General features: G+C 65.7%; 57 protein-coding genes and 2 tRNA genes (2 of these 59 cut by a window edge). 23 read left to right on the top strand and 36 right to left on the bottom strand.

The window, feature by feature from the left end; genetic code table 11:
- Together G7044_RS11450 and G7044_RS11445 are read right to left on the bottom strand one after the other, a co-directional pair.
- On the bottom strand, positions 1 to 1,474 hold the 5' portion of the coding sequence (locus G7044_RS11450; RefSeq protein ID WP_166329017.1) for an ABC transporter ATP-binding protein. 203 nt of this gene lie to the left of the window's left edge; 1,474 of the gene's 1,677 nt are visible here — the first part of the coding sequence; the start codon lies at positions 1,472 to 1,474; its stop codon lies off the left edge, out of view.
- Positions 1,474 to 2,463: a BMP family lipoprotein gene (locus tag G7044_RS11445; RefSeq protein WP_166329016.1), complete on the bottom strand. Its 990-nt coding sequence runs from the start codon at positions 2,461 to 2,463 to the stop codon at positions 1,474 to 1,476. Before G7044_RS11445 ends, G7044_RS11450 begins: the two co-directional genes overlap by 1 nt.
- Before the next feature lie 188 nt (positions 2,464 to 2,651).
- Between G7044_RS11445 and radC the strand changes: the two genes are divergently transcribed.
- Complete coding sequence (gene radC, locus G7044_RS11440; protein ID WP_166329015.1) at positions 2,652 to 3,419, top strand: RadC family protein; 768 nt, start codon at positions 2,652 to 2,654, stop codon at positions 3,417 to 3,419.
- Between the two features lie 120 nt (positions 3,420 to 3,539).
- Positions 3,540 to 3,800, top strand: a complete 261-nt coding sequence (locus G7044_RS11435) for a DUF333 domain-containing protein (RefSeq protein ID WP_166329014.1) — start codon at positions 3,540 to 3,542, stop codon at positions 3,798 to 3,800.
- 63 nt (positions 3,801 to 3,863) lie between these two features.
- On the opposite strand, the gene hflX is transcribed toward G7044_RS11435, so the two are convergent.
- From hflX to G7044_RS11365, 14 genes are all read right to left on the bottom strand, one after another.
- Complete coding sequence (gene hflX, locus G7044_RS11430; RefSeq protein ID WP_166329013.1) at positions 3,864 to 5,162, bottom strand: GTPase HflX; 1,299 nt, start codon at positions 5,160 to 5,162, stop codon at positions 3,864 to 3,866.
- A complete protein-coding gene (gene hfq, locus G7044_RS11425; RefSeq protein WP_147097144.1) occupies positions 5,163 to 5,396 on the bottom strand; it encodes an RNA chaperone Hfq in 234 nt (77 codons plus the stop codon).
- 94 nt (positions 5,397 to 5,490) lie between these two features.
- Entirely contained in the window at positions 5,491 to 7,125 is a 1,635-nt protein-coding gene (locus G7044_RS11420; RefSeq protein WP_166329011.1) for a TrkH family potassium uptake protein, read from the bottom strand.
- Positions 7,125 to 8,501: a Trk system potassium transporter TrkA gene (gene trkA, locus G7044_RS11415; protein WP_166329009.1), complete on the bottom strand. Its 1,377-nt coding sequence runs from the start codon at positions 8,499 to 8,501 to the stop codon at positions 7,125 to 7,127. Before trkA ends, G7044_RS11420 begins: the two co-directional genes overlap by 1 nt.
- A 60-nt stretch (positions 8,502 to 8,561) precedes the next feature.
- Positions 8,562 to 9,737, bottom strand: a complete 1,176-nt coding sequence (locus G7044_RS11410) for an ABC transporter ATP-binding protein (RefSeq protein ID WP_166329007.1) — start codon at positions 9,735 to 9,737, stop codon at positions 8,562 to 8,564.
- Between the two features lie 27 nt (positions 9,738 to 9,764).
- Complete coding sequence (locus G7044_RS11405; protein WP_166329005.1) at positions 9,765 to 11,309, bottom strand: alpha-amylase family glycosyl hydrolase; 1,545 nt, start codon at positions 11,307 to 11,309, stop codon at positions 9,765 to 9,767.
- Positions 11,309 to 12,439 carry a carbohydrate ABC transporter permease gene (locus G7044_RS11400; RefSeq protein ID WP_166329003.1) on the bottom strand — a complete coding sequence of 377 codons (1,131 nt, stop codon included), beginning with the start codon at positions 12,437 to 12,439 and terminating at the stop codon, positions 11,309 to 11,311. Before G7044_RS11400 ends, G7044_RS11405 begins: the two co-directional genes overlap by 1 nt.
- Positions 12,439 to 13,434 (bottom strand): carbohydrate ABC transporter permease, encoded by a 996-nt coding sequence (locus G7044_RS11395; RefSeq protein ID WP_166329001.1) that lies wholly within the window; start codon positions 13,432 to 13,434, stop codon positions 12,439 to 12,441. The genes G7044_RS11400 and G7044_RS11395 overlap by 1 nt, the downstream gene beginning before the upstream one ends.
- A gap of 55 nt (positions 13,435 to 13,489) precedes the next feature.
- Positions 13,490 to 14,845 (bottom strand): ABC transporter substrate-binding protein, encoded by a 1,356-nt coding sequence (locus tag G7044_RS11390; protein ID WP_328803848.1) that lies wholly within the window; start codon positions 14,843 to 14,845, stop codon positions 13,490 to 13,492.
- Between the two features lie 404 nt (positions 14,846 to 15,249).
- The gene (locus G7044_RS11385; protein ID WP_166328997.1) at positions 15,250 to 15,732 is read right to left on the bottom strand and encodes an RrF2 family transcriptional regulator; all 483 of its coding nucleotides are present in this window, start codon (positions 15,730 to 15,732) and stop codon (positions 15,250 to 15,252) included.
- Between the two features lie 134 nt (positions 15,733 to 15,866).
- Positions 15,867 to 15,942: transfer RNA gene (locus G7044_RS11380), tRNA-Thr, on the bottom strand.
- Between the two features lie 99 nt (positions 15,943 to 16,041).
- Positions 16,042 to 17,997: a heme biosynthesis protein HemY gene (locus tag G7044_RS11375; protein WP_166328995.1), complete on the bottom strand. Its 1,956-nt coding sequence runs from the start codon at positions 17,995 to 17,997 to the stop codon at positions 16,042 to 16,044.
- Between the two features lie 10 nt (positions 17,998 to 18,007).
- Entirely contained in the window at positions 18,008 to 19,450 is a 1,443-nt protein-coding gene (locus G7044_RS11370) for a COG4223 family protein (RefSeq protein WP_166328993.1), read from the bottom strand.
- 82 nt (positions 19,451 to 19,532) lie between these two features.
- Entirely contained in the window at positions 19,533 to 20,213 is a 681-nt protein-coding gene (locus G7044_RS11365; protein WP_166328991.1) for a uroporphyrinogen-III synthase, read from the bottom strand.
- An 87-nt stretch (positions 20,214 to 20,300) separates the two neighbouring features.
- Here G7044_RS11365 and tsaD point away from each other — a divergent pair, with 87 nt between their 5' ends.
- The 5 genes from tsaD to G7044_RS11340 are packed head-to-tail and all read left to right on the top strand — an operon-like array spanning position 20,301 to position 23,284.
- Positions 20,301 to 21,365, top strand: coding sequence for a tRNA (adenosine(37)-N6)-threonylcarbamoyltransferase complex transferase subunit TsaD (gene tsaD / locus G7044_RS11360; protein WP_166328989.1), 1,065 nt, complete (start codon positions 20,301 to 20,303; stop codon positions 21,363 to 21,365).
- Positions 21,362 to 21,667: a hypothetical protein gene (locus G7044_RS11355; RefSeq protein ID WP_166328987.1), complete on the top strand. Its 306-nt coding sequence runs from the start codon at positions 21,362 to 21,364 to the stop codon at positions 21,665 to 21,667. The genes tsaD and G7044_RS11355 overlap by 4 nt, the downstream gene beginning before the upstream one ends.
- Positions 21,664 to 22,596 (top strand): NAD(P)H-dependent glycerol-3-phosphate dehydrogenase, encoded by a 933-nt coding sequence (locus G7044_RS11350; RefSeq protein ID WP_166328985.1) that lies wholly within the window; start codon positions 21,664 to 21,666, stop codon positions 22,594 to 22,596. The genes G7044_RS11355 and G7044_RS11350 overlap by 4 nt, the downstream gene beginning before the upstream one ends.
- Complete coding sequence (locus G7044_RS11345) at positions 22,596 to 22,868, top strand: YciI family protein (RefSeq protein WP_166328983.1); 273 nt, start codon at positions 22,596 to 22,598, stop codon at positions 22,866 to 22,868. Before G7044_RS11350 ends, G7044_RS11345 begins: the two co-directional genes overlap by 1 nt.
- Complete coding sequence (locus G7044_RS11340; RefSeq protein ID WP_166328981.1) at positions 22,868 to 23,284, top strand: EVE domain-containing protein; 417 nt, start codon at positions 22,868 to 22,870, stop codon at positions 23,282 to 23,284. The genes G7044_RS11345 and G7044_RS11340 overlap by 1 nt, the downstream gene beginning before the upstream one ends.
- Here the strand turns inward: G7044_RS11340 and G7044_RS11335 are convergent.
- Positions 23,281 to 23,952: an HAD-IA family hydrolase gene (locus G7044_RS11335; protein WP_166328979.1), complete on the bottom strand. Its 672-nt coding sequence runs from the start codon at positions 23,950 to 23,952 to the stop codon at positions 23,281 to 23,283. The two genes, G7044_RS11340 and G7044_RS11335, sit on opposite strands and share 4 nt — an antisense overlap.
- A 108-nt stretch (positions 23,953 to 24,060) precedes the next feature.
- On the opposite strand from G7044_RS11335, the gene glmU reads away from it, so the two are divergent.
- The 3 genes from glmU to G7044_RS11320 all read left to right on the top strand — a co-directional run bounded on the left by glmU (position 24,061) and on the right by G7044_RS11320 (position 28,546).
- A complete protein-coding gene (gene glmU, locus G7044_RS11330) occupies positions 24,061 to 25,419 on the top strand; it encodes a bifunctional UDP-N-acetylglucosamine diphosphorylase/glucosamine-1-phosphate N-acetyltransferase GlmU (RefSeq protein WP_166328976.1) in 1,359 nt (452 codons plus the stop codon).
- 5 nt (positions 25,420 to 25,424) lie between these two features.
- Positions 25,425 to 27,242: a glutamine--fructose-6-phosphate transaminase (isomerizing) gene (gene glmS, locus G7044_RS11325; protein ID WP_166328948.1), complete on the top strand. Its 1,818-nt coding sequence runs from the start codon at positions 25,425 to 25,427 to the stop codon at positions 27,240 to 27,242.
- A gap of 137 nt (positions 27,243 to 27,379) precedes the next feature.
- Positions 27,380 to 28,546 carry a M20 aminoacylase family protein gene (locus tag G7044_RS11320; protein WP_166328946.1) on the top strand — a complete coding sequence of 389 codons (1,167 nt, stop codon included), beginning with the start codon at positions 27,380 to 27,382 and terminating at the stop codon, positions 28,544 to 28,546.
- A gap of 28 nt (positions 28,547 to 28,574) precedes the next feature.
- On the opposite strand, the gene moaA is transcribed toward G7044_RS11320, so the two are convergent.
- Positions 28,575 to 29,624 carry a GTP 3',8-cyclase MoaA gene (moaA, locus tag G7044_RS11315; RefSeq protein WP_235931262.1) on the bottom strand — a complete coding sequence of 350 codons (1,050 nt, stop codon included), beginning with the start codon at positions 29,622 to 29,624 and terminating at the stop codon, positions 28,575 to 28,577.
- Positions 29,625 to 29,677: 53 nt separating this feature from the next.
- Between moaA and G7044_RS11310 the strand changes: the two genes are divergently transcribed.
- Positions 29,678 to 30,154 (top strand): hypothetical protein, encoded by a 477-nt coding sequence (locus G7044_RS11310; RefSeq protein ID WP_235931261.1) that lies wholly within the window; start codon positions 29,678 to 29,680, stop codon positions 30,152 to 30,154.
- An 8-nt stretch (positions 30,155 to 30,162) separates the two neighbouring features.
- Here G7044_RS11310 and G7044_RS11305 read toward each other — a convergent pair.
- A tRNA-Thr gene (locus tag G7044_RS11305) sits at positions 30,163 to 30,237 on the bottom strand.
- A 133-nt stretch (positions 30,238 to 30,370) separates the two neighbouring features.
- On the opposite strand from G7044_RS11305, the gene G7044_RS11300 reads away from it, so the two are divergent.
- A complete protein-coding gene (locus G7044_RS11300) occupies positions 30,371 to 31,243 on the top strand; it encodes a hypothetical protein (protein ID WP_166328944.1) in 873 nt (290 codons plus the stop codon).
- On the top strand, positions 31,185 to 31,424 hold the full coding sequence (locus tag G7044_RS17995; protein ID WP_235931260.1) for a hypothetical protein: 240 nt from the start codon (positions 31,185 to 31,187) through the stop codon (positions 31,422 to 31,424). The genes G7044_RS11300 and G7044_RS17995 overlap by 59 nt, the downstream gene beginning before the upstream one ends.
- An 18-nt stretch (positions 31,425 to 31,442) precedes the next feature.
- On the opposite strand, the gene G7044_RS11290 is transcribed toward G7044_RS17995, so the two are convergent.
- On the bottom strand, positions 31,443 to 31,694 hold the full coding sequence (locus tag G7044_RS11290; RefSeq protein ID WP_166328942.1) for a DUF2312 domain-containing protein: 252 nt from the start codon (positions 31,692 to 31,694) through the stop codon (positions 31,443 to 31,445).
- Positions 31,695 to 31,782: 88 nt separating this feature from the next.
- Here G7044_RS11290 and G7044_RS11285 point away from each other — a divergent pair, with 88 nt between their 5' ends.
- On the top strand, positions 31,783 to 32,010 hold the full coding sequence (locus tag G7044_RS11285) for a hypothetical protein (protein WP_166328940.1): 228 nt from the start codon (positions 31,783 to 31,785) through the stop codon (positions 32,008 to 32,010).
- Between the two features lie 7 nt (positions 32,011 to 32,017).
- Here G7044_RS11285 and mnmH read toward each other — a convergent pair whose 3' ends face one another.
- Together mnmH and G7044_RS11275 are read right to left on the bottom strand one after the other, a co-directional pair.
- The gene (gene mnmH / locus G7044_RS11280; protein WP_235931276.1) at positions 32,018 to 33,067 is read right to left on the bottom strand and encodes a tRNA 2-selenouridine(34) synthase MnmH; all 1,050 of its coding nucleotides are present in this window, start codon (positions 33,065 to 33,067) and stop codon (positions 32,018 to 32,020) included.
- A 26-nt stretch (positions 33,068 to 33,093) separates the two neighbouring features.
- The gene (locus tag G7044_RS11275; RefSeq protein WP_166328938.1) at positions 33,094 to 33,666 is read right to left on the bottom strand and encodes a L,D-transpeptidase; all 573 of its coding nucleotides are present in this window, start codon (positions 33,664 to 33,666) and stop codon (positions 33,094 to 33,096) included.
- 102 nt (positions 33,667 to 33,768) lie between these two features.
- On the opposite strand from G7044_RS11275, the gene G7044_RS11270 reads away from it, so the two are divergent.
- Positions 33,769 to 36,858: a glycosyltransferase gene (locus tag G7044_RS11270; RefSeq protein ID WP_166328936.1), complete on the top strand. Its 3,090-nt coding sequence runs from the start codon at positions 33,769 to 33,771 to the stop codon at positions 36,856 to 36,858.
- Here G7044_RS11270 and G7044_RS11265 read toward each other — a convergent pair.
- From G7044_RS11265 to G7044_RS11235, 7 genes are all read right to left on the bottom strand, one after another.
- Positions 36,855 to 38,027, bottom strand: coding sequence for a DUF1501 domain-containing protein (locus G7044_RS11265; protein WP_166328934.1), 1,173 nt, complete (start codon positions 38,025 to 38,027; stop codon positions 36,855 to 36,857). The two genes, G7044_RS11270 and G7044_RS11265, sit on opposite strands and share 4 nt — an antisense overlap.
- Positions 38,028 to 38,037: 10 nt before the next feature.
- A complete protein-coding gene (locus tag G7044_RS11260; protein ID WP_166328932.1) occupies positions 38,038 to 39,408 on the bottom strand; it encodes a DUF1800 domain-containing protein in 1,371 nt (456 codons plus the stop codon).
- A 90-nt stretch (positions 39,409 to 39,498) separates the two neighbouring features.
- Positions 39,499 to 39,987 (bottom strand): copper chaperone PCu(A)C, encoded by a 489-nt coding sequence (locus G7044_RS11255; RefSeq protein ID WP_166328930.1) that lies wholly within the window; start codon positions 39,985 to 39,987, stop codon positions 39,499 to 39,501.
- A gap of 33 nt (positions 39,988 to 40,020) precedes the next feature.
- On the bottom strand, positions 40,021 to 40,362 hold the full coding sequence (locus G7044_RS11250) for a hypothetical protein (RefSeq protein ID WP_166328928.1): 342 nt from the start codon (positions 40,360 to 40,362) through the stop codon (positions 40,021 to 40,023).
- A gap of 139 nt (positions 40,363 to 40,501) precedes the next feature.
- Positions 40,502 to 40,801: a 50S ribosomal protein L28 gene (rpmB, locus tag G7044_RS11245; protein ID WP_166328926.1), complete on the bottom strand. Its 300-nt coding sequence runs from the start codon at positions 40,799 to 40,801 to the stop codon at positions 40,502 to 40,504.
- Positions 40,802 to 40,926: 125 nt separating this feature from the next.
- The gene (locus tag G7044_RS11240; RefSeq protein WP_166328924.1) at positions 40,927 to 41,670 is read right to left on the bottom strand and encodes an isocitrate lyase/PEP mutase family protein; all 744 of its coding nucleotides are present in this window, start codon (positions 41,668 to 41,670) and stop codon (positions 40,927 to 40,929) included.
- Complete coding sequence (locus G7044_RS11235) at positions 41,667 to 42,740, bottom strand: bifunctional transcriptional activator/DNA repair enzyme AdaA (RefSeq protein WP_235931259.1); 1,074 nt, start codon at positions 42,738 to 42,740, stop codon at positions 41,667 to 41,669. Before G7044_RS11235 ends, G7044_RS11240 begins: the two co-directional genes overlap by 4 nt.
- Positions 42,741 to 42,890: 150 nt before the next feature.
- Here G7044_RS11235 and G7044_RS11230 point away from each other — a divergent pair, with 150 nt between their 5' ends.
- From G7044_RS11230 to G7044_RS11220, 3 genes are all read left to right on the top strand, one after another.
- Positions 42,891 to 43,259 carry a thioredoxin domain-containing protein gene (locus G7044_RS11230; RefSeq protein WP_166328922.1) on the top strand — a complete coding sequence of 123 codons (369 nt, stop codon included), beginning with the start codon at positions 42,891 to 42,893 and terminating at the stop codon, positions 43,257 to 43,259.
- Between the two features lie 60 nt (positions 43,260 to 43,319).
- Positions 43,320 to 44,612, top strand: coding sequence for a serine--tRNA ligase (gene serS / locus G7044_RS11225; protein WP_166328920.1), 1,293 nt, complete (start codon positions 43,320 to 43,322; stop codon positions 44,610 to 44,612).
- Positions 44,613 to 44,752: 140 nt separating this feature from the next.
- Positions 44,753 to 45,457, top strand: coding sequence for a hypothetical protein (locus G7044_RS11220; RefSeq protein WP_166328918.1), 705 nt, complete (start codon positions 44,753 to 44,755; stop codon positions 45,455 to 45,457).
- Positions 45,458 to 45,509: 52 nt separating this feature from the next.
- Here G7044_RS11220 and der read toward each other — a convergent pair whose 3' ends face one another.
- The 3 genes from der to G7044_RS11205 are packed head-to-tail and all read right to left on the bottom strand — an operon-like array spanning position 45,510 to position 49,043.
- Positions 45,510 to 46,991, bottom strand: a complete 1,482-nt coding sequence (gene der / locus G7044_RS11215) for a ribosome biogenesis GTPase Der (RefSeq protein ID WP_166328916.1) — start codon at positions 46,989 to 46,991, stop codon at positions 45,510 to 45,512.
- Positions 46,988 to 48,319 carry an outer membrane protein assembly factor BamB family protein gene (locus tag G7044_RS11210; protein WP_166328914.1) on the bottom strand — a complete coding sequence of 444 codons (1,332 nt, stop codon included), beginning with the start codon at positions 48,317 to 48,319 and terminating at the stop codon, positions 46,988 to 46,990. Before G7044_RS11210 ends, der begins: the two co-directional genes overlap by 4 nt.
- Positions 48,320 to 48,332: 13 nt before the next feature.
- Positions 48,333 to 49,043, bottom strand: a complete 711-nt coding sequence (locus G7044_RS11205) for a tetratricopeptide repeat protein (RefSeq protein ID WP_166328912.1) — start codon at positions 49,041 to 49,043, stop codon at positions 48,333 to 48,335.
- Positions 49,044 to 49,198: 155 nt separating this feature from the next.
- Here G7044_RS11205 and G7044_RS11200 point away from each other — a divergent pair, with 155 nt between their 5' ends.
- Positions 49,199 to 49,789, top strand: a complete 591-nt coding sequence (locus G7044_RS11200) for a hypothetical protein (RefSeq protein WP_235931258.1) — start codon at positions 49,199 to 49,201, stop codon at positions 49,787 to 49,789.
- Positions 49,790 to 49,837: 48 nt separating this feature from the next.
- On the opposite strand, the gene G7044_RS11195 is transcribed toward G7044_RS11200, so the two are convergent.
- The 4 genes from G7044_RS11195 to G7044_RS11180 all read right to left on the bottom strand — a co-directional run bounded on the left by G7044_RS11195 (position 49,838) and on the right by G7044_RS11180 (position 52,261).
- The gene (locus G7044_RS11195; protein ID WP_328803847.1) at positions 49,838 to 50,302 is read right to left on the bottom strand and encodes a MarR family winged helix-turn-helix transcriptional regulator; all 465 of its coding nucleotides are present in this window, start codon (positions 50,300 to 50,302) and stop codon (positions 49,838 to 49,840) included.
- Positions 50,299 to 51,150, bottom strand: coding sequence for a carbon-nitrogen hydrolase family protein (locus tag G7044_RS11190; RefSeq protein ID WP_235931257.1), 852 nt, complete (start codon positions 51,148 to 51,150; stop codon positions 50,299 to 50,301). Before G7044_RS11190 ends, G7044_RS11195 begins: the two co-directional genes overlap by 4 nt.
- Before the next feature lie 3 nt (positions 51,151 to 51,153).
- The gene (grxC, locus tag G7044_RS11185) at positions 51,154 to 51,411 is read right to left on the bottom strand and encodes a glutaredoxin 3 (RefSeq protein ID WP_166328910.1); all 258 of its coding nucleotides are present in this window, start codon (positions 51,409 to 51,411) and stop codon (positions 51,154 to 51,156) included.
- Between the two features lie 118 nt (positions 51,412 to 51,529).
- Positions 51,530 to 52,261, bottom strand: a complete 732-nt coding sequence (locus G7044_RS11180) for a double zinc ribbon domain-containing protein (protein WP_166328908.1) — start codon at positions 52,259 to 52,261, stop codon at positions 51,530 to 51,532.
- Positions 52,262 to 52,292: 31 nt separating this feature from the next.
- On the opposite strand from G7044_RS11180, the gene G7044_RS11175 reads away from it, so the two are divergent.
- The 4 genes in view from G7044_RS11175 to G7044_RS11160 are tightly spaced (at most 43 nt apart) and all read left to right on the top strand, a layout consistent with a single transcriptional unit that may run on beyond the window.
- Entirely contained in the window at positions 52,293 to 53,138 is an 846-nt protein-coding gene (locus G7044_RS11175; protein WP_166328906.1) for a methyltransferase domain-containing protein, read from the top strand.
- Complete coding sequence (gene hemH / locus G7044_RS11170; protein WP_166328904.1) at positions 53,135 to 54,151, top strand: ferrochelatase; 1,017 nt, start codon at positions 53,135 to 53,137, stop codon at positions 54,149 to 54,151. Before G7044_RS11175 ends, hemH begins: the two co-directional genes overlap by 4 nt.
- Before the next feature lie 43 nt (positions 54,152 to 54,194).
- Complete coding sequence (locus G7044_RS11165; RefSeq protein WP_166328902.1) at positions 54,195 to 54,533, top strand: 4a-hydroxytetrahydrobiopterin dehydratase; 339 nt, start codon at positions 54,195 to 54,197, stop codon at positions 54,531 to 54,533.
- 20 nt (positions 54,534 to 54,553) lie between these two features.
- Positions 54,554 to 54,700, top strand: the start of a protein-coding gene (locus G7044_RS11160) for a DUF488 domain-containing protein (RefSeq protein ID WP_328803845.1). Its footprint extends 231 nt past the window's final position; 147 of the gene's 378 nt are visible here — the first part of the coding sequence; its start codon is at positions 54,554 to 54,556; its stop codon lies off the right edge, out of view.

Raw genomic sequence — 54,700 nt, 5'->3', positions numbered from 1 at the left:
ACAGCGACATGATTTCATCCAGCTCCACGCTGACCAGCAGCACCGCCTTGCCAGCGTCACGCAGCTCGACAATGCGTTTGTGGATGAACTCGATGGCACCGATGTCGACCCCGCGCGTGGGCTGGCCGATCAGCAGCAGGTCGGGGTTGCGTTCGACCTCTCGCGCGACCACGATTTTCTGCTGGTTCCCGCCCGAGAAGTTCCGCGCCGCCAAATCGGGGTTCGGCGGGCGCACGTCGAAACGCTGGATCTTGCCCTCGGCATCGGCGCGGATCGCCGCGCGGTCGATGAAGATCCCTTTCGAATATTCCGGCGCATTGTGATACCCGAAAGAGACGTTTTCCCAGGCCGCGAAGTCCATGATGAGGCCTTCGTCCTGCCGGTCCTCGGGCACATGGCCAATGCCGCGCTGGCGGCGGGTGGCCGCGTCGGATTTGCGCCCCGTCAGGTCCAGCGGCTGCCCGTTCATCAACACCTCGCCGCTGATCTTCGCGCCCTTTTCGGGGAAGCCGCCGAGGATCTCCAACAATTGCGTCTGGCCGTTGCCGGACACGCCGGCGATGCCCACGACCTCGCCCGCGCGAATGTCAAAGGAAACGCTGCGGATCCGTTCCACCTTGTCCGCGTCGATCATGCGCAGCTCGCGCACCTCAAGGATCGGCTTGCCCGGCTGGGCGGGGGTCTTGTCGACCTCCAGCAGGACCTTTCGGCCGACCATCAGCTCGGCCAGTTCCTCGGGCGTGGTCTCGGCTGTTTTTACGGACGCCACCATCTCGCCGCGCCGCATGACGCTGACATTGTCGGTGATCTCCATGATCTCGCGCAGCTTGTGGGTGATCAGGATGATGGTCTTGCCCTCATCCCGCAAGCCGTTGAGAATACGGAACAAGTGATCCGCCTCGGCCGGGGTCAGCACGCCAGTGGGTTCGTCGAGGATCAGGATATCGGCCTGCCGGTACAGCGCCTTCAGGATCTCGACCCGCTGCTGGTGGCCGACAGAGAGTTCGTCGATCGTCTCATCCGGATCGACCTGTAATTCGTATTCCTCGGCCAGTTCGCGCAGGCGGGTTCGCGCGCGCGCCAGCGAGGGGCGCAGCATCGGCCCGTCCTCGGCCCCGAGGATGATGTTTTCCAGCACGGTGAAATTCCGCACCAGCTTGAAATGCTGAAAGACCATGCCGATGCCGGCGCGGATCGCGGCCATGGAATCGGTGATCTGGATCGGGGTGCCGTTGATGCGGATCTCACCCGAATCGGGTTTGTAAAAGCCGTAGAGGATCGACATCAGCGTCGATTTCCCGGCCCCGTTTTCGCCGATGATCCCGTGGATCGTGCCCTTGGGCACCGTCAGGTTGATGTCTTTGTTGGCCTGAACCGGGCCAAATGCCTTTGATATCCCGACCAGCTGGATCGCTGACGGGACGGATTGGGGGGCCGAATCCGGCCCCCCCTGTTGCGTCTTGTCCGCTGACATCAATCGACCGGGCAGGTGTTGTCGGTCGCGTAATCGTGGACGACGATCTCACCAGAGGTGATCTTGGCCTTGGCGTCGTCGACGGCCGCCGTCATCTCAGGCGTAACGAGCGGGGCATTGTTTTCGTCCATCGCAACCGCGACACCGTCCCCAGCCACGCCCCAGACCTTCAGCCCCGGCTCAACCGCCTCGCCGGCGGTGAAGGCGTCGAAGACGGCATTGTCCACGCGCTTGACGACCGAGGTGAGCACCTTGCCCGGATGCAGGTGGTTCTGGTTCGAATCGACACCGATCGACAGGATGCCCTCATCCGCGGCGGCTTGCAGCACGCCGATCCCGGTACCGCCGGCGGCGGCATAGATCACGTCCGCGCCCTGCGATTTCTGCGCCTTGGCCAGTTCGCCGCCCTTCACCGGGTCGTTCCATGCCGCCGGCGTGGTGCCGGTATAGTTGATGACGACCTTGCCATCCGGCTTGACCGCCTTGAACCCCTGCCGATAGCCGCATTCGAACTTGTGGATCAGCGGCACATCCATACCGCCGATGAAGCCGACCGTCCCGGTTTTCGAGGCCATGGCTGCCATGACCCCTGCAAGATACGAGCCTTCGCCTTCATTGAACTTGTTCGATTGCACGTTGGGCTGGTCGACCTGTTCATCGATGATGACGAATTTGGTGTCGGGATAGTCTGGCGCGATCTTGTTCAGCGTCTCGCCAAAGGCGAAGCCGGTCATCACGATCGGATTGGCCCCCGCTTGCGCCAGCCGGCGAAGCGCCTGTTCGCGCTGCGCCTCGGACTGCATTTCCAGTTCCTTGTAGGTCCCGCCGGTTTCGGCCTTCCAACGCTCGGCGCCGGTATAGGCGGCTTCGTTGAAGGATTTGTCGAACTTGCCGCCCAGATCGAAGATCAGCGCAGGTTCAGCGGCAGCAACCCCCGCCATCAGGCCGAGCGTCGCGGCCGATGCGAGGATGGTTTTCATCAGGGTCATAGCAACCTCTTGTTTCGAGCGGGCGATTCTGCCCGAGGATGGCATTGAGTTTAGGGCGGAAGCCGGGCGTTGGGTCAAGGCGATTTCTCGGCATTGACCAAAGGTCAACTGCGCAAGGTCAGGTTTGTCCGGGCCTTCATACGCAGCGTTTAACGGTTTTTTCACCCCTTTCGCGCAAGCCTTTGCGGATGGACACGAATCGCGCCTTTAACGAAGCTCCTCTGCCGCTGTTCACCCCCGACGGCGACGAGGCGGTGCTGATCCCCCGCCCCGGGGCAAAGGCGCCGTCCTATCTGGCTGACCATCGCGCGCGGCTGCGCGAACGCTTCATGTCCGGCGGTGCCGGGCCGATGCCGGATTACGAATTGCTGGAACTGGTCCTGTTCCGCGCCATCCCGCGGCAGGACGTCAAGCCGCTGGCCCGGCGGCTTATCGACAGCTTCGGCGACTTCGCCCGCGTGCTATCCGCCCCGGAAGCGCGACTGGCTGGGATCGATGGCGTCGGCCCCGCCGTGGTCACCGAACTGAAAATCGTCGCGGCCGCCGCGCAGCGTCTGGCCCGTAGCCGCATCCTGCAACGCCCGGTATTGTCGGGTTGGGATGCCTTGCTGGATTATTGCCATACCGCCATGGCGCATGAAGCGACAGAGGAGTTTCGCGTCCTCTTTCTCGACCGCAAGAACGTGCTGATCGCGGATGAAGCGCAGGGGCGTGGGACGGTGGATCACGTCCCGGTCTATCCGCGTGAAATCCTGCGGCGGGCGCTGGAACTGGGGGCCTCCGCGCTGATCCTGGTCCATAACCACCCCTCTGGCGATCCGTCACCGTCTGATGCGGATATCTCGATGACCGAGCGTATTCACATCGGCGCCGAGGTGATGGGGATCACCATCCACGACCACCTGATCATCGGCGCGGGGCGAGAGTTCAGCTTTCGGCGCGAAGGGCTGCTGTAGCTCGCGCGGCCAAAACAGGGCTAAGAACGGGGCCGAGGATGGGCGAAAGCGATACGGTCGTTACTTGTCTCTGGCGGCGCGAGGCGGCAATCTTCGCGGAATCGACATAAGGAACGACCGATGCGACCCATGCTTGCCCTGACCTTGCTGATCGGCCCGATCGCCCTGGCCGCCTGCGGCGGCTCCTCGACCCAATCGCGCAGCACCGGCACGCCGTCTCGGGCGCAGGTGGCCGTCGATCCGGCGGCGCTCTATTGTCAGGGCAGCGGCGGTACGGTGTTGCCACGCATCTCGGGCGGTCGGCGGGCAGATCTGTGCCGGATGCCGGACGGGCGCACGGTGCGGGCGGCCGACCTGCTGAACAGCCATAACGATCTGTAAACCGGCCGGCAGCGACTTGCGCCGAAAGCGGCGTGCACGCGCCGGCAAACCGGTCGGGTCAGGTCAAAGCGCGTCGAACCCGGCGCGCTGACGGGCAGTCCACAGCACCTGAACCGTCAGACCGTCGTCATCGGGCTGTTCGGACTGGACGATGCCGGCCTGATGCAGCCAGGCGCGGCGGCGGCCGTCGCTGAAATCAAGACGCAGCGTCGCCGCTTCCTTCGGTTCGGACAGGACCGTTTCCAAGGCCGCATCAATGGCTTGGGTCAGTTCATCCAACCCCTCGCCGGTCAGGGCGCTGATTGCCTGGACGCCTTCGGTTCGCCGGTCGGCATTGCGCAGCGCCTGCCGGGTGGCCGGGGACAGCGCATCGATCTTGTTCCAGACCTCGATCAGGGCGACATCCTCATCGACGCCCAGCGAATCGAGGATCTCGGCAACATCGGCGGCCTGTTCCTCGGTCTCGGGGTGGCTGATGTCGCGGACATGCAGGATCAGGTCGGCCTCCAGCACCTCTTCCAGCGTGGCGCGGAAGGCGGCGACGAGCTCATGCGGAAGATCGCTGATGAAGCCCACCGTATCGGACAGGATGATCTGCCGACCGCCGGGCAAGGTGATCGCCCGCATCGTCGGGTCAAGCGTGGCGAACAGCATGTCCTTGGCCATCACCTCGGCCCCGGTCATGCGGTTGAAAAGCGTGGACTTTCCGGCGTTGGTATAGCCGACAAGCGCGACAATTGGATAGGGCACCTTCGCCCGCGCGGCGCGGTGCAGGGTGCGGGTCTTGACCACGCGTTCCAGCTGCCGGCGCAACCGGGTCATCTGTTCGTCGATGGCGCGGCGGTCGGCCTCGATCTGGGTTTCACCGGGGCCACCGACAAAGCCAAGCCCGCCGCGCTGCCGTTCAAGGTGGGTCCAGGCACGGACCAGCCGCGTGCGCTGATACGACAGCGCCGCCAGTTCCACTTGCAACACGCCTTCGCGGGTTCGCGCGCGGTCGGCGAAGATTTCCAGGATCAGCCCGGTGCGGTCCAGGATCTTTACATCCCAGGCCTTTTCCAGATTGCGCTGCTGCACCGGGGTGACGGGGCCGTCGATCAGGACCAGCTCGGCCTCGGCCTGTTGCAGCGCAAGGCCCAGCTCCTCCAGCTTGCCCTTGGTGAACAACCTGCCCGGTTCGGCCTTGCGCAGTCGCACGGCCTGCGCGCCGACGATATCGACGCCCGGCAGCGCATGGGCCAGTGCAACGGCTTCTTCCAAAGCGCTTTCCGGCGCGCGGCGGTTTCCGCCGGCGCCGTCAATCTCGGGGTGGATCACATAGGCACGCGTTGGCGCGCGTTCGGTGATATGGGGTTCAGCCAATCACTCTTCACCTTCGTAAAGGCTGATCGGGGCACCCGGCATGATGGTCGAGATCGCGTGTTTGTACACCAGTTGCGACTGGCCGTCGCGGCGCAGCAGCACGCAGAAATTGTCAAACCAGGTGATCACGCCTTGCAGCTTGACGCCATTGATCAGGAAAATGGTTACCGGAACCTTGGCCTTGCGGACGTGGTTCAGGAATGCGTCCTGAAGATTTTGTTTGTCGCCGGCCATAGGTTTGTCCCTGTTCTGATTGTTAATCAAATCTATGAGACGAATCCTTTAGTGACAAGCGGCCCTGAAGGCGCAAACGCCCCCCTGTGGCCAATCAGCGACGCCAGAAGTCGGGGGTCAGCAGGGCGAGGATGGCCAATGTCTCCAGCCGGCCGACGATCATGGCCCCGGCGAGCACTGTTTTCGGAAGCAGCGCAAGACCCGACCATCCCTCCCACGGGTTCGAGGCGATGCCGGCGCTGGCTTCGAAACTTGGGGTCAGCGCGATGGTGCTGGCCAGCGGCCCGGTATTGGTCAACGCCGAGACAGACAGCATCACCGCAGTGTCGAATTCGATCTGGTGGATCGAGATCAGCAGCACCGTGACCGAAACCGATATTGCAAAGAGCATGAAGAAGATGAACGCCAGATAAGCGCCCTCGCCGCGCAGCCTGCGCGCGGTCACTCCGCCCCCCGCGATCGAGGCCGGGTGCACGATCCGTTCCAGTTCACGCTGACTTTGGCGGGCAAGCGCATAAACGCGCAGCAGTTTGACACCGCCCGCCGTGGTGGCGACCCCGCCGCCCATGATTGCCAGCCCCGCCAGCAGCAGGCCCGGCGATTGCAGGCCGGACCAGCTGCGAGCGCCCTGCCAGTCGATGGAATTCCATCCGGTCGTGGTCAGGAACGACATTGCATTGAACAACCCGCCCCAGGTGGCCACGGCCGCATGTTTCAGCGACAGGAACATGCCGGTGGGCAGTGAATTCTCGACCGTGGTGATATCGATGGTTGCAAAGAAATGGCGGATGAACAGCGCCGCAGACACCAGCACCACCACCCCAAGCCCCAGCCGGATTTCCGGATCATCACGCAGCAATTCCGAGGCTTTCAGCTCTCCCCCGCCCGGCCAGAAGCGGCGCGACAGCGCCAGGATCAGGAAGGCAAAGACCAGGAACTCGCCGACAAGGCCGGATCCAACCCCGATCCCGCCGGCAACAGGCGAAATCCCCGAGGTCGACAGCGTCCCCATCGCCCGGCTAAGCGCCAACAGCCCCGGATCGCCTGCCAGCAGCAGCAGCACCCACAGCGCCAGCGTAAGCCCCGCATAATACGGCCCCACCAGCCGCAGCATCCGCAGAGCCTGCATCGCCGGCGTGGAAGAGCGCCCGGCCATACTCAGCATTTGCGCGGCGGAACGGGGCCGACCGTCGCCACCTTCGGGCAGGCGGGTGAAGCGCTCGGTCCGGGCATAGGGCGAGGCGAGGATTTCGAAGCCGCCGACCTTCAACGGCGCCAGGATCGCCGCCGCCGTGACCAGAATGAACAGCCCGCCCATCCAACCCACCAGCGAACGCCATAGATGCAGCGGCGGGGCCAGCATGTCTGCTGCATAAAGCGTGGCGCCGGTGGTGGTCAGGCAGCTGACCATTTCCCACCAGGCGTTGTAAAGCCCGGTATCGGGCAGCGCCAGCGCCAGCGGCATGCCAAGCGCCAGCGGCAGCACCACGAATGTTCCCAGCATGGTTGCCAGCACGGACCGGCCATGCGTACCGCCACCGATCTTCCCGCCCGTGGTGGCCACGCCCAACAGCGCCGCGAGAACCAGCAACAGCGCGCCGCTGAACAGGAACATCCGCGATATGTCGTGATAATGCGTCACCGCCGCATAGGCCGCTGGGATCAGCATCATCATCCCGGCGATGCCGATCATCAGCACGAAAAGCGGCAGGCGACCAAGCTGTTCCATCAGAAGAAGTCGATGGCGACCTGCAACAGCCGCTCAACCTCTGGAACGTCTTCGGTCAGGGCGAAGATGCAGACGATATCGCCTTCCTCGATACGGGTATCGGGCATCGGCTTGACCACGCGTTCCCCCTTCAGGACCATGCCCATCAGCGCCCCCTCGGGCAGGTCGATGTCGCGGATACTGCGCCCCGCCATCGAGGAGGTCGGCAGCACCTGCGCCTCGATCACCTCGGCCTCGGCATCGCCGATGGAATAGATGTCGCGCACCCGACCGTGGCGGACATGGCGCAGGATGGTGGATACGGTGATGGATCGCGGGTTGATATAGGCGTCGATATCCAGGGGGCCCATCAGCCCCAGCAGGGACGGGTCGTTGACCAGGCTGACCACCAGCTTGGCCCCGGCCTGCTTGGCGCGGACGGCGGCAAGGATATTGACCTTGTCGTCGTCGGTCAGCGTCATCACCGCGTCGGCCTTGCTGATCGCGGCTTCTTCCAGCAGTTCCGAGGACAGCCCGTCCCCGTTCAGCACGATGGTCCGTTCCAGCGCGTCGGCGGCCTGTTCGGCGCGGTCGCGATTGCGTTCGATGATCTTGACCTGCACCCGGTCACGCCCGGTTTCCAGCGCATTGGCCACGGCGAGGCCGACATTGCCGCCGCCGATGATGATGACGCGGTCGGCGCGCGTGGTTTCCTTGCCGAAGATCTCCATCGTGCGGTCGACATCGCGGGTGTCGGTGAAGACATAGATCTGGTCGCCCTCGAACAACTGGTCGCCCGGTTCGGGGGCGAACAGGCGGCCTTCGCGGCGGACGCCGACGACAATGGCGCGCAGGCTGGAAAACAGTTCGTTCAACTGGCGCAGAGGGGTGTTCAGGATCGGGCTGTCTTCGTCCAGCACCAGCCCCAGCAGGCGGACCTTCCCGTCCAGAAAATCCTCTGCCTCGAAAGTCTGGGGCGCGCGCAGCCGCGCCAGCGCCGCCTGCGCGACTTCGCGTTCGGGGCTGATGACCACGTCGATGGGCAGGTGGTCGGTGCGGTATAGATCGGAATAGATCGCATCCAGATAGGCGGGTGAGCGCAGCCGGGCAATCTTGCGCGGCACCTGGAACAGCGAATGGGCCACCTGACAGGTGACCATGTTCACCTCGTCCGAATGCGTAACGGCGATGATCAGGTCGGCATCGCGGGCGCCTGCGCGGTCCAGCACGTCGGGGTGACTGGCGAAACCCGTCACCCCCTGCACATCGAGCGCCTCGGTCGCGCGGCGGACCAGCTCGGGATTGTTGTCGATGACGGTCACGTCATTCTGTTCGCCCGCCAGATGGCGCGCGATCTGCCAGCCGACCTGCCCGACACCGCCGATAATGATCTTCATGCCGTTCCCTTCGCCTTTGGGCCAGCATTAGGCGCGTTGGCGCAAACGGTCAATGAAGGCTCAGCGGACGGGCGGCGGGGCGATCACATCGGTCAGCACCACCGGATCGGGCGTGGCCTGCGTCCACCGCATCGGCGTGGTGGGCGGGCCATCACGATACAGCAGCGACTGGCCGTCATGGAACAGGTGCATCGCCTCGGGGTCAGCGGTCAGGCGCACGGTCTGGCGGTTCAGCCCCGTATGGATGCCCGGCAGCTTGGCGGTCACCGGATCCCCCTCGCCCGCGGTGCCGAAATACAGCAGCGTCACCTCGCCCAAGGCCTCGGTCAGGTCGACCTTGCCTTCGAACAGGGCCGGGCCGTCGGTGATGCGCATATCTTCGGGGCGAACGCCCAGATTGACGACCATGCCTTCGTCACCGGCCCGCGTCGGTATGGCGACCTCGCAGACGCCGCCGCCGTCAAGCTGGACCTGCGTGCGTTCGCCCGTGGCAACCACCTTTCCGGGAAGAAGGTTCATCGCCGGGCTGCCGATGAACTGGGCCACGAATTCGTTGATCGGGCGTTCATACAGTTCCAGCGGCGCGCCGACCTGCGCGATGCCGCCGCCGGCCAGCACGACTATGCGGTCGGCCAGCGTCATCGCCTCGGTCTGGTCGTGGGTGACATAGATCATCGTGCGGTCGGGCATCGATTCCTTCAGCTGCGCGATCTCGATCCGGGTCGCCACGCGCAGCGCCGCATCGAGGTTCGACAACGGTTCATCGAACAGATAGACCTTCGGGTCGCGCACGATGGCCCGCCCGATGGCCACGCGCTGACGCTGACCACCCGAAAGCGCCTTTGGCAGGCGGTCCAGATAGGGGGTCAGTTGCAGCATCTTGCCAGCGCGGTCGGTTGCGGTCTTGATCTCATCGGCGGATTTACCGGCGATCTTCAGGGCGAAGGCCATGTTGTCGCGCACGGTCATATGCGGGTACAGCGCATAGGACTGAAACACCATGGCGATGCCGCGCTGGCTGGGCGGGATGTCGTTCATCCGCACCCCGTCGATGTGGAAGTCACCGCCGGTGATGCGTTCCAGCCCGGCGATCATGCGCAGCAGGGTCGACTTGCCGCAGCCCGAAGGGCCGACAAAGACGATGAACTCACCCGACTTGATGTCGAGGTTGATGCCGCGCAGCACATTCACCTCGCCGTAGGACTTGGCGACATTGTTCAGATTGAGATCGGCCATTCTGGTCTCCCCCCGGTTCAGCCCCGGTTAAACTTCAGTCAGTTCGAAATGCCACGGACCCAGCCCGCCGGTCTCTTGGTCGGACAGGTTGACGCGCAGGGTCACAGCATCGTCGCCGTGCCGACGTTCGATGGTCAGAATATCGCCATCGGCGCGGATCACCTGTTCGCCCTGCATCAATGCCGAATGCCGGTGCCGCAGCGCGATCGCCCAACGATAGTGATTCAGGACCGAGCCGATCCGGCGATCCTGTTCGGATACCGCCATTTGCAGATGCTCAGGCGCGATCGGCAGCCACGGCACGCCGGTCGTGAAGCCGGCATTGGTATTGGTCTGCGCTTCCCAGACCATCGGCGTGCGGCAACCGTCGCGGCCCTTGAATTCAGGCCAGAATTCGATGCCGTAAGGATCCTGCAAGGCCTCAAACGGAACATCCGCCTCGGGAAGGCCCAGTTCCTCGCCCTGATAGATGCAGACCGAGCCCTTCAGGCACATCAGCACCGTGGCATAGGCATTCACGGCGGCCTCGGTCAGGTTCCAGCGGGTCGCGTGACGGACCACGTCGTGGTTCGAAAACGCCCAGCACGGCCAGCCATCGGGCGCACGGCGGGCCTTTTCTTCAAACACCTCGACGATGCGCTGCGCTGACAGATTGTCCCCCGACAGGAAGTCGAAGACATAGGACATCTGCATCCGCTTGTCGCCCGAGGTATATTCCTCCAGCAGTTCCCACGCCTTTTCGCTGTCACCGATCTCGCCCACGGCGGCGGTGCCCTTCTGGTCCATCACCGCGCGCAGCTTTTCCAGGAAGGCCAAGTTTTCCGGCTGCGACTTGTCGTATTTGTGGCTTTGGTGGTTATAGGGATTCACCGCCGGCGCCGTGTCCGATTTGCGCTGATCGGGCGGCAGGCCGGGATTGTCACGCAACTGCGCGTCATGGGTGTAGAAGTTGATCGTGTCCAGCCGGAAGCCGTCGACGCCGCGATCCTGCCAGAAGGCCGCCACATCCAGCAGCGCCTGCTGAACATCCGGGTTGTGGAAGTTCAGATCGGGCTGCTCTTTCAAGAAGTTGTGCAGGTAGTACTGCTCTCGCCGCGCATCCCATTGCCATGCGGGACCGCCGAAGATCGACAGCCAGTTATTGGGCGGCGTGCCGTCGGGCTTGGGGTCGGACCAGACATACCAGTCGGCCTTGTCGTTATCCCGGCTGGCCCGGCTTTCGGCAAACCACGGATGCTGATCCGAGGTATGCGACAGAACCAGATCGATCATCACTTTCAGGCCCAGCTCATGCGCGCGGGCAATCAGGGCGTCGAAGTCGGCCAGCGTTCCGAAAGTCGGGTCGATGTCCAGATAATCGCTGACATCGTAACCGAAATCCTTCATGGGCGAGCGGAAGAAGGGCGAAATCCAGATCGCGTCCACGCCAAGGCTTGCGACATAATCCAGCCGCTGGGTAATTCCCGGCAGATCGCCCGTCCCGTCGCCCGTCGTGTCCTGATAGCTGCGCGGATAGATCTGATAGATCACGCCGCCTTTCCACCAGTCTTTCGCCAATTCCTTAGTTGTCATTATCCACCTTTGACAGACCCGGCCAGCAGGCCGCGGACCAGATATTTTTGCATTGCGAAAAAGACCAGCAGCGGCACCGCGATTGAGATAAAGGCCGAGGTCGCGAGGATCTCCCACTCGCCCCCCTTCGATCCCATCAACTCGCGCAGAACGCCGGTCATGACCAGCTGTTCGGGCCTATTGCCAAGAAAGACCGTCGCCACCAGCAGGTCGTTCCACACCCAGAGGAACTGGAAGATGGCGAAGCTGGCCAGTGCCGGGAAGGACAGTGGCAGGATGATCTTGCGGAAAATCTGGAACTCGGTCGCGCCGTCGACACGGGCGCTTTCGATCACCTCGCGCGGCAGGCCGGCCATGTAGTTGCGTAACAGATAGATCGCCAGCGGCAGGCCAAAGCCCGTATGCGCCAGCCATATCCCCAGATAGCCCTTACCGATGTTCAGATCATTGTGCAGCCGCAAAAGCGGGATCAGCGCCACCTGCAAGGGCACGACCAGCAGGCCCACCACGGCAGCGGTCAGCAGCGCGCGGCCCGGAAACTCCATCCACGCCAGCGCATAGGCCGCAAAGGCCGCGATCAGGATCGGGATGACAGTGGCCGGGATCGTCACCGTCAGCGTGTTCATAAAGGCCCGCCCGATGCCTTCGGCTGTGAGCACGCGGGTATAGTTCCCCAGCGTGAATTTCGGCGGGCTGGAGGTGGTGACGAAAATCCGCTCACCCCTGCGCATCTCGAAGGGGGTGGCGGATTCCATGCGGTACGCGCCATCCTCGGCCACGGTCAGGGTGGCACCGTCGACATCGGCGGACTCGCCCGGCTGATAAGCCCCCGGATCGCGGGCCGAGGTCCCCCAGGCCACCAGTTCCTGCCCCTCGGTCAGGACATTGCCGTCCAGCACATAAAGCGCGCCGTCCTGCCTTTGATCGTCAGCATTGCCGGTGCGGACGAAAGCCGTCTGCTGAGAAGACGTCAGCGATTTCCACCACCCCGTCGCCGCGATCTGGTCACGGTCACGGAAGGACGACACGAACAGACCGGCGGTCGGAATGGTCCACAAGACCACCAGAAACAGCGCTGCAAGGTTCACCACCCAGGTCAGGGTGGATTTTCGTCCGGCCATGCCTTCCATCAGCGCATCTCCTTCCGCACGTTGCGGATGTTCCAGATCATGATCGGCAGCACGAGGATCATAAGCACGATGGCAATGGCAGAGCCGCGGCCGTAATCGGGCGTGCCGCGGAACATCCAGTCATACATCAGGTTCGCCAGCACCTGTGTGCCCCATTGCCCGTTGGTCATCACGAAAACGATGTCGAAGACCTTCAGCACGGTGATGGTGATTGTGGTCCAGACGACGGCGATGGTGCCCAGGATCTGCGGCACCTTGATCTTGAAAAAGATCTGCCAGGGCGTGGCGCCGTCCAGCACGGCGGCCTCGATGGTTTCTTCCGGGATGCCACGCAGGGCCGCGGACAGGATCACCATGGCAAAGCCAGTCTGGATCCAGACCAGTACGATCATCAGGAAAAAGTTGTTCCAGGGTTGCAGCGTCAGCCAGGTCTGCGCGGTGCCGCCAAGGCTTTGCCATATGGCGTTCAGCAGGCCGATCTGTTCGGTCCCCGGCTCGCGGTATTCATAGATGAACTTCCAGATCACGCCCGCGCCGACGAAGGAAATCGCCATCGGCATGAAGATCAGCGACTTGCCGAAATTGCCCCAGCGGATGCGGTCGGTCAGCTGCGCCGCGATCAGCCCGAACAGCGTCGCCAGTGCTGGCACGATCAGCAGCCAGAAGAAGTTGTTGATCATGGATTCGCGGAATTTCGCGTCCTGTGCCAGCCAGGCATAGTTGTCGCCGCCGACGAATTGCGTGCTGGAACCGTTGAACAGCGACAGCCAGATCGAATTCAGCACCGGATAGACCAGATAGACCCCCAGAAACAGGATCGCCGGCCCCAGGAACAGCCATGGCCGGATCATCCCGGCGCGGCGGATATTGTCGCCGGCATTGGGTCCGCGCGGCGGCAGGATCGCGTCCAGCACATAGTTCGAGCCCCAGAACCACGCCATGCACCCCAGAACGCCGACGGCAATCGTGCCGACCGCAAGCAATAAAAGCTCCATCCCCGTCTCTCCCCCCGATGGAAAAGGCCGGCCCGCTTGGGGCCGGCCTCATTGGTCAGTTCAGCGCGTCCCAGGTGGCCTGGATCGCGTCGCCCGCTTCCTGCGCCGACTTGCCACCGACGAAATCGACCATGCCGGTCCAGAAGGCACCCGCGCCAATCGCGCCCGGCATCAGATCCGAGCCGTCGAAGCGGAAGGTCGTCGCGTTCAGCAGCACGTCGCCCATGCGCTTCACGGTCTCATCCTGATAGGCCTCGGGGTTCACGCCCTTGTGCGGGGTCAGGAAGCCCTGCTGAGCCATCCAGATTTCATGCGCAATCGGCGTTTGAAGGAACTCGATGAAAGCAGGGCCGGCCGGGTTGTCGGTCAGGACTGAAAACAGCGTGCCGCCACCGACGACCGGCTGCCCAAGCGCCCCGTCGGCCGGGGCCGGCATATAGAAGAAGTCGGCATCTTCACCCACGATTGTCCCTTCCGGGAAAAAAGTAGTGATGAAGCTGGCAGCGTGGTGCAGGTAGCAGGCGGGCGGGCTGGCAAACAGGCCCTTGGGGCTGTCGCGGAAGTCAGTCGCGGCGACCGAACCCACGCCACCGGCGACGAAGTCCTCGTTCTTGGCGAACCAGCCGAAATCGTCGATGGCCTTGACCACTTTCGGATCGTTGAACTTCAGTTCGTTGGTGGTCCAGGCGTCGTAATCCTCGGGCGGATTGTTGCGCAGCATCATGTCTTCGACCCAATCGGTCGCAGGCCAGCCGGTCGCCCCGCCCGAACCCAGCCCGACGCACCACGGCTTTTCACCATCCGCCGCGATCTGTTCGGTCAGCGCCTTCAGATCCTCCAGCGTTTCGGGGACCTCGTAACCGGCATCTTCCAGGTTCTCTGGGACGTACCAGACAAGCGATTTCACGTCGGCTTTATAGGGGAAGGCATAGACGTGGTCGGCGCCGTCCGGCCCCTTATAGGTGACCAGCTTTGCCCAGCTGTCGCCGGCGGCATAGTTTTCGGTGATCCAGGTGCCGACCTCATCAGGCAGCGGCTTCAGCTGGCCTTTCGCGGCCAGACCGGCAGCCAGACCCGGCTGCGGAAAGATCGCCACATCGGGGGGAGAGCCGGCCTCGGCGTCGATGACGATCTGTTGTTCGAAACTGTCCGAGCCGCTGTATTTCACATCGACCCCGGTGGCTTCCTCGAAGTAGGGAATGACCGACTCGAACAGGTCCTTGTCACCGCCAAGCCAAGGGCCAAGCACGGTCACTTCCTGCCCGGCCAGATCGCCATGGGCGGCCTTGAATGCCTCAAGACTGTCCCAGTTGAAGGTCGTGTCCTCGCCCACGGGGAACTTCATCTGGGCCTGCGCAATGCCAGATGTCAGCGCTATCATTGCTGCCGATATTAAGAGTTTTTGTTTCACGACCTCTCCTCCGTCAGTTCCCGCGGATGGGCGGGATGGCGTTAAGCTTCATCGCGAAATATTGGAATTGTCAAATGCTGCTCGGCGGTTCCAGGGGCCTGCTGATGCGTCCCCGGCGCGGGCTGCGACTGGCGGCATCCTGACCTTGTACGGTCGCGCGCGGCGGGCATTCATGCGAGCGCCCAAACCGACCCAACGCCCTGTGGTGGGACAAGCCTCTGATAGATCAGCTAATCTTTCCCGAACCAGAGGCGGGCAGCAGCATGACCGCCGCAGCCCCCAGAGCGCGGCGGGCCCCGCGACTATTCTGTACTGAATTTATTGCACTTCGACCCAGTGCGTTGACCACTTGGCTGGTTCGCGCCGATTCGCGTTGATTTCCGGATCAGCCGAATCAGCGACGATCAGATCGCCAGCGCCATATTCGCGCCACCCGCGCGGCGCGGCAGGCAGCTTGGCGATGCAAAGGCGTTGTGCAGGGCGGGATTGTCGCAGATCAGCTCCTGCAACGTCACCTTATCGAGCGCGCAGTAGAAGGCGCGCTGCGCTGCAACCAGTGCCTCGCGCAGCCGGCAACCAGCGGTCAGCGGGCAGGTATTGCCGGCGTCATCGAAACATTCCGTCAACGGCAATCCGGCCTCGAACAGCCCGAACACCTCGCCCACGGTAACGGTTTCGGGCTTTCGCGCCAGTTTCATGCCGCCCGCGCGCCCCCGCAGGGTGTGCAGGAAGCCCATCGTCGCAAGCTGGTTGACGACCTGCGCGACATGATGGGCCGAAGCATTGCAGGCGCGCGCCACATCGCCCGACCGGACCAGATCTTCCGGATGGACCGCGCAATACATCAGTATCCGCATGGCCAGATTGGTTCGCATCGTCAGACGCACGGCAATACCCCCTGTTTCGTCGCAGATAACATGCTTTTCGATTGGGGAATTTGACATGCGTCAACCTAGGCCAAGTCTGGCGGCACGGTTTGCATGGTGCTGGTGGTTCTGGATCCCGCAGATCCGGCGCAGAGTGGTGCCGCTGAAGGGACTCGAACCCCCGACCCCATCATTACGAATGACGTGCTCTACCAGCTGAGCTACAGCGGCCCCGTCTGCGTGCCGCGCCTGATAGCAGGTTCCGGCGCGGGGGAAAAGCCTTTTCTGGTGGCTTTCGCAACCCGATGGATGCGAAAGCGGCGCTCAGGCTCAGCGCGGTTTGGCGGGCTTGTCGATCGGCTCGACATCCGGGCGGATTGGCATCTCACCGTCGGTCATCGGCGCCCCATGTTGCTTTGCCGGTCGCGCGGGCGGGAAAGGCGGGTGTTCGGGCGGTTCGACATCAGGACGAACCGGCGTCGCCATGTCGTCGGACAGAACATCGTCGGCCAGAACCTCGGACAGCGGGCGCGGCCGGGCGGTCTTGGGCACCGGCTGCGGGGCCGCAGCCTGTGCCGGCGCCGGCTTCGGCGGCTCTGCCTTGTCCGGTTCAGCCTTCACTGGTTCAGCCTTCGCCGGTGCAGACTTCGCCTGCTCCGGTTTGGCCGGTGGGGCCTTCGCTGGCTGTGGTTTGGCGGCGGCCGGGGCCTCGGCAGGCTCGGGATCGGTGATGGTGCGCGCGGGTTCGCCCAGAAAGTCCGATTCGCGCGGCACCATGCCAGGCTGGACATCTGCCACTACCGAAACCTCGGGCGCCTTCTGCCCCGGCGAGGGGGCCACCTTCGGCGCGCCGATGGCTGCCGCAGGCGTTGGCGCGGGTGCCGTGTCCGGGCTGGCCTCGGGTCGGGGACTGCCGATCAGCAACGGCAGCAACTCGGTCCCGGACGCAGTCGAGACGCTGCGCTTCTGCGCCGGCTCGCGCCAGCTGAGCGTGTCGAAGCCGGCACAATTCGAACAGACCGGCGCCCAATCCTCAATCACGTTTTCGCACTTGTCGCAGACCCATTGCGGCCCGCGAGATGCCCCCATCGCCTTGACTAGCCAGCCCCGCACGGCGGCATCGTCGCTGCCCTCGCCACGTTCGACAGCAGCCATGATGGCCAGGCTGCGCGTGGTGGGGTGGGTGTCGGCCAGGTCGCCCAAGGCGCGGCGCGCGCCCGGGAAATCCTCGTTCGCCAGCAGCAATTCGGCGCGCAACAGACGGGTTTCCTCGTCATTGGGGCTTTTCTTCATCAGCGATTCGAAACGGCGCAGACGCTGTGCCGCCGTCTCGTCCGGGGCGATTTCTGCGTAAGCCTCGGCCAGATCGGGGTGGGGGCGCACCGACCATGCTTTTTCCAGCAGGCGTTCGGCGTTGCGCGGGTCCTTTTGCAGCACATAGGTCCGCGCCGCCAACACCACCGCCGGGATCAGGTCGGGCGAGGCCTTCGCCGCCGAAATCGCCGCCTCGCGCGCGGAAATCGAGCTGCCCTGCGCCAGCACGTCGCGGGCCTCTTGCAGGGCCAGAACGGCGTCGCGGCGGATATGGATGTCCTGCGGCAGTTCGCCCTGCTTGCGCTTGTCCTTCAGCACGCTGCGCGCGCCCTTCCAGTCGCCTTCCTTGGTCGACAGTTCCAGCAGCATGTTCTGCACTTCGACGTGACGGGGCTTCAGCGCATAGGCCTTTTGCGCCAATTGCAGCGCGGTGTGGGTATCGCCCTTGGCCAGCTTCTGCTTCATCAGCCCGCGCACGCCCACGAAACGGGTGCGATCATCTTCCAGCATCTCGCGATAGACCGATTCCGCCTTGGCATCGTCGCCGGCGACCTCGGCCGCCTGCGCCGCCAGCAGCCGGGTGGCGCGGGAATCGTCCAGATATTTCGCCGCGCGATTGGCCATGTCCTGCGCCTGCTTGCCCTCGCCCGCAGCCACGGCCAGCAGGCCCTGCGACAGCGCCTCGATCCCCTTTTCACGGCGCGAGCGGGCGAAATAGCGGTTAATCGCGGTCTCATCGCCCATGATGAAGCGCAGGAAAGCCCAGACCATCCCCAGCAGCTTGAAGAAAACCCAAGCGGCGACCATCAGCGCCACCAGCGCCACCACGGCCTGAATGGGCCCAAGCGTATATTCGGTGCCGTTCAGCACCAATCGGACCCCGTCACTGGTCGCCGACAGCGTGTTCAAACCCACCGCGATGGACAGGATGACGGCGAAGAACAGAAGGATCTTCAACAGCGAAAGAAGCATGACTATTCCCTCAGTTCAAAGACTTGGCTACATCGCTCAGCGCCGATTGGGCGCTAAGATAGGCGTTTGCCTGCGCCACCCAATCGGCCATCGCGGCCTGACCTGCCTCTGGCAGGGCCTTCAGTTCCTCCAGCGCCGTCGGCAGATCGCCCTGCTCTACCAGTGCACTGGCGCGCGACAGAACGGCATCGGGGTCGGTGCCCTCGCGCGGTTCCACCGAACGCGCGCCGGTCTGGACGCGCAGGAAATTCGACACCGCGCCAAGCGGGCCCTGCGATTGCGATTCCGCCTTTAGCGAGGCGGTCAGCGCCGCCCGCGCCGGGGCGTCAAAGCTCATCTGCAACTGGTCCAGCGTCGGCAGGTCCTGCTGCGCCAGCGGCTCTGGGACGGCGACGCCGGACTGCTCCAGCTGCTGCACGGCTTCGGTGGGTGAGGCACCGCCGCCTTCCAGCGCCGCGCCCAGCACCGCGACCGAGGCAACCGCCTGCGCGCGCTGCGTTGCGGCCTGCGTTTCTTCCTGCACGGCCGCCAGACTGTCGCGGGCCGCGGCGGCGGCGGCGTCGATCTCGGCCTTCACGGCCGATGCCCCCTGCGCCAATTCCTGCACCTGCTGCATCGCCGCTGCGTCAAGCTGCGGGCGGGCGGTCAGTTCGGCAATCTGGCCGGCCTGCGCCTCCAGCTGGGTTTGCAGGGCGGCGATCCGCGCCGTCACATCGGCCGAAGGCGCCGCCGTCGATGCCGCCGAAGCCGGCTGTGCAGGCGCGGGCGGTGGTGCCGCGGACAGTGCCGCCTGGATCTGTTCGTCAATTGCCGCACGCATCTGCGCGTCGTCGGCGGCCTCGCCCTGCATGTTTTCCATGGCCGAGGCAACCTCGGCGCGCGCCGCATCGGTCGCCGCGGCGACCGCTTCCGACCGCAGCGCCTCGAAATCGACCTGCGGCGGCTGGGCCGTCGGGGCCTGCCACGACGCCGGCAGATAGGGGGCCAGTTGCGGCATGGCGTAAATCGCCGCCCCCGCCCCAAGGGCCGCCGCGACGACCCCGCCAAATGCCAGCGGCCAGAAGCCGACTTTTTTCACCACGGGCTGGCTCGCCGGTTCGGGATCGGGTCGCGCCGCCTGCCGCACGGCGGGCTTTGGCGTTTCGGGTTTCGCGGCCTCGGGCGCCCCGGCCCCGGCGGGTTTGGCCGCTTCCGGCTTGGCCGATTGGGTCAGCTTCAACGGCTCGGCTGTCGATTTGCGCCCGGCTGCCGGCCTGCCGTTCTGACCGTCGCCCAGCAAAGTCGATTCGATGGGTTGCGAGGGCGGAATGCGCGAGACCGTGACCTCATCACCGGCACTTACCGAGGTCGAGGGCACGACCGGCCCCTCTGACGCACGCTTTGCCCCGCTCGCGGGCGCTTTTCCGGTCGATTTCGCTTTCGAAGCCTTGTCTGCCTTATCGGACGTCGCCACGTCTTATCCCCCTGAAAATCCGGCGATCAACGGGCGGGCCGGATCGCGTTGAAGGACAGTCTAGCGACGCCCCCCTTCCGCCTCAACCCACGGCATCGGGCTTCGTTCCCCAAGCAGACGTGCCAACTGCAAGCGACCTGACGACACGCTGCATCGCGGCCCCCTCGGGACGGTCAGCGATCAGGCGCAGCCGCACCGGGCCGCGATAGGCCGCATCGGCGCGGGTGCTGATCGCCACCGTCGCGATGGGGGCCTGCGCGCCGGCCACTGCATCGGACAGCAATGCAGCGCTGCGGGGCGAGAAAAGCGGCAGGATCACCGGCCGCGCGCCCGCCAGCGCAGCCCGCGCGGGCTGCGAAAGCGGCTGCGCCACCTGATCATAGACGGCAATCCCTTGCGTCGGCAGCGCCCGCGCGCGGTGCCGGCCGTGCAGGTGCAGCCAATCCCCGCGCCCGGATAAAAGCGGCATCATCCCCTCGGCATCGCCGGGGCCTTCCTCGACCGTGAACCCGGCCGCGCGGGCTGCAACGGCAGTTTGCGGCCCCACCACCAGCGCCTGCCGCCCGTTGCCCGGCCCCGCAAAGGGCACCGCATTGGCCGAGGTAAAGATCAGCCCCGGCGCGCCTTCGGCCAGGGCCGCGTCAAAAGGTAGCGCCTCGATGCGCAGGATCGGGGCGATCAGGCAGTCGACCCCCGGCAGACCGGCTGCGAAGGATTCGGACTGGGCCAGCGGCCGGGTCAGCAGGCAGAGGGGCGCGGTCATTGCGGCTCCGGTCTAGGGTGGCTATCTGATTGCTAACCCCGCCGCCGCCCGTGGTGCAACCACCGGGCGCAACCATTGGACCCTGCCATGACGCTGACATTTCTGGGCATCGAAAGCAGTTGTGACGATACCGCCGCCGCCATCGTGCGCGAGGACGGCACCATCCTGTCGTCGATCGTCGCCGGCCAGACGGCGCTGCATGCCGATTTCGGCGGCGTGGTGCCCGAAATCGCCGCCCGCGCCCATGCCGAAAAGCTTGACGGCTGTATCGAGGAAGCGCTGGCGCAATCGGGTCTGTCGCTGGCCGATCTGGACGGGGTGGCAGTGACCGCCGGGCCGGGGCTGATCGGGGGCGTCATGGCGGGCGTGATGATGGCCAAGGGGATCGCCGCCGGCACCGGCCTGCCGCTGGTGGGCGTCAACCATCTGGCCGGCCACGCGCTGACCCCGCGCCTGACCGACGGGATCGGCTATCCCTATCTGATGCTGCTGGTCTCTGGCGGGCATTGCCAGTTCCTTCGCGTGGACGGCCCCGAGGATTTCAACCGCCTTGGCGGCACCATCGACGATGCGCCGGGCGAGGCCTTCGACAAGACCGCCAAACTGCTGGGCCTGCCCCAGCCCGGCGGTCCCATGGTCGAGGCCGAGGCCAAGCGCGGCGACCCCAAACGCTTTGCCCTGCCCCGCCCGCTGCTGGATAGGCCGGGCTATGACCTCAGCTTTTCCGGCCTGAAAACCGCCGTTCTGCGCGCCCGCGATGATCTGGCGCAGGCGCAGGGCGGGCTGACGGTGCAGGACCGCGCCGATCTGTGCGCGGGCTTTCAGGCCGCCGTCGCCGATGTGCTGGCCGAAAAGACCCGCCGCGCGTTGGCGGACAATCCCGTGCCGGTGCTGGCCGTGGCGGGCGGGGTCGCGGCCAATGCGACCATCCGCGCGGCGCTGGAAAATGTGGCGGCGGACGCGGGCGCGCGCTTCCTCGCCCCGCCGCTGCAACTATGCACCGACAACGCCGCGATGATCGCATGGGCCGGGATCGAGGCCTTCCGCCTTGGCCGCCGCGACGACATGACCCTTGCCGGACGCCCCCGCTGGCCGCTGGACCAGACCGCCGCCCCGATGCTGGGCGCGGGCAAGAAGGGTGCCAAGGCATGAGCCCCGAGCTGAAAATCCTGATCCTGAACGCAACCGTGCTGGCGGTCGCTTATCTGGGCATCTATCCCTCGATGCAGAAAAAGACGCTGAACGCGATGATGCGCAACGATATTGCGCTGACCCTGCTGGTGATCACAACCGCTGGCACGCTGTTTGTCGGGTCGGGGACGCGGTTCAGCCTGATCCTGACCGACGTGAACTGGTTCGTCTTCACGCTGCTGACCTTGATGGCGATGGAGTTGCCCCTGTTCCTTTGGTTCTGCAAAAAGCACGATATCGACCCGACAGGAGGGGACGAATGATTTCTGTTCTTGGTGCAGGCGCCTTCGGCACCGCGCTGGCTGTGGCGCTGTCGGCCAAGGGGCCGGTCACGCTGTGGGGACGTCGCTTGCCGGAAGGGCGCGCCACGCCCCGCCTGCCCGGCGTCACCATCCCCGAAACCGTCAGGCTGACCGACAACCTCGACGAGGCGATTGCCCAGACCATGATCCTTGCCCTGCCCGCACAGGCGCTGCGCGGCTTTCTGGCGGAACATGGCACGGTCCTGAACGGGCGCAATCTGGTCAATACCGCCAAGGGGATCGACCTTGTGACCGGGGAATCGCCCTCGGGGCTGATCGCGCAGGCCTGCCCGGGGGCGATGATCGCCTCGCTGACGGGGCCAAGCTTTGCCGCCGACATCGCGCGCGGGCTGCCCACCGCGCTGACGCTGGCCTGTGCCGATGACGGCGCGCAGGCGCTGCAACATGCGCTATCGACGCCAGTGCTGCGACTGTATCGCACAGACGACCTGCGCGGGGCGGAACTGGGCGGGGCGCTGAAGAACGTCATCGCCATTGCCGCCGGGGTGGCGATTGGCGCAGGGCTGGGCGAAAGCGCGCGCGCGGCGCTGATCACCCGTGGCTTTGCCGAGATGACCCGCTTTGCCGCCGCCATGGGCGCGCGCGTAGAAACGCTGGCCGGCCTGTCGGGACTGGGCGATCTGGTACTGACCGCCACATCCGAACAGTCACGCAACTTCCGCTATGGCCGCGCCCTTGGTGCGGGCGAGGATTTCGACAGCACCATCACCGTCGAAGGCGCCTCGACCGCGCAGGCGGTCAGCGCCATCGCCCGCGACCGCGCGATTTCCATGCCGATCGCCGATGCCGTGGGCGCGCTTGCCCAGGGCCGCGCCAGCGTGGCAGACACAGTTGTGGAATTGCTACAACGCCCCCTGAAGGAGGAATGATGCCCTATTTTGCCGTGATCTGTCGGGACAAGCCCGATTCCCTGTCCTTGCGCATGGAAAACCGCGAGGCGCATCTGGCCTATGCCCGCGACAGCGGCGTGCTGTTTCTGGGCGGCCCGCTGATCGAGGACGGGCAGATGGCCGGCTCGCTGGCCATTCTGGACGTGGCCGATCTGGCGGCGGCGCAGGATTGGGCTGCGCACGATCCCTATGGCAAGGCCGGGCTGTTTCAATCCGTGACCATCAACGAATGGAAGCGGGTGATCGGCTGATGGCATACTGGCTGTTCAAATCCGAACCCGACGTGTTCAGCTTCGACGATCTCGTCGCCAAGGGCGACGCGGGCGAGGAATGGGACGGCGTGCGCAACTATCAGGCGCGCAACAACATGCGCGCCATGAAGGTGGGCGAGCGCGGGATCTTCTACCACTCGAATGTCGGCAAGGAATGCGTCGGCATCGTCGAGGTCGTGGCCGAGGCCCATCCCGACAGCAAGGCCGCAGATCCGAAATGGGAATGCGTCGACATCAAGGCGATCAAGCCGCTGGTCAACACCATCACGCTGGATCAGGCAAAAGTCGAGCCGCGCTTGAAGGACATGGTGCTGGTCAACAATTCGCGCCTGTCGGTGCAGCCCATCTCGGACGCTGAATGGGCGGTACTGATGGAACTGGGCGGCGTCAGCTAGCCCAGCCAACCCCGCGCCAGCGCCGGCAGCGCGTCGAAATGATCCAGCATCGCATCGGGGCGCAGCCGGCTGATTCCCGGCCCCTCGGGACCAAAGGATACCAGCGCCACCTTGACCTGCGCCGAGGCTGCCGTCTTCACATCGGTGACGGTATCGCCCAGCAGAAAGGACTGCCCGACCTCGCCACCCGCGCGGGTCACCGCCTCGCGGTAGGGCAGCGGGTCGGGCTTGCGCACGGGCATCGTATCGGCGCCGACAAGGCTGGCGAAGGCGTCGCGGATGTTCAGCGCCCGCAGCAGGCTGTCTGCCAGCCCCTCGGGTTTGTTGGTGCAGACCGCCAGCCGGTGACCATCTGCAGCAAGCACGCTCAGCGCGTCTTCGACACCGGGATACAGGCGGGTATGGACCGCAATGGCGGCACCGTAGGCGTCCAGCAGGCGGGGAAAATCCTCGTCCTCGGCACCGGGCGGGATCAGCATGCCGGCGCTGGCACGGGCGTAACCTGCGCGCAGCATCGCCCGCCCGCCTTCGAAGGCGATCGCGGCATCGCCCACCGGATCCAGCCCCGCCAACCCGCGCCGGGCCAGCACCGCATTCGCCGCCCCGATCAGATCGCCAGCCGTATCGGCCAGCGTGCCGTCCAGATCGAAGACCACAGTGCCCGCCATATTGAAACCTTTCGTCAAATCCTGTGATGGTGGGACCGCTTGCGGCCCAGCCCCCGCAAGGGTTAAACGGCATCGACAAAAACGGCAAACAATGAAGCGAGCAGCATCGTGGCAGATCAGGAAAATCGGGACATCGCGGTGGTCATCCTCGCCGCCGGACAGGGCAGCCGGATGCTCTCGGACCTGCCGAAAGTGCTGCACAAGGTCGGCGCCGTGCCCATGGTGAGCCACGCCCTCGCCGCCGCCCGCAGCCTGAACCCGGCCCGCACCATCGTTGTTGCCGGCCATGGCGCCGAAGCGGTCACCAAGGCCGTGGCCAAGCTGGACGCAGAGGCCCAGATCGCGCTGCAGACCGAACAGCTGGGCACCGGCCATGCCGTGGCGCAGGCCCTGCCCCTGCTGGAAGGCTTCGATGGCCGCGTCATCGTGCTGTATGGTGACACCCCCTTCATCAGCGAAGACACGCTGGCGGCCCTTGCCGGCCATGACGCCGATGTCATCGTGCTGGGTTTTGAGGCCGCCGATCCCGGCCGCTATGGCCGCCTTGTCACCGATGCCGAGGGCAACCTGCTGCGCATCGTCGAATTCAAGGACGCCGATGACGCCACCCGCGCCATCCGCCTGTGCAACTCTGGCGTCATGGCCGCCGATGCCGCCCTGCTGCGCCAGTTCGTCGGCCAGCTGGGCAACGACAACGCCTCGGGCGAGTATTACCTGACTGACGTGCCGGGTCTGGCCCGCGACGCCGGCCACCGCGCCGCCGTCGTCACCTGCGACGAAGCAGAAACGCTGGGCGTCAACAGCCGCACCGAACTGGCCAAGGCCGAGACGATCTTTCAGACCCGCCGCCGGGCCGAAGCGCTGGCGGACGGCATCACCCTGACCGCGCCGGACACCGTCTTCTTTGCGCTGGATACCCGGATCGGCCGCGACGCAATAATCGGGCCGAACGTGGTTTTCGGCCCCGGCGTCACCATCGAATCCGAAGCCGAGGTCCTGGCCTTCTGTCACCTGGAAGGCTGCCATGTCTCCTCGGGCGCGACCGTCGGCCCCTTTGCCCGCCTGCGGCCCGGTGCGGAACTGGGCGGCGATGTTCATGTCGGCAACTTTGTCGAGATCAAGAACAGCGTGCTGGACGAGGGTGTAAAGGTCGGCCACCTCACCTATCTCGGCGATGCCCATGTGGGTGAGCGGACGAATATCGGTGCCGGCACCGTCACCTGCAACTATGACGGGGTGATGAAGCACCGGACCGAAATCGGCCGCGACGCCTTCATCGGGTCCGACACCATGCTGGTCGCGCCGGTCAGCATCGGCGACGGCGCGTTGACGGGATCGGGTTCGGTCATCACGCAGGACGTACCGGCAGAGGCGCTGGCGCTTGGCCGGGCGCGGCAGGTGGTCAAGCCGGGCCTGGCCGCACGCCTGTTTCAGGCGCTGCGGGAAGCAAAAGCGAAGAAGGGTTAAGGCAGATGTGCGGTATTATCGGAATTCTGGGCAGCCATCAGGTCGCGCCCCAACTGGTCGAGGCGCTGAAGCGGCTGGAATATCGCGGCTATGACAGCGCCGGCGTTGCCACCATCGACGCCGAAGGCACGCTGGACCGCCGCCGCGCGGTGGGCAAGCTGATCAACCTGTCCGACCGGCTGGTGGGCGAACCGCTGGCGGGCCGTGCCGGCATTGGTCATACCCGCTGGGCCACCCATGGCGCGGCGACCGAAACAAACGCCCACCCACATCAGCGCGGCCCCGTTGCCGTTGTCCACAACGGGATCATCGAAAACTTCCGCGAGCTGCGCGAGGAGTTGCTGGCCGCCGGTCTGACCCCGGAATCGGATACCGATACCGAAACCGTGGCGATGCTGACCGCCAAGCACCTGTCCGACGGCATGACCCCGGTCGAGGCCGCCCGCGCCACCCTGGCCCGCCTGCATGGTGCCTTCGCGCTTGCCTTTATCTTTGACGGCGAGGGAGATCTGATGGTCGCCGCCCGCAAGGGCAGCCCGCTGGCCGTGGGTCACGGCGATAACGAGATGTTCGTCGGTTCCGACGCCATCGCACTCGCCCCATTCACCGACCGCATCACCTATCTGGAAGACGGCGACCACGTCATCCTGACCCGCGAAGGCGCCGAAATCTTCGACGCCGAAGGCCGCCCCGCCAATCGCGAAATCGCCCAGATCGACGTGGGCGCGACTGCCATCGACAAGGGCGGCTATCGCCATTTCATGGCCAAGGAAATCGCCCAGCAGCCCGCCGTTCTGGGGGATGTGCTGAACCACTATATCAAGGACGGCCGGATCGTTCTGCCCGACAGCATGGATTTCCGCGGGGTCGATCGCCTGACGCTGGTCGCCTGCGGGACGGCCTATCTGGCGGGTTATGTCGCGAAATACTGGTTCGAGAAACTGGCCGGCCTGCCCTGCGATCTGGATGTGGCGTCCGAGTTCCGTTACCGCGAACCGCCCTTGTCGGGCAAAAGCTGGGGCCTGTTCATCAGCCAGTCGGGCGAAACCGCCGACACGCTGGCTGCCCTGCACTATGCCCGCGACAAGGTCGCCAAAACCATCGGTGTTGTGAACGTTGGCACCTCTGCCATTGCACGCGACACTGACATTGCCCTGCCGACGCTGGCCGGGGTCGAGGTCTGCGTGGCATCGTCCAAGGCCTTCACCTGCCAGCTTGCGGTGCTGGCCGTGCTGGCGCTGAAGGCCGGCCATGATCGCGGTGTTCTCAGCGATGAGGACCTCGCCGCCCATCTGGCCGATCTGCGCAGCATTCCGGCGCTGGTGAATCAGGCCCTGAACACCGCCGAGGAATGCGAAAAGCTGGCCGGGTGGCTGTCGGAAAGCACCGATGTGCTGTTCCTTGGCCGTGGCCCGCTGTATCCGGTGGCACTGGAAGGCGCGCTGAAGCTGAAAGAGCTGAGCTATATCCACGCCGAGGGCTATGCCTCGGGCGAGCTGAAGCATGGCCCCATCGCGTTGATCGACCAGAACATGCCGGTCGTCGTGGTCGCCCCGCGCGACGCGCTGTTCGAAAAGACCATTTCGAACATGCAGGAGGTGATGGCCCGCCACGGTCAGGTTCTGCTGGTGTCCGACGCGGCCGGACTTGACGAAGGCGGCGACGGCATCCGCGCCGGCCTGACCATGCCCACCGGCGGCGGCATCTTCCAGCCGATCACCTATGCGGTGCCGATGCAGTATCTGGCCTATTACACCGCCGTCGCCAAAGGCACGGATGTGGACCAGCCCCGCAACCTGGCGAAATCGGTCACGGTGGAATAAGACCCTCCCCCGAGGCCGACAAAATCCAGCCGCCACGGCCCCCAATCGGGCCGGGCGGCTTTCCTTTTACCAACCCCTCATCTTGGCGGTTGCGTCGCCGCCACCATCGGGCCAGTTTGCCCGGGAAGGAGACGATCATGCCCGTCAAGAACCGCTTTGCAGAGCTGCTGCCCGAAATCATCGCCTGGCGTCACGACTTCCACGCCCATCCCGAACTGCAATACGACGTCCATCGCACCGCCGGCCGCGTGGCCGAATTGCTGCGCAGCTTCGGCATTGACGAGGTGGTCGAAGGCATTGGCCAGACCGGCGTGGTCGGGGTGATCCGGGGCCGCACGGACAGCGCCGGGCGGGTGATCGGACTGCGCGCCGACATGGACGCGCTGCCCATTACCGAGGCGACGGGCCTTGAATTTGCCTCGACCAATCCCGGCAAGATGCATGCCTGCGGCCATGACGGCCATACCTCGATGCTGCTGGGCGCGGCGAAATATCTGGCCGAGACGCGCAATTTCGACGGCACCGCCATCGTGATCTTCCAACCCGCCGAGGAAGGCGGCGCAGGCGCCAAGGCGATGATCGACGACGGCCTGGCCGAACGCTGGAACATCCAGGAATTTTACGGCCTCCACAACATGCCCGGCATCCCCGTGGGCGAGTTCGCCATTCGCGAAGGCGGGCTGATGGCGGCGGCGGATGAATTCTGGATCACCGTGACCGGCAAGGGCGGCCACGCGGCCAAGCCGCATGAATGTATCGACACGCTGCTGGTCGCCAGCCAGATCGTGGTGGCGCTGCAATCGGTGGTCTCGCGCAATGTCGATCCGCTGAAAAGCGGCGTCATTTCCTGCTGTGTGATCGAAACCGACTCGACCGCGCATAACGTCATCCCGCAGGTGGTGAAGATCACCGGCACCGCCCGCAGCCTCGACCCGGAAATCCGCGAATTGCAGGTACAGGCGATGCGCCGCGTCGTCGAACACACGGCTGCCGCCTTCGGCGCGACGGCGGAACTGGATTACCACTACGGCTATCCGGTGACGGTGAACCACCCTGCCCCCACCCGTCACGCGGCCGAGGTGGCGCGTGCGGTGTCGGGCCATGTCGATACCGACGTGGCCCCGATGATGGCGGGCGAGGATTTCAGCTTCATGCTGAACGCGCGGCCCGGGGCCTATATCTTCCTCGGCAATGGCGACACGGCCATGCTGCACCACCCCGAATACACCTTTACGGACGAGATCATCCCCTTCGGCGCAAGCTGGCTGGCCGGCATGGTCGAGACCCGGATGCCCACGCCCTGAGGCAGATCAGGCCGGGATATTGCAGGCCTCAGCCGCCGGTATGGCTCATGTGGCGGCTGACCTGACCCGCGACATTCTGGCGGGAATAGTCGAAATCATGGCCCTTGGGTTTGCGCGCGATGGCGTCGCGGATGGTCTGCGTCAGCAGCGCGTCATCAGGGCTGGCGCGCAACGGCGCGCGCAGGTCGGCGCGGTCTTCCTGGCCCAGGCACATATACAGCTCGCCCGTACAGGTGACGCGAACGCGGTTGCAGCTTTCGCAGAAATTATGCGTCAGGGGCGTGATGAAACCGATCTTCTGCCCGGTCTCACTGACACGAACATAGCGGGCGGGGCCGCCGGTACGCTCTGCCAGATCGATCAGGGACAGCCGCTCGGCCAGGCGGGCGCGCAGGTTCGACAGCGGCCAGTACTGATCCAGCCGGTCTTCCTCGCCCATATCGCCCATCGGCATGACCTCGATAAAGGTCAGGTCATGGCCTTCGCCCGCGCACCAGTCGAGCAGCGTGAACAGCTCATCCTCGTTAAAGCCCTTCAGCGCAACCGCGTTGATCTTGACCCGCAGACCGGCCGCTTTTGCAGCGCGGATGCCTTCCAGCACCTGCTCCAGTCGACCCCAGCGGGTGATGTTGGCGAATTTATCGGCGTCCAGCGTATCCAGCGAGACATTGACCCGGCGCACCCCGATATCGGCCAATTCGGTCGCGAAACGGCCCAGCTGGCTGCCATTGGTGGTCAGCGTCAATTCGTCCAGTCCGGCCCCCAGATGGCGCGAGACGGCGCGGAAGAAGGACATGATGTCACGCCGCACCAGCGGCTCGCCCCCGGTGATGCGCAGCTTGCGCACGCCCAGGTCGATGAAGGCCGAAGACAGCCGGTCCAGTTCCTCCAGCGTCAGCAGGTCGCGCTTGGGCAGGAACTGCATGTGCTCGGCCATGCAATAGGTGCAGCGAAAATCACAACGATCCGTCACCGACACCCGCAAATAGGTGATCGGGCGGGCGAAGGGGTCGATCAGCGGCGCCGTTTCCATATTCTTCAGATAGGCCGAAGGCTGCCGTCCTGCAAGGCACACCATTGCGCCGTTCTGCCGCGCCCGCTAGCCTTCCCGACGACGTAAAGGAGCCTTCGATGATCCGTTCGACCACCCTGGCCTGTCTGTCCCTCGGCATGTTTTTCCTTGCCGCCTGCAACATGAACCAACAGGCCGCGGCCCCGCGGCCAAAGCCCCCGGCTGCCCCGCCCGCGGCCGCCAGCACGGCGGCGACCGCTGTCCTGCAGGGGGGCGGCCAGACCGTCGCGGCGCTGGATACCACCACGGCCGCGGAAAAGGCCGCAGCCGCCGCGCCGGCGACCGGCGGCGGCAAGCTTGGCAACACCGTCGCTTCGCTGGGCGATGCGACCGAAGGCGGTTTCTGGATCAAGACCCCGCTGGTCAATGCGGCGGCAAAGGGCCGCGTCGTCAACCCGGCCAATGGCAAGACCGCCAATGTCGACCTGCAACCGCTGGCGGGCGGCGGCGCTGGCAGCCAGTTGTCGCTGGCCGCGATGCAGGCGCTGGAGGTGTCGCTGACCGACCTGCCCGAAATCGAGGTCTGGCGAAACTGAAGGGAGGGTGGTGCCGGTTGAGGGGATTGAACCCCCGACCTTCGGTTTACAAAACCGCTGCTCTACCGCTGAGCTAAACCGGCGCTTATCCGATACACCCGATAGCGCTTGCCCGCCCTGCGCGCAAGCGGCCCGTTTCGGTTAAGCCGATATCTGGTTTTCCTGCCGCGAAAGCAAGGCTAGTGTACCGGGCAAATTTAACGAAGCGGATACCTTATGCAGATTGTCTACCACCTCGGGGCCCATGGCAGCGATCAGGGCAAGCTGGTCCGCACCTTGCTGCGCAACCGCGAGGAACTTTGGAAGCAAGGCATAGAGATCCCCGCCCCAAGCCGCTATCGCGGCATTTTCGGCGAGGCGATTAATTCGTTGAACGGCGGCGAGGCCACTGCCGAATTGCAAGGCGTGCTGCGCGACCTGCTGATCGACAATGAACATGCCGAACGGGTGATCCTGACCCAAAGCCCGTTTCTGGGCATTCCGCAGCGGGCAATATCGTCCGAGGGGCTGTATCCGCGCGCGCCGAACCGGCTGCCGGGGCTGTCGAACCTGTTCCCCGACAGCGTGGTCGAGTTTCATCTGGCGGTGGTTCATCCGGCCACCCAGGTTATCGCGCTGATGACCCAGAACAAGGGCGACTATCACGGCATCATCAATGGGGCCGACCCGCGGCGACTTCGCTGGGCGCCCTCGGTTCGTGCCATGGTGGCGTCTGTGCCGGACCGCGAATTTGTGGTCTGGGCGCAGGAAGACCTGGCATTTACCTGGCCCGAGGTGATGCGCCGCATGGCCGGGGTCACACCCGATATGCCGCTGGTCGGCGATGATGTCGTGCTGGCCGAACTTCTCAGCCCCGAGATCCTGCACGATCTTCAGGCCAATATCGACGCCACACCCGACCTCACCATCCGCGCCCGTCGCAATCTGGTCGAACAGGCGCTGTCCGCCGCAGGCACGATTGCAGCGATGGAAGGCGACGTGGTGCTGCCCGGGTGGACGCAGGAACTGATTGACGAGCTGTCGGAAATCTATGCCGAGGATCTGGACGAGTTGGCCGCGATCTCGGGCGTCGAGTTCATCTCGGCCTGACGCCCATGAGGGCCGGATTACGGCGCGGGCCTTCGACTGGTTACCGCAAGGCACGGACATCAAGGCGCTGACGCGGCTGGCGATCGTCTATGACCTGCCGATGGCCAGCAGCCCGGCCACCGCCGACTGCATCGTCGAGCGATTTCGCAGCCATCAGACCACGGGCGGCGGGCATGGCTGATCCCGCCGCAAGCCGCAATCAGGACATGCCGAGCGCGGCCTTGTACATGTCCAGGATCGCCTCTTCCTCGGCGATGTCGTCGCGGTCGCGCTTGCGCAGTGCGATGACCTTCTTCATCACCTTGGTGTCATAACCGCGGGCCTTTGCCTCGGCCATTATTTCCTTCTGACGCTCGGTCACGTCCTTCTTTTCCGCTTCCATCTGCTCGTATTGCTCGATGAACTGGCGCAGCTCATCGGCGGCAACGTTATAGGCGTGATCGTCCTGCATGATGTTCCCCGTTGATCAGGGCGAAACTCATAGGCCGTCTTGCCCGCTTCTGCAATGACGGCTAAGCCCCGTGGGAAAAGGGGGTGCCATGAGCGTTTTCGACATCGTGATCTGGGGGGGCGCCGTGCTGACCGTCGCGGGACTGGCCGGCATCCTGTGGTGCATCTGGACCGTCTGGCGTGCCCGCCGGCAAGGTCTGGACGAGGCCGCCTTTCGCGCCCGCATGCAGCGCGTTGTCGCCGTGAACATGGCGGCGCTGGCGGCATCCGTGCTGGGACTGATGGCGGTGCTGCTGGGGATTATGCTGGGCAATTAGGCGCGGATCAGCCGCCAAGGCCCCGCAACGCATCCTCGACCCGGCCGGCGGCGGCGTCCAGATCGGACAGATTGGCCAGCTCGACCACGGCGCGTTCGCCTGCGGCGTGGCGGGCGCGATGCTTGGCATAGCGCGGATCGTAATGATCGCGCATCAACCCCTCGGCCAGATCGCGCCACGCGCCCGCATCGGCAAGGCGCAGCCAATCCGCGATCCGGTCCGCCGGATGCAGGGGGGCAAGGCGACGGATGATGTCCTGAACCCGGCCCGGATCAGCGGCCACATCGCCGTAATCGCTGGCGCTGAACGCCGCCCGCGCCCCGACCGGCACCCGCAGGGCAAGGCGGGGCGCCCCCGCCACCGCGTGCCACACCGCCTTGGGCAGGGTCACGTTCCCGATGCGCGAGCTTTCGGCCTCGACCAGAACCGGCCGGGTCGGGTCCAGCCCTTCCAGCTGGGCGGCCAGCCGGCCCTCGAACAGCTTCTGGCTGGGTTGTTCGCCCATATGGCCGAACAGGCTGCCGCGATGATTGGCAAGCGCCTCCAGATCGACGACCTGATGCCCCCGCGCCGCCAGCCGGGTCAGAATCGCCGTCTTGCCGCTGCCGGTATTGCCGTCCAGCACGATGACCGGCGACGGAAAGCCCAGATCCTGCACGCGGCGGATGACCTGCGCCCGCCAGCTCTTATAGCCACCCTCGACCCGCGCCACCCGCCAGCCGACCTGCGCCAGAATGGTCGCCATCGCGCCTGATCGCTGCCCGCCGCGCCAGCAATAGACCAGCGGGCGCCAGCTTCCGTCCCGGTCGGCCAGCGGGCCGGAGATATGGCGCGCCGCATTCGCCGCCACCAGCGCCGCCCCCAGCTTGCGGGCATCAAAGGGCGAGACCTGCTTGTAGATGGTGCCAACCTGGGCGCGCTGATCGTCGTCCAGAACCGGCAGGTTGATCGCGCCGGGCAGATGATCCTCGGCGAATTCGCCGGGCGCGCGCACGTCGATGATGTCATCAAAACGGCCCGAAGCGATTCGCACCGCATCGAGCCGCAATTCCGTCAGATTACCCAATTCCGGCCGGGCCGGGATCAGTAGACGTAAACAGGCGTGCCGATCGGCACCTGCTCGAACAGGGCCATCACCGCCTCGTTGCGCATGCGGATACAGCCGTTCGAGACCGCCCGCCCGATGGACCCGGGCTCGGTCGTGCCGTGGATGCGGATGGCGGTATCGTTGCCGCCGGCATCATAAAGATACAGCGCCCGCGCGCCCAGCGGGTTCTGCGGGCCGCCGGGCATGCCGTCTTTCCACTTGCCGTATTGTTCGGGCTTGCGCTTGATCATCGCCTCGGTCGGGCGCCAGCTGGGCCATTCGACCTTGCGGCCGATGCGGGCCTTGCCCTTCCAGACCAGTTCGTCCTTGCCGACAGCCACGCCGTAACGGACGGCACGGCCCGGCGCGATGACGTGGTAAAGGAAGAAATTATCCGACACGACGACGATCGAGCCGACCTCGAACCCCTCGCGGATCGGCACCTCGGTGGGCTGATAGGGGTCGGTGGTAGCGGCGGCGGGGGTGGCCTTGGGCGCGGCCTGGGCCAGCACCAGCGAAGGCGCGGCGACCAGCGGCAGGGCCAGCCCGATCATCTGACGACGGTTCATGACAAGATCATCCTGTGTCTGCGTATTCCCTATTCCCTATATGTTCTGAGCAGGCAATTTCAACCAAATCCCGTTCAACTCGGCGGGATTCGCCCAGCTATCATGCGCGCACGCCGGATCCTGCCGATCCCCCACCCCGGCCCATCACGCCTTCCCGCGACGCTTGGCGTTGCACTGATGCTGTGGCAGGGTTCGCCCATGAAGGCCCCGCATTCCACCCAGCAGAGCCCCCGTATGACGCCACGCGACGGAACCCTCATCATTCTTGGAATGCCGCGCAGTGGCGGGTCCTTCCTGGCGCAAGCGGCCGATGCCATGGGCTTTGCATTACCCAGCCGCCGCGCCCAGCCCGCCGACATCAGCAGCGGCGGCGATGCGTTCGCGCCGCTGGCCGTGCAGCACTTGAACGACAGCCTGCTGGCCCGGAAAGGGGCATGGTGGGGTCGCATCGCGCCGCTGGACATCGCGCCCGACCCGGGCGCGATGCAGCAGGCCTTGCAGGCGGATTTTGGCAACGCCCCACGCATCGCCATCAAGGATCCCCGCCTGACCCTGCTGATCCCGGCCTGGCGTCAGCTGCTGGAACCGCTGGCACCGCTTGGTGCGCTGATTACCCTGCGCCATCCGGGCGAGGTGGCGACCTCGCTGGCCCGGACCAATGGCATCCCGGCAGATGCGGCCTTCCTGATGTGGGTGCATTACCTGCTGACCGCACTGGAAGACAGCGAGGGCATGTCGCGCGCGCTGATCCTGTTTCCCGACTGGGTCGATGACCTTGATCACACGCTGGCGCGTATCGCCTCGGTCGCCGGCCTGCCGCCGCCTGCCGATCCGGCTACGGTCGAGATGGTCGCCCCTCGCTTCCGGGCCGATGCGGTCCATGGCGGGCAGCAGTTGCGCATTATCGACCCAGAGCTGGACCTGCTGGCGGGCGATCTTTTCACGCTGGCGGCACGTCATGCCCGCGACGGATCGGTGCCTGATCGCACAGAGATCGCACCGTTTCGCATCCGTTTCGATACCCTGTCCGCATCCGCACGCGGGACCGAGGCGATGGCCGGCCTTCGTATCACCGACCTGCAAGGCCAACTGAACCAGGCAAACGTGCGCGCTGATCGCCTGGCCGAGGACGCCAGCGCCCTGGCACGCGCCAATGCGGCGCTGCAGGCGGAAATCGCCGAACTCCGCCGGCGCGGAGACACCCACGCCCCCGCACTGGAGCCGCAGACCGACGAAGCCCCCGCGCGAACAACGCCCGCTGACATGACGCCCAAGGCCGCCGCCTCTGCACACCCGAACCGCAGCCACGGGCGGCTGCGCGATGCGATCAGCCGGTTATTGGGCAAGTCTGCACCCGATGGCGAGCCGGATCTCGGGGCGCCGTCACCACCTGCCGACAGCGACCAGATGGGCACGGCCAAGCCCGACATCTTCATCCTGTCGCCCCTCGCCTGGCACGGCCGTCCGCGACGCCCCCACCATCTCGCGCTGGAACTGGCAAAGGCCGGGCACCGGGTTTTCTTTGCAGAGCCGATAACCGGCGACGCGCCCCCGCAAGAGGTCGCCCCCGGCATCCACCTGCTGCGCCTGCCCGACAGCGGCAAGCCTGCCGGCGCGGATATGACGACCCCGCCCAGCCCCGCCATGCAGCGCATCTGGGTCGACCATTTCCACCGCTTCGCCGACCGCCACCAGATCAGCCTGCGCGCGCATGTTCTGGTCATGCATCCCTTGTGGTGGTCGGTGGCCCGGCATTTGTCGCCGCAATTCCAGCTTGTTGCAGATATCGGCGCAGAGATAGAGCAGGATGGCGCGGATGATCCCATTCTGCGGCTGCAACAGCAGATGATCGCCGAAGCGGATCGGGTGATCGTGTCATCGCAGTCGCGGCAGGACCGGCTCAGCGGGCAGCGGCCCGTTCGGCTGATCCGCAACGGCGCAGATATAGACCTGTTCACGGCCGGTGCGACGCGAGACTTTCCACTTGAGCCGCGCCCCGAGGGCGTCATCCGTGTGGGCTATATCGGCGCGGTCGCCGATTGGTTCGACACCGGGCTGGTGCTGGCCATTGCCCGCCAGAACCCGGATTTCGACATCCATCTGGGCGGACCCGTCACCACCGCCATTGAGCCGGACCTGCCCAATGTCCGCTTACATGGCGAAATCCCCCATGCCGATCTGCCCGGCTTTCTGGCGGCGATGGATGTGATGATGATCCCGTTCCGGCCGTCTGCGCGCGCGCGCGCAAGCGAACCGATCAAGTTCTACGACCATGCCGCGGCCGGAAAGCCCACGGTCGCCACCGCGCTGCCGGAACTGGCGCGGGCCGGCGACACGGTCCTGATCGCCACCGATCCGGCAAGCTTCGCCCAAGCCATCCGCGCGGCCGCCGACAAGGCCTGCGACCCCATGACGGCAAGCGTGCTGCGCGCCTTTGCGCTGGAAAACGCATGGTCCTATCGGGCCGCAAACCTTGTCGACGAGATGGAGCGCGCACCCCTTCTGTCGGTGGTCATCCCGACCCAAGGGCCGGCCGCACCGGCCCTGACCTGCATCGACATGCTGGTCGGGCACGGCGACACCTATCCCCGGCTGGAAATCCTGCTGGCCGATGCTGGATCCGATGCCGCCGCGTCAGAGGATCTGCGCGCGGCGACAAGCGCCGACAGCCGCATCCGCATCGTGCCTCATGGGGCGGGGCTGGATGGCGCGGCGAAGGCAGGCATTGCGGCGGCGCGGGGCGAATACATCCTGTTGCTGAACCCGCAGGCACGCATCGCAGCCGGCGCACTGCCGGCCATGGTCGCGCACCTGCAACGCCGCCCGCTGCTTGGCCTTGTCGGGCCGCTGTATAACGGCCTCGACAGTGCGCAGCACGCGCTGGATGCCGCCACGATTGATCGGCTGGCCCGCAAGATGACAACCGGTCATCGCGGCCAATGGACGCCCTTCCCGGTCGATCCGAAATTCTGCGCGATGTTCCGACGGGCGGATCTTGACCGCGCCGATCTGCTGGCCGCCATCGCCCCAGGTGATGCCGGGCCGCCCGCCAAAGGACTGGAAACCGCCCTGGCCGAGGATGCCTATGTCCATTGCGACACGCCCGCCGCAAGGCGTGGGTCGCGCCGTCGCCCGCGACCCACCTTGCCCGACAGCCCGGCATCGCCCGGCCTGTCATCGCAGGGCGGCTAAAGCAGGATCCTTGGCGGCTGATCCAGTTGCAGGCCGGGAAAGATCACCTCCTCAACCGCGCGCAGAGAAACCCCGAACATCCCCGCAATCGCCGCCCCGGCATAGGCGCGCACGTCCGCCGTCGGCATCAGGTCGCGCCCGGCATAAAGCGAGGATTCGTCCAGCCCCGGCCAATCGCCATGCACCTTGCCGCCCCGGACGGCCCCGCCCGCCATGACCATCAGCCCGCCGGTTCCGTGATCGGTGCCTCCGGTCCCGTTTTCGGCGGCGGTGCGGCCGAATTCGGTCATCGCCAGCACCACCGTATTGCCCCAGTTCGTCCCCAGTTCGCGCTTCAGCACGGTCAGGGCCTCGGCCAGCTGCGCCATGGGCCGGGTCACGGTCTGGACCTGCTTGCGATGAGTGTCCCAGCCGTTCAGCGAAAAGGCCGCGATCCGCGACGCCCCGTTCAACCGCGAGGCCGCGAACCCCGCCAACGCGGCGGCGGCGTTACGGGGACCTGTGCGCGCGCCCTCGTCGGTGGTTTCGGCACTGATGGCGATGGCGGCCTCGGCTGCCTCGTGAAAGGGCAGGTCCGGCTCATACAGCTGGCGCAGCAGGGCTTCGGCCTGCGAGGACAGCGTCAGCCGCGTCGAAGGCGCCCAGCTGGCAAAGGGATTTTCGCCGCGCAGGATCGCCAGCTCGTCGGTGCCGATGGCATAAGCGGTTTCAAACGCGGCGCCCGGGATCAGCGGCAGCAGCCGGTTCAGCCAGCCACCTTCGACCGCGCCCATCCGGGCCGGCGCAGCGGTCCCGGCCTCCAGAATATCCTGACCGTCGAAATGGCTGCGCTTGTCGCGGTAAGGGGTGGAGACGGCCTGCGCAAAGCCCAGCTCGCCCGCCCGCCACATCGGCAACAGCGGCGCCAGCGCCGGGTGCAGCGCATAGAAGCCATCCAGATCCAGCGCGCCCGCATCCGGTCCCAGCGACAGGCTGCGGCGCAGCTTGCGCAGCATCGGGTCGCCATAAGGCTGGACCGCATCCAGCCCGTCCATGGCCCCGCGCAGCACGATCGCGACCAACCGCCGCTCGCCGGGGGTCGACGCGAAGCTCATGGTGGTCAGCGCCGGGCTGGCGGCGGCCGAACAGGCGACCCCAAGCGCGGCATTCAGAAAGCGGCGGCGATCCATGCCCAAACCCTCATCTGCGGTTGAATTGCGGCGAGGCGAGCACCAGCCCGACCCCATCCGCGCGCGATTCGGCGCGCCCGGCTGCGACCGCCACATCAGCCGCGACATCGGGATGCAGCGCCCAAGCGGCAAATTCGCGGGGGTCTGGCAGGCGCTCGACCAGCTTCTTCGGCTGGCTCATCGCCCAGCCGATCCGCGCCGACAGCATCGGCGGGGTCAACCATGCCGCGGCCGGTTCCGGCCAGCCTTCGGGCTGCTGCGCGCCGCGCAGGCTTTGCCCCATCCGGCCCAGAGCATTGACATAAGAGCGCTGGAATTCGTGGTCGGTCCAGCCCATGACCTGCCCGCCATCGACCTCCATCGCCCGCAATGCCGCCGGCAGCAGGTCCTGCGGCTGGCGCACCTTCTGCCCAAAGCTTTCGCGCGCAAGCGGATGGCGCACCATCATGTCATATACTTCGGTCAAAGTGCCGTCGCTGGCCAGATAGCGGGCCTTCATATCCTCGATCAGCCGCATCGGCGGGTCGTCGGCACAGAAATGTCGGGCCAGCTTGGTGCAGATGAAATCCGCGGTTTCGGGCCGCGTGGCCAGATCATCCAGAAAGGCTGTGAATTCGGCCAGCCGGGCCGGATCGCCGCCGCCATAAGCGTGGCCCAGCACGTTTTCAGCGCCCGGTTCAGCCAGACGGGGATCAAAGACGAACTGCCAGTCGCGGTCGACGAAAAGCCCGGTCATCAGCTTGGCAAGCTGGCGCACATCACCCTGCCGATAGCCCGCGCCCGCACCCATGCTGTGCAGTTCCAGCAACTCGCGGGCGTGATTTTCGTTCAACCCGACGCGGATCTTGCGGCGCTTCTGCTTTTCGGCGCGGATCGAGTTCGGCCCGACCGAGGAGGTCTGATCGAGGTAAATCAGCATCGCCGGGTGCAGCGTCGCCGCGCGCAGCAGATCGGCGAAGCGGCCCGTCTGATGGCGGCGCAGTTCGTCCTGAAAGGAGGCCGCCAACACCCGCAAGGCGGCGGTCGACAGGCGCAGGCTGAAATGGCTGGCCCAAAACTGCACCAGCCGGTCGGCAAAGCCGGTCGGGTCGTCAACCGCACGCGCCAGCCGCGCGCGTGCCGCGCCATCAACGGCGGCGGTCAACGCGGCCTTGGCGCGGGTGTCATCCTCGACGCTGCCCTGCCCCTTGCGCAGGGCTGTCTGGGCTTGGGCCACGGCCTTGGCCAGCTGCCCAGCCGCGACCACATCCAAGCCCGGATAGCGCCGGACGGTGTCGCCATCCTGCAGCGACTGCATCAGCGCATCTGCCGAACCCGGGCCGTCATGTCGCGGCGACCTTCCGGTTCCGAACCGGATCAGGGCAAATTCGGCATAGCTCATGTCAGCGCCTTCCTTTGCAGATCAACGCCCGGACACTGGCGGCGGTTCAGGAAAGATCCGCCGCCAGCGCCAAGCCGTGGCGCTAGCCGGTCAGTTCGACGCCGGCATGGCATGCGCGCCGTGGTTCATGGGCGCGGCTTCTGCCGGCTTGCGGTCATTGTCTACGGGCAGAACCGCATCGACCGTGCCGCAGTCCCCGAAATCCAGCGCAAGCGCGACCTCTTGGCCGTTCTCCAGCGGAGCCTTCAGGCCCATCAGCATGACATGGTCGCCGCCGCGCACCAGCCCATGTTCCGCGCCGGCGGGAATGGTGATGCCGCCTTCGATCTTGGTCATCTTCATGACCCCGTCGCCCATGTCCTTATGGGTGTGCAGTTCGGCGACCTCAGCCACATCGGTGCTGACGCCCGAAAGGGTGCAGTCAGCCGCGCCGCCATTGCGAATCGTCATGAATGCGCCGCCCGCTTTGGGGTTGGCGCTGCGGGCATAGCCATCAGCAACGGTGACGGTGGCGTCCTGCGCGAAAGCGGCGGCGGGAAGGGCGATGGCGGCCAGTGCCGCGAGAGTCGTAAGTTTCATCTGTCTGTCCTTGGATGAGAGGAATGTAACCGGTCAAACAAGGTGCCGCGGTGGGTCACGGGCCTGCGCGACGGGCGCGTCGCGCCCCCGCGCCCGCCCGGGCTGCATCGCCGAAGCCGCCCGCACCACCGCCCCCTGCCGCGCGGGCATGGGGGCATCAATGCTGACCGCTGCCAGCAGATGGGGGGCCATGTCGGGGCAGAAATCGCTGTGCTTGACGGGGCGGCCCTGCTCATCGACCGACAGGGTGATCACGGTTGCGCCGGCGCAGATCACCAGCTCGGACACCGCGCGGGGCTGGCCGCGCGCCGAGGCCAGCCCCTGCGAGGTCAGGGCCAGCATCACGATCAGGAACAGGCGAAAGGCGGCGTACATATGGCGATCTGTAACGCGCGGCGCGCCGGCGTGAAAGCGACATGAGCGCGCATACCGCCCGATGACAGCCCTGTGATCGCAAAAGAAATCGCCCCGCCGAGGGCTCGGCGGGGCGATTGGCATTCAGGTCGCGAAAGGATCAGGCCAGGTTGGCGGCCGAATCACCGGCGCCGGCGATCTCTTTCTTGATCTTCAGCGCGCGGGCCGACAGTTCCGCATCCTTGGCTTTGGCCAGGAAGGCGTCCAGACCGCCACGGTGATCGACCGAGCGCAGAGCAGCTGCCGAGATCCGCAGCGAATAAGCGCGGCCAGTCTTTTCCGAGGTCAGCGTGACATCGTTCAGGTTCGGCAGGAAGCGGCGACGGGTTTTGTTGTTGGCATGGCTGACGTTGTTCCCGCTCATCGGGCCCTTGCCGGTCAGTTCGCAGACGCGCGACATGGTCTTATCCTCGTTTTACGTTCGCGGGACGGCGAAGTCCCAATGTGAAAGGGCGCCGCGGCACGAAAAAGTGCCAGCGCCCGGAATTTCGGTTCGCGGGTACCTACCGCCCCGGATCGGGAAGGTCAAGCCCTGTTGGCCTGAAACGATGTTTCGTCACGAAACGCCTGCACCAGCCCCGCCATGGCATCGCGCCATGGAAAGGGGCCGAAACTGACCCGCGCAACGCCCGCAGCCGCCAACTGGTCAATATCAGGTGCCGAAGGCGATTTCATCACATTGATCGGCAAGGACGATTCGCGGCAGATGGTGGCGATAAGATCGGGATCGGTCAGGCCGGGCACGAAGAAACCATTCGCGCCCGCTTCGGCATAGATCCGGCCACGCTCCAACGCCTCGGCCACCAGCGACCCGTGCCTTTCCGCCGGGTTCTGCAGGAAAAGATCGGTGCGGGCATTGATGAATAACGGGGAGTTCGCCCGAATCGCTGCGATCAATTCTGCCTGCGCATGCGCGGCACGGATACCGCCTTCGGGCGGGATGCCGTCCTCCAGATTAATGCCCACAACGCCAAGCGACGCCAGCCGCGCGGCATTTTCGGCCACGCCCTGCGGGGTGTCGGCATAGCCCGCCTCGAAATCGACGCTGAGCGGCAGTTGCGAAACAGCGCGGATCCGGCCCACGACCGTCAGCAGCAGATCAAAGGGCAGCGCCTGACCATCGGCATAGCCAAGCGCCCCCGCGACCGAGGCGCTGCCGGTCGCCAGCGCCGCCGCGCCCGCCTCGGCCACAGCGCGGGCGGAACCCGCATCCCAGATATTGAACAGGATCAGCGGGTTGCCGGGCTGGTGAAGGGAAGCAAAGCTCATGCCGCACCTGCATATTTGCGTTCAATCGCGATCAGTTTTTCCTTGCGCCACAACCCGCCGGCATACCCGGTCAGCATGCCGTCGGCCCCGATGACCCGGTGGCAGGGTATTACGATGGCGATGCCATTGGTCGCGTTGGCGCGTGCGACGGCGCGGGTCGCAGTGGGCTGGCCAATGGCATCGGCCACCTGGGCATAGCTGCGCGTCCGGCCTGCGGGGATCTGCACCAAAGCGTCCCAGACCCGGCGCTGGAACACCGTCCCGTGCGGTGCCAGCGGCAGTTCGAACCTTGCGCGGTCGCCTGCGAAATAGGCGCCCAGCTGTTCGGCGGTCTGCCCAGTCACATCGGATTGGCCCAGGCCAACCTTGCCGCCCGCATCCTTCGACACCCGCGCAAGCTGCGGCTTCAGCGCCTTGCGGTCGGTGAATTCCAGCAGATGCAGCGCCTTTTCATCAGCCACCGCAATCATCCCGCCAAGCGGCGTGTCGATCCAGTCGGCCACCAATCCATTCGCCCCCCGCATCGCCGCTGGCGGGTGGCCGAACAGCTTGGCAAAGGCCTGCCGAAAGCCGCTGGCCGAATCAAAACCTGCGTCCAGCTGCGCCTCGATCACGGCATCGCCGGTGGCAACGCGGCGCGCGCCTTCGCGCAGACGGGTTTCGCGCGCCATCTGCAGGAAAGTCACACCGAAATGCCGCCGAAAGGCGCGGCGGATGGTCGAGGGATCAAAGCCCATCTCTTCGACATCTGCCTCGGTCCAGCGGCGACCGGGATCGGCCTCGATCGCAGCGCGCAGGGCGGTGACGGCGGCGTCGCCCTCGGCCGTGGCACCGACCGGATAGCAACGTTTGCAGGGGCGAAAGCCAGCCGCCTGCGCGTCCTCGGGGCGGGCGAACCAGCGGCAGTTCTCCGGGCGCGGCTTGCGGGCCGGGCAGGTCAGGCGGCAGAAAATCCCGGTCGAGGTCACGCCGACATAGGCGCGGCCTTCAAATGCCGGATCACGCGCCGACAGCGCGTTATACAGGACGGTATCGTCGGGCAGGTCGAACATCGTCGGCTCCTTCATCATCTGCCCCTCATCCTAATGAACCGGCCCGAGTGCCGCGGCGCGAAAACGGGCGTTTATTTCCGGTCCCGCGCCTTCACATTCTGGATAGGCCTGCGGCAGTTGAAAGAAAAGCGCTGTGCCACGCCAGCCCGCCTGCCTATCTTGCCGCTCATGCGCATTCTGTCGACCCTTCTGCTGCTTCTGACCCTGCTGCCAGGCACCGGCCGGGCCGATACAGGCACACAACTGCTGATGATCCGGCAGGACAGCTGCATCTATTGCCGCCAGTGGGAAGCCGAGGTTGCCCCCAGCTACGGCACCAGCCCCCAGGGCCTCGCCGCGCCGCTGCTGCGCATCGACATCAACGGCCCCTACCCCGACGGATTGGCGCTGGATCGGCAGCCCTACGTCACCCCCACCTTCATCCTGATCCGCAACGGTCAGGAAATGGGCCGGATCGAAGGCTATCCCGGCAAGCAGAACTTCTGGCGGTTTCTGGATCGGATCATGGCCGCCGACGCACCGCAACCCGCGGGCTAGTATTTCATTCCGGCCCGCCTTCGGCTAACACCTGCGGCGTAACGTTCAGACAGGTCCGCCATGCACGATATCCGCGCCATCCGCGAAAACCCGGCCGCTTTCGACGCCGCACTTGCCCGCCGGGGCGATGCGCCGATCTCGGACCAGATCCTGTCGCTGGACGAAACCCGCCGCGCCCGCATCAAATCGGCCGAAGACGCGCAGGCCGAACAGAACCGCGCCAGCAAGCTGGTGGGCGCCGCCAAGGCCGAGGGTGACGAGGCAGAATTCGAACGCCTGCGCGCTTTGGTTGCCGAAACCAAGGCACAGGTCGCCGCCCAGCAGGCCGAGGCCGCCGAACTGGACCGCCAGCTGCGCGATCTGCTGATGACCATTCCGAACCTGCCGCTGGACAGCATCCCCGATGGCGCGGACGAAACCGACAATGTCGAGATCAAGCGCTGGGGCAGCCCGCGCGAATTCGACTTCACCCCGGTCGAGCATTTCGAGATCGCCGGCGTCAAGCCTGGCATGGATTTCGCCACCGCCGCGAAGCTGTCGGGCGCGCGCTTCGTGCTGCTGCAAGGTGCCGTTGCCCGCATCCACCGGGCGCTGGCGCAATACATGATCGACACCCATGTCGAACAGCACGGCCTGACCGAGACATGGGCCCCGGTTCTGGTCCTGTCCGAGATGATGGAGGGCACCGGCCAGCTGCCGAAATTCGGCGAGGACAGCTATCAGACCCGCGAGGGCTGGTGGCTGATCCCGACATCGGAGGTCTCGCTGACCAATACCGTCAATGGTGATGTCGTCGAGGCCAGCAGCCTGCCGCGCCGGATGGTTGCGCACAGCCAGTGCTTCCGCTCTGAGGCCGGCAGCGCCGGGCGCGATACCGCCGGCATGCTGCGTCAGCACCAGTTCGAAAAGGTCGAGATGGTGTCGATCACCGCGCCCGAGGACGGCCTGGCGGAACATGCCCGCATGACCGCCCAGGCCGAGGCTATTCTGGAAGGGTTGGGCCTGCCCTACCGGACCATGGTACTGTCGACCGGCGACACGGGTTTCGGCGCCCGCATCACCCATGATCTGGAGGTCTGGCTGCCCGGCCAGAACACCTATCGCGAGATCTCCAGCGTCAGCTATTGCGGCGATTTTCAGGCGCGGCGGATGAACGCGCGCTTCCGTCCGGAAGGCGGCGGCAAGCCGGAATTCGTCCATACGCTGAACGGTTCGGGGCTGGCAGTCGGGCGCACGCTGATCGCGGTGCTGGAAAACGGCCAGCAGGCCGACGGCTCGGTCCTGCTGCCGGCGGCTCTGCACCCTTATCTGGGCGGGCGCAGCGTGCTGCAGGCCGACGGCACGCTCGCCTAAGCGCCTGCGCCCCATGGAAATTCGGGCTGCGGCAACGGATCACTAAAATTAATTTTTGTTTGTCGTGAATATGGCGCAACTCTGCGCCCGCTGCCGCGTTCTGTGACATGCAACGCGCAGCGACCCTTTTGATGTGTCTCATGTCTCTGGTCTTCGTGGCCAGCGGGGTGAAATTCGCGCGCGCGCCCCAGCCCGAAGCGCTGCTGCCACCGCAATTCGCGGCACTTTACGGCAATCTTGATCCCGATGGTCTGGCCGAGATCTATCTGCGCCCGGAGCATCCGGCCATGTGGATCATGCTATGCGCGCTCTGGCTCATTCTGCTGGCTTTCGCCCTGATCGAGGCCTGGCCGCACAAGCTGCGCCCGGATCTGAAGCTGCCCGATCTGCTGCTGCTGATCGCCGCCCTCGTCTGCGGCACGCTTTGGCCGTGGATTTCGGTATGGGCTCCGCTGCTTGGCTTCCTGTTATGCGTGGCGATGCTGCTGGCGCTGATCGCGGCCGGCAGGCGCACCGATTCCGACGGCCGCCTGGCACGGGAACCAGTGCTGGGCGTCTTTGCCGGTTGGGCCACGGTGCTGACCTTTGCGGCCTTTGCGTCCTTCCTTTCCGATGCGATGCCGATCCCGGTTGAGCTGGCAACGCTGGCCGGCGCGATCCTGTCCTGCAGCGCCGCCATCGCCATTCAACTACGACTGCCAAGGAACCCGGCCTATACCGTAACGGTGATGTTTACGCTGCTGGCCACTGCCGCAACCATGATCGAAACGAACCCACCCATCGCGGTCATCGCCGTCCTGTCGATGGCGTCGCTGACCTTTCTGCTGGTGCGCGTAACGACGTGACCCGTCGCAAAACCCCGACGCCAAACCAGCGTCGGGGTTTGCGGCAGATGCTTCAGCTGCCTTTCGGCTTTTGCCGGTTCTTGTGCTTGGACAGCGCGCCCGACTGGCTGATCTTGGTCGCCTTGTGACGATAAGGGTTCACCGTCCCCTGATCGCGGAAGAAGATGCGGATCGGCGTGCCCGGCATGTCGAAATCCTGCCGCAGCCCGTTGATCAGATAGCGGTGATAGCTGTCCGGGATCTTGTCGGTATGGGTCGCCTTCACGACAAAGGCTGGCGGCCGGGTCTTCACCTGCGTCATGTAACGCAACCGGATCCGGCGGCCGCCGGGTGCGGGCGGGGGATGGGCCTCTGTCATGGCCTCCAGCCAGCGGTTCAGTTTCGAGGTCGAGACCCGCGCATTCCAAACCTTGTAAGCCTGCATGATCGCATTATGCAGCCGATCCAGCCCCTTGCCGGTCTTGGCCGAAACGGTGACCAGCGGCGCGCCCTTCAGCTGCGGCAGCAGGCGTTCAAACGATTCGCGCAGTTCCTTCAGCTTCTCGGGCTTGTCTTCTTCAAGGTCCCACTTGTTCGCAGCGACTACCACGGCGCGGCCCTCGGTTTCGGCCAGATCGGCGATGCGCAGATCCTGCTGTTCAAACGGGATCGCCACGTCCAGCAGCACCACGACCACCTCGGCAAAGCGCACGGCGCGCAGCCCATCGGCGACCGAGAGCTTTTCCAGCTTGTCCGTCACCCGGCCGCGCTTGCGCATCCCTGCGGTGTCGAAGATGCGCATGGGCGTGCCCATGAATTCGGTCCTGACCGAGATCGCATCGCGGGTGATCCCGGCCTCGGGGCCAGTCAGCAGCCGGTCCTCGCCCATGATCTTGTTGATCAGCGTCGATTTCCCGGCATTCGGCCGCCCGATCACCGCCAGTTGCAGCGGCTTCGCCTCGTTCGGCATCCAATCGGGTTCGGCTTCGTCGTCGAACTCCGCGTCCTCGGGAAGGTCGACATCGACGGCGGGCTCATACACCGCGTTCTGGGCCGACAGTTCTGCCGCCAGCGGCTGCAACGCGGCGTAAAGATCCTCCATCCCTTCGCCATGCTCGGCCGAGATGCGCAGCGGCTCGCCCAGACCCAAGCCGTAGGCTTCCATCGCGCCAGCTTCGCCCGCGCGGCCCTCGGCCTTGTTGGCGGCAAGGATCACATGCTTGGCCCGCTTGCGCAGGATATCGGCGAAATATTCGTCTGCCGCCGTCACGCCGGCGCGGGCGTCGATGACGAACAGGGCCACGTCGGCCTCGTCCACGGCGCGCTCGGTCAGGCGACGCATGCGGCCTTGCAGGCTGTCATCCTCGGCCAGCTCCAGACCGGCCGAATCGACGACGATAAAACGCAGGTCGCCAAGGCGCCCCTGCCCTTCGCGCAGGTCGCGGGTAACGCCGGGCTGGTCATCCACCAGCGCCAGCTTTTTGCCGACAAGCCTGTTGAACAGGGTCGACTTGCCGACATTGGGCCGGCCTACAATGGCAAGGGTAAAGCTCATCTGAATGCGTGCAGGTTGCCGTCACGCCCGGTGACGTAAAGGGTGCCGCCCGCAACGACGGGCGCGGTCGCCGCGCCGCCGGGGATTTCGGCCTGACCGACCAGGTTGCCCGAGGCAGGGTCGAAGCTGCGCAGAACCCCGTCCGAGGAGGCCACGAACAGCCGCCCCCCGGCCAGCACCGGCCCGAACTGGGCGTGGATGCGGTCCTGCTTCTTCACTTTCTGGTCGACGAAATAGGGCAGGTCACGGGCCCAGACCAGACCGCCGGTGGCCAGATCCAGCCGGATCAACTGGTTCTGGTCGTTCACCGCAAAGACCGCGTTGCCCACCGGCAGCACCGGCGAGACTGCGCCTTCGCGCGCCGACCAGATCTGCAAGCCGGTGCTGCGGTCCAGTGCCGCGATCCGACCCGATGACGTGCCGGCGATGACCATGTTCCCGGCAATGACCGGCTCGCCCGTCACGTCGCGGATATAGGCCACGGCGCGCCCGACGCGGGTGCCGGCGATCTGGCTTGACCAGTTTTCGATCCCGGTCTGGGTATCGACGGCCAGCATCTGCCCAGAGGAGAATGGGAAGACGACCAGATTGCCTTCGGTCGCGGGGGCGGCGACGCCCATCACGCCGGTCGGCTGCTTGATCCCAGAGGCCTGCCACATCAGCTTGCCGTCAGCCGCGCGCACGGCATAGCCGTTGGCGCCGCGATCGGTGACATAGACCATGCCATTGCTGACCGTGGGCGCGCCGCCGATCGGCGCACCGACACGCTGGCGCCACAGGACCGCGCCGCGTTGGACATCCAGCGCAACCAGTTCGCCGTATCCGGTGGTCACGAAAACACGCCCGCCCTCATAGGCGATGCCGCCGCCCGAGGCATTGGCGTTGCGTTCACCCGGCGGGACCAGATCGACCGACCAGGCACGGCCACCCGCCAGCGAGGTCGCCGTCACCGTCGCCCGGCTGTCCAGCGTGAAGATGCGGCCGCCCGCGACGATCGGGTCGGCACTGATCCGGTTGCGGCGGTCGGAAGCCTGACCGATCGGGACCGAGAAGATGCGTTGCGTGCCGGCCCCAAGGGCGACATGGCCGCTGTTATGCGCCGAATTTCCGGCGCGGTGGGTCCATTCCGAATTGGCGCGCGCACCGGGCAGCGACAGCTGGGCGCCTCCGGCCACGGGCTGTTCCACCGCGGGGCCATCGGGCGAGGTCACCGCGCGCGGGTCAAAGCGCGGACCGGGCAGAATCACTTCGCGCTCGGCGCAGCCCGCCAGGGCAAGCGCCGCCAGCAGGGCGAACCGTACGGGCGTCAGGACAGATTTCGACGTCATGGCTGGCCTCATGTCATTCGGCGGGTGCAAGTGCGGGCGCGGCGGCGGCGCTGGCAGCGGCGGGGGTGGCGGCCGCAGGCGCGCCGGGCTGGGCGCCCAGCGTAATCATCATCTCGGTCAGTCGCGCATTCAGCGCCTGGCTGACGCCATCTTCGGCCATGATCTCGCGGACAAGGTTCAACGCGTCCTGGTCACGGTCCGCCGCCACCAACGCCACGGCCTTCTGTTCCAGCGCCAACAGACGGAAGGGCGCGCCGGGCTTTGACAATTCGGTAAGTGCTGCATCGCGGGCGGCGGGATCCATCGTCTCGCCCATGGCCAGCACGGCCTTCAGCCGGGCGAGGTCGCGCAATGCCGGGTCCTGCGCCTCGGCTGCGGCACTTTCCAGATGGCTGCCTGCCGTGGCGCTGTCATCTGCATCCAGCGCCGCGCCCGCCGCCAGCAGGTCGCCAAGCGCGCTGCGGTCGGCATTGCCCACCGGCTCTAACGCGGCCAGGGCTGCCACCGGATCGTCGCTGTCCTGCGCTGCCAGAACCGCATCGCCCCAGGACTGCGCCTCGGCCCGGTCGCGGGAACTGGCATATTCGCGCCAGGCTGCACCGCCCACGATCGCCACGATGACCACCAGCCCAATCCAGCCATAACGCCGCATCAACAGGTAAAGCCGGTCGCGGCGGACCTCTTCGGTCACTTCGTCGATGAAACTGTCGGTATCGTGGCTCATGTGGTTCCGCCTTGTTCTCGCTGCCTCTTATAGCCCAGACACGGCAGGGAACAAGCCGCAGCCCGGATCACGTCCCCGCCAACAGGCACCACCCCCTTGACGCAGCCGCCCACAGCCGCTTTTCAATGGCGCTCAGCCGCAAAGGAACCCGCCCGATGTCCAGCCAGCCCGGCATGACCGCCGACCAGATCGCAGACCTGTTCACACGCGACGGCCAATATCTCGCCGCCCGCTGGGGCCGCCCGGTCGCGCCTGTCATCTTCGGACTGGCCGACGAAAGCCTGGACATCTTTCGCGGCGCGCTGAAGGCGGCCTATGCCCATGCCGGCCACCCGATCACCGATACCGACCCGGAAATGGGCGCGAACCTGATGATGTTCTTCTGCCGTGACTGGGATGAACTGGCCGAGATCCCGGACCTTGACCGGCTGACCGGACAGCCCGATCTGGTCGCCCGGCTGAAGCAGCAGCATGCCGACCATTACCAGATCTTTCGCTTTGACGCCGACGGCAGCATCCGCGCCTGCCTGTCCTTCATCCGCATAAGCGGCGCGCTTGCCGATGCCCATCCCGCCCAACTGGCCGAGACGCTGGCCATGCGTTCCATGCTGACCTTCGCACATGAGATCACCGCGACGGCACCCTTGGCGCAGGTGATCCGCGCCGCTTACGACCCGGTCATGCCCGCCGTCGCCCGTGACCCCAGCCACGCCTTGCGCCTTGCCGCCCGCACCACTTCCGGGTGAGGGCCGGCGCGTTCCGGTCGGTCGTCATCAACAGCCCGCGCAGGGCGCTCAATCCGGCTCCAGCCGCTCGCGAAGCGCCCGCAAAACCGGCAGCGCGGCGCGGACCCGCTCGGCCCCGATATCGCGGACGACATCGCTCATCGCCGGCAGGATCGCCGCCAACGCCGCATCCCGCGCGGCGCGCCCGGCCGGGCTGATCGACACGAATTTGCGCCGCGCGTCGTCCCAGTCCGGGCGAATATGGATATGCCCCGCCCATTCCAGCCGGGCCAGCGTATTGCTCATTGCGCCACGCGTGACGTGAAACGCCTCGGCAAGCTGGGCGGGCGTCCGCTCCTCCGAGACATGGGCGAGCAGGTTCAGCACCGAGAAATGCGATATCTGCATGCCGCCGGGCAATGTCCGGCCGATCATCGCACGAGCAAGCTGTTCGACCACCAGCACCTCGGCAAAAAGGCTGGCCGCGACGGATGCGCGGGTGGGGTCGTCCGGAGGTGGAAGCAGTTCGGTCACGGGCCCTCGAAAGGCTGATCGGCATGGATTGCGGGAATACGAGAACGTGCCTTGTCCACCGCATCCAAGTCAAGCGAAACGATCAGCACGCCTGGGTCTTCCCCTGCGTCACCAAGGACTTCGCCCCATGGCGACACCGCAAGGCTGTGCCCAAAGCTGCGTCGGGGCCGAGGGGCGCTGGCATGTTCCGCCGGGTGCAGCCCGCATTGCGCAGGTGCCAGAACGAAGCAGCCGGTCTCGATCGCGCGGGCGCGCAACAGCACATGCCAATGCGCCGCCCCGGTGGTGTCATTGAAGGCCGCCGGCACCGTCACAACCTTCGCACCGGCCTGCGCCAGAACGCGATACAGCTGCGGGAAGCGAAGATCGTAACAGACGCTCATCCCAATCGGTGCGGGGCCCTGCGCCAGCACGGCGTGCGCACCCGGCCGATAGGCCCGCGATTCCGCATAGGATTCACGCGCCGAAATGGTGACGTCGAACATGTGGATCTTGTCATAGCGCGCGACGATCGCCCCGTCGGGCGCGACCAGAAGGCTGCGATTGACCAGCCGCGATTCGGCCGGGTCGTCGGATTTCAGCGCCAGCGACCCGATCAGCAGCCAGATGCCCAAGTCAGCAGCCTGCGCGCGCAGCGCCTTCAGGGTCGGATCTTCGGCCTCGATGCGGATGGCCTGATCGCGCCAGTCGCGATCGGCAGAGATCAGATTGGTGCATTCCGGCGTCGCGATCAGCCTGGCCCCCTGCCCCGCCGCATCCGCGATCAAGGCCTGCGTCTGGGCCAGATTGTCCGCCGGGTCATCGCCGACGGACAATTGCACCAATCCAGCGATCAGCGCGCCGGACATGGATCAGGCCGCCAGCAGCGGATCAAGCTTTCCGTCACGATCCAGCGCGTGCAGGTCGTCCGAGCCGCCGACATGGTGGCCATCAATGAAAATCTGCGGCACCGAGCGGCGGCCACCGGCGCGCTGGGTCATCGCGTCACGCACGGCCGGGTCGCGGCTGACGTCGATCTCGGCATAGGCCACGCCCTTGCGGGTCAGCAGGGCCTTGGCAGCCTGGCAATAGGGGCAGGTCGGCGTGGTGTAGATCTCGACTTGGGCCATGAAGCATCCTCGGTTCGGTTTGGCAGAATTTTCGATGCACAAGCTAAGTGCGCGAGGGCGAAATTTCCAGACAACTGCCTGAAAGAACAGCCCCAAGGGTCCGCGCCCGCCCCTTGTCCTACTCCTTCACCGCACGCGCCAGCACCGCAATACTGACCGTCGCCGCGCCAGCACCAAGCAAGGCCTCCGCCGCGGCGGACATTGTGGCACCCGAGGCCATGACGTCGTCGATCAGCAACACCGAACGCCCCCGCAGCTCCGCCCGATAACGTGGCGAGACCGCCAGCGCATCCCGAAGATTGGCGTAACGCTCCTCGATGCCGCGATGATCCTGCGCGGGGGTCGGCCGGGTTCGATACAGAAGCGAGGGACAATGCGTCAGCCCATGGACGCGGGCAACTTGCGCCGAAAGCAGTGCCACCTGATTGAACTTGCGCTGCATCAGCCGTCCGGAATGCAGCGGGATTGGCACGACCAGCATCCCCTCGCGCAGGATGGGCGCAACGGCCAATGCCAGCCAGCCACCCAGCGGCCCCGCGAGGTCCGGCCGGTCGCCGTGCTTCAACGCCAGGACCAGGTTACGGCCAATCCCGCGATAAACCAGCGCCGCCCGGCCATGGCGCCAGGGCCGGGCTGTGGCCAGACAGTCGTCACAAATCAGCGAGCCATCATCGCCCCCGGCGTCCTCGGCGAGATCACCGGGCAGCGGCACCCCGCAGCGCCTGCAGGCACAGCCCGACACGAATTCGCAATCACGCCAACACTTTGGGCACAGCGCCCCATCCTGTTCAACAGCCCCTTCGCAGGCCAGGCATCGCGGCGGATAGATCAATCGCAATGCGGCTTTCATCGCCCGCGGAAGGGTTTTATGACTAACGCCCATGAATCCCGTATCCAATTCCCCCAACAATCCCACGGCCGCCCGCCGCCTGATCGACGACGGGGCGCTTCGGCTGCATCGCGACCGTGCAGGCAGGCTGGGACCGGCCGACCCGCTGCATCGAATCGCGCTCGATGAGGTGCAGGATAGGCTGGCAGAGATTAACAGGCCCTTTACGCGCATCGGAATTGTCACCGCCTGGCCCGCATTCTGGCAGGCAGCCTTCCCCAATGCCCATGTCACCACCGACAGCGACCAACTGGCGCTGCCCGAGGGGTTGGATCTGGTCATCCATGCCATGGCGCTGCATTGGGCCGAGGACCCGGTGGGCCAGATCGTGCAATCGGCCCGCGCGCTGAAACCGGACGGCCTGTTCATCGCCGCGTGTCTTGGCGGCGACACACTGACCGAGCTGCGCGACGTCCTGACCCGTGCCGAAATCGAAACCACAGGCGGCCTCTCGCCGCGTTTCCTGCCGATGGGCGAGATCCGCGATCTGGGCGGACTGCTGTCGCGGGCGGGCCTGGCCTTGCCAGTTGCCGATCACCTGCCGCTGCGGCTGTCCTATCGCGACCTGTTCCACCTGGCCTCCGACCTGCGCGCGATGGGTGAAACCAACGCCCTGACCGACCGGCTGCGCCACCCAACGCGGCGCGAAATCTTCGCCCGCGCCGCTGCCGATTACGCCGCGCGACACCATGACGCAGCCGATCCGGCCCGCATCATTGCCACATTCGACATGATCTTCCTGACCGGCTGGGCCCCCGATTCCAGCCAGCAGAAACCCCTTCGCCCCGGTTCGGCGCAGTTTTCGCTGACCGACGCCCTGACCCCGAGGAAGCCATGACGCCCCCCGACCACCCCGCCATCCAGACGCCCAAGACCGGCATCCTGATCGCCAATCTCGGCACGCCCGACGGCTATGACTATTGGTCGATGCGCCGCTATCTGAACGAGTTCCTGTCGGACAAGCGCGTCATCGACATCCCCTCATGGAAGTGGCAGCCGCTGCTGCAGGGGATCATCCTGACCAAGCGGCCATTCAGTTCCGGCGCGAATTACAAGCTGATCTGGAATAACGATCTGGACGAAAGCCCGCTGATGACCATCACCCGCGAGCAGACGCAGGCCCTGCGTGCGCGGGCGACCGAGGAATGGGGCGATCAGGTGATGGTCGAGTTCTGTATGCGCTACGGCAACCCTTCGACCGAGGAAGTGCTGGACCGCATGGTCAAGGCCGGCTGCCGGCGCATCGTCTTCCTGCCGCTTTATCCGCAATATGCGGGCGCGACCTCTGCCACGGCGAATGACCAGCTGTTCCGGGCGCTGATGGAGCAGAAATGGCAACCCGCCGTGCGCACCATCGACCCCTATTTCGACCGCCCCGATTATATCGCGGCACTTGCGGGCAGTGTTACGCGGGCGCTGGAAGGCAGGCAGCCGACGAAGCTGGTCGCCAGCTATCACGGCATGCCCAAGCGCTATCTGAGCGAAGGCGACCCCTATCATTGCCAGTGCCAGAAGACGACGCGGCTGCTGCGCGAGGCGCTTGGCTGGCCCGAGGATCGCATTGACACCAGCTTCCAGTCGGTTTTCGGGCGCGAGGAGTGGCTGCGACCCTATACCGTCGAACACGTCGCCGAACTGGCGCAGCAGGGTCATACCGACATCGCGGTGATCTCGCCCGCCTTCGCCTCGGACTGCATCGAGACGCTGGAGGAAATCAACGGCGAGATCCGTGAGGCCTTCATCCATGCCGGCGGCAAGACCTTCACCTATATCCCCTGCCTGAATGCCGAGCCCGCGCATATCGAGGTGATGATGGGCGTCATCCGCGACAATATCGGCGGCTGGGTCTGACCCTCTCGCCCAATCGGTGCTAGACTGTCGGGCAGGAGGATCCATGCCCGACACCCCGCTTTCCCAAAAATCATGCGCCCCCTGCGAGGGCGGCACCCCCGCACTGCCCGACGACGCGGCCCGGAAGATGATGGCGCAGCTGGACGGCTGGACGCTGTCGAACGACGCCCGCAGCATCAGCAAGCGGTTTGAGTTCAAAGGCTTTGCCAAGCCGGTCGAGTTGGCGAACCTCGCCGCATGGCTGGGTAACAAGCAGGGCCACCACCCGGATATCCGTTTCGGCTGGGGCTATTGCGAGGTCAGCTTCACCACCCACGCCGCCGGCGGCCTGACGGAAAACGACTTTATCTGCGCCGCAAGGCTGGATGCCCTGCTGGCGTGACTGTCGGGAACAAAGGCCCTGTGCCCGCATTTCCCCCCGCCGCGAACCTGCAACTGAAGAGCGCCTATGATCCGGCCGCCCCCTCGGACGGGACGCGCATCCTGGTCGATCGGCTGTGGCCGCGCGGGGTCAGCAAGCAGCGCGCCGATCTGAGTGAATGGATGAAG

The organism is Paracoccus xiamenensis (assembly GCF_011308835.1).
GTDB lineage: Bacteria > Pseudomonadota > Alphaproteobacteria > Rhodobacterales > Rhodobacteraceae > Paracoccus > Paracoccus xiamenensis.
The sequence above is the reverse complement of the archived record's forward strand: the minus strand, read 5'-3'. Positions and strand labels throughout refer to the sequence as shown.

Excerpts from the sequence above, each read along its gene's own strand:
- rpmB (WP_166328926.1), bottom strand. The coding sequence starts at position 40,801 with ATGTCGCGCGTCTGCGAACTGACCGGCAAGGGCCCGATGAGCGGGAAC.
- G7044_RS11180 (WP_166328908.1), bottom strand. The coding sequence starts at position 52,261 with ATGAAAGCCGCATTGCGATTGATCTATCCGCCGCGATGCCTGGCCTGC.
- G7044_RS11445 (WP_166329016.1), bottom strand. The coding sequence starts at position 2,463 with ATGACCCTGATGAAAACCATCCTCGCATCGGCCGCGACGCTCGGCCTG.
- G7044_RS11210 (WP_166328914.1), bottom strand. The coding sequence starts at position 48,319 with ATGACGTCGAAATCTGTCCTGACGCCCGTACGGTTCGCCCTGCTGGCG.
- G7044_RS11420 (WP_166329011.1), bottom strand. The coding sequence starts at position 7,125 with ATGGAACAGCTTGGTCGCCTGCCGCTTTTCGTGCTGATGATCGGCATC.
- glmS (WP_166328948.1), top strand. The coding sequence starts at position 25,425 with ATGTGCGGTATTATCGGAATTCTGGGCAGCCATCAGGTCGCGCCCCAA.
- G7044_RS11300 (WP_166328944.1), top strand. The coding sequence starts at position 30,371 with ATGCAGATTGTCTACCACCTCGGGGCCCATGGCAGCGATCAGGGCAAG.
- G7044_RS11320 (WP_166328946.1), top strand. The coding sequence starts at position 27,380 with ATGCCCGTCAAGAACCGCTTTGCAGAGCTGCTGCCCGAAATCATCGCC.
- G7044_RS11165 (WP_166328902.1), top strand. The coding sequence starts at position 54,195 with ATGCCCGACACCCCGCTTTCCCAAAAATCATGCGCCCCCTGCGAGGGC.
- G7044_RS11200 (WP_235931258.1), top strand. The coding sequence starts at position 49,199 with ATGTCCAGCCAGCCCGGCATGACCGCCGACCAGATCGCAGACCTGTTC.
- G7044_RS11175 (WP_166328906.1), top strand. The coding sequence starts at position 52,293 with ATGAATCCCGTATCCAATTCCCCCAACAATCCCACGGCCGCCCGCCGC.
- hemH (WP_166328904.1), top strand. The coding sequence starts at position 53,135 with ATGACGCCCCCCGACCACCCCGCCATCCAGACGCCCAAGACCGGCATC.
- G7044_RS11270 (WP_166328936.1), top strand. The coding sequence starts at position 33,769 with ATGCGCGCACGCCGGATCCTGCCGATCCCCCACCCCGGCCCATCACGC.
- grxC (WP_166328910.1), bottom strand. The coding sequence starts at position 51,411 with ATGGCCCAAGTCGAGATCTACACCACGCCGACCTGCCCCTATTGCCAG.
- moaA (WP_235931262.1), bottom strand. The coding sequence starts at position 29,624 with ATGGTGTGCCTTGCAGGACGGCAGCCTTCGGCCTATCTGAAGAATATG.
- G7044_RS11240 (WP_166328924.1), bottom strand. The coding sequence starts at position 41,670 with ATGAGCTTTGCTTCCCTTCACCAGCCCGGCAACCCGCTGATCCTGTTC.
- G7044_RS11335 (WP_166328979.1), bottom strand. The coding sequence starts at position 23,952 with ATGGCGGGCACTGTGGTCTTCGATCTGGACGGCACGCTGGCCGATACG.
- trkA (WP_166329009.1), bottom strand. The coding sequence starts at position 8,501 with ATGAAGATCATTATCGGCGGTGTCGGGCAGGTCGGCTGGCAGATCGCG.
- der (WP_166328916.1), bottom strand. The coding sequence starts at position 46,991 with ATGAGCTTTACCCTTGCCATTGTAGGCCGGCCCAATGTCGGCAAGTCG.
- G7044_RS11275 (WP_166328938.1), bottom strand. The coding sequence starts at position 33,666 with ATGAACCGTCGTCAGATGATCGGGCTGGCCCTGCCGCTGGTCGCCGCG.
- G7044_RS11290 (WP_166328942.1), bottom strand. The coding sequence starts at position 31,694 with ATGCAGGACGATCACGCCTATAACGTTGCCGCCGATGAGCTGCGCCAG.
- G7044_RS11310 (WP_235931261.1), top strand. The coding sequence starts at position 29,678 with ATGATCCGTTCGACCACCCTGGCCTGTCTGTCCCTCGGCATGTTTTTC.
- serS (WP_166328920.1), top strand. The coding sequence starts at position 43,320 with ATGCACGATATCCGCGCCATCCGCGAAAACCCGGCCGCTTTCGACGCC.
- G7044_RS11205 (WP_166328912.1), bottom strand. The coding sequence starts at position 49,043 with ATGAGCCACGATACCGACAGTTTCATCGACGAAGTGACCGAAGAGGTC.
- G7044_RS11395 (WP_166329001.1), bottom strand. The coding sequence starts at position 13,434 with ATGGAGCTTTTATTGCTTGCGGTCGGCACGATTGCCGTCGGCGTTCTG.
- G7044_RS11235 (WP_235931259.1), bottom strand. The coding sequence starts at position 42,740 with ATGATGAAGGAGCCGACGATGTTCGACCTGCCCGACGATACCGTCCTG.
- G7044_RS11220 (WP_166328918.1), top strand. The coding sequence starts at position 44,753 with ATGTCTCTGGTCTTCGTGGCCAGCGGGGTGAAATTCGCGCGCGCGCCC.
- hfq (WP_147097144.1), bottom strand. The coding sequence starts at position 5,396 with ATGGCCGGCGACAAACAAAATCTTCAGGACGCATTCCTGAACCACGTC.
- G7044_RS11400 (WP_166329003.1), bottom strand. The coding sequence starts at position 12,439 with ATGGAAGGCATGGCCGGACGAAAATCCACCCTGACCTGGGTGGTGAAC.
- G7044_RS11355 (WP_166328987.1), top strand. The coding sequence starts at position 21,362 with ATGAGCCCCGAGCTGAAAATCCTGATCCTGAACGCAACCGTGCTGGCG.
- G7044_RS11410 (WP_166329007.1), bottom strand. The coding sequence starts at position 9,737 with ATGGCCGATCTCAATCTGAACAATGTCGCCAAGTCCTACGGCGAGGTG.
- radC (WP_166329015.1), top strand. The coding sequence starts at position 2,652 with ATGGACACGAATCGCGCCTTTAACGAAGCTCCTCTGCCGCTGTTCACC.
- G7044_RS11230 (WP_166328922.1), top strand. The coding sequence starts at position 42,891 with ATGCGCATTCTGTCGACCCTTCTGCTGCTTCTGACCCTGCTGCCAGGC.
- G7044_RS11365 (WP_166328991.1), bottom strand. The coding sequence starts at position 20,213 with ATGACCGCGCCCCTCTGCCTGCTGACCCGGCCGCTGGCCCAGTCCGAA.
- tsaD (WP_166328989.1), top strand. The coding sequence starts at position 20,301 with ATGACGCTGACATTTCTGGGCATCGAAAGCAGTTGTGACGATACCGCC.
- G7044_RS11250 (WP_166328928.1), bottom strand. The coding sequence starts at position 40,362 with ATGTACGCCGCCTTTCGCCTGTTCCTGATCGTGATGCTGGCCCTGACC.
- G7044_RS11345 (WP_166328983.1), top strand. The coding sequence starts at position 22,596 with ATGCCCTATTTTGCCGTGATCTGTCGGGACAAGCCCGATTCCCTGTCC.
- G7044_RS11350 (WP_166328985.1), top strand. The coding sequence starts at position 21,664 with ATGATTTCTGTTCTTGGTGCAGGCGCCTTCGGCACCGCGCTGGCTGTG.
- G7044_RS11260 (WP_166328932.1), bottom strand. The coding sequence starts at position 39,408 with ATGAGCTATGCCGAATTTGCCCTGATCCGGTTCGGAACCGGAAGGTCG.
- G7044_RS11255 (WP_166328930.1), bottom strand. The coding sequence starts at position 39,987 with ATGAAACTTACGACTCTCGCGGCACTGGCCGCCATCGCCCTTCCCGCC.
- G7044_RS11190 (WP_235931257.1), bottom strand. The coding sequence starts at position 51,150 with ATGTCCGGCGCGCTGATCGCTGGATTGGTGCAATTGTCCGTCGGCGAT.
- G7044_RS11340 (WP_166328981.1), top strand. The coding sequence starts at position 22,868 with ATGGCATACTGGCTGTTCAAATCCGAACCCGACGTGTTCAGCTTCGAC.
- G7044_RS11405 (WP_166329005.1), bottom strand. The coding sequence starts at position 11,309 with ATGACAACTAAGGAATTGGCGAAAGACTGGTGGAAAGGCGGCGTGATC.
- G7044_RS11375 (WP_166328995.1), bottom strand. The coding sequence starts at position 17,997 with ATGCTTCTTTCGCTGTTGAAGATCCTTCTGTTCTTCGCCGTCATCCTG.
- G7044_RS17995 (WP_235931260.1), top strand. The coding sequence starts at position 31,185 with ATGCCGAGGATCTGGACGAGTTGGCCGCGATCTCGGGCGTCGAGTTCA.
- G7044_RS11265 (WP_166328934.1), bottom strand. The coding sequence starts at position 38,027 with ATGGATCGCCGCCGCTTTCTGAATGCCGCGCTTGGGGTCGCCTGTTCG.
- G7044_RS11285 (WP_166328940.1), top strand. The coding sequence starts at position 31,783 with ATGAGCGTTTTCGACATCGTGATCTGGGGGGGCGCCGTGCTGACCGTC.
- G7044_RS11435 (WP_166329014.1), top strand. The coding sequence starts at position 3,540 with ATGCGACCCATGCTTGCCCTGACCTTGCTGATCGGCCCGATCGCCCTG.